Annotated in this window: 57 protein-coding genes (1 of these 57 only partly in view); 29 read left to right on the top strand and 28 right to left on the bottom strand. The window is 61.4% G+C overall.

The features are described from left to right. Positions 1–9 carry the beginning of a hypothetical protein gene (locus ACROHD_RS14160; RefSeq protein WP_432678783.1) on the bottom strand. 303 nt of this gene lie to the left of the window's left edge, so only the first 9 of its 312 coding nucleotides appear in the window; the start codon lies at positions 7–9; the stop codon falls past the left edge of the window. Positions 10–240: 231 nt separating this feature from the next. Here ACROHD_RS14160 and ACROHD_RS14155 point away from each other — a divergent pair, with 231 nt between their 5' ends. The 15 genes from ACROHD_RS14155 (at position 241) to ACROHD_RS14085 (ending at position 14,121) form a co-directional block, all read left to right on the top strand. After that, positions 241–1,098 carry an HpcH/HpaI aldolase/citrate lyase family protein gene (locus ACROHD_RS14155; RefSeq protein WP_432678782.1) on the top strand — a complete coding sequence of 286 codons (858 nt, stop codon included), beginning with the start codon at positions 241–243 and terminating at the stop codon, positions 1,096–1,098. Positions 1,099–1,130: 32 nt separating this feature from the next. Beyond that, positions 1,131–1,682 (top strand): NnrU family protein, encoded by a 552-nt coding sequence (locus tag ACROHD_RS14150; protein ID WP_432678781.1) that lies wholly within the window; start codon positions 1,131–1,133, stop codon positions 1,680–1,682. 27 nt (positions 1,683–1,709) lie between these two features. Then, positions 1,710–2,741 carry a MaoC family dehydratase gene (locus ACROHD_RS14145; RefSeq protein ID WP_432678779.1) on the top strand — a complete coding sequence of 344 codons (1,032 nt, stop codon included), beginning with the start codon at positions 1,710–1,712 and terminating at the stop codon, positions 2,739–2,741. A gap of 145 nt (positions 2,742–2,886) precedes the next feature. After that, positions 2,887–3,297 carry a hypothetical protein gene (locus ACROHD_RS14140; protein WP_432678778.1) on the top strand — a complete coding sequence of 137 codons (411 nt, stop codon included), beginning with the start codon at positions 2,887–2,889 and terminating at the stop codon, positions 3,295–3,297. 170 nt (positions 3,298–3,467) lie between these two features. Further along, a complete protein-coding gene (sdhC, locus tag ACROHD_RS14135; protein ID WP_432678777.1) occupies positions 3,468–3,851 on the top strand; it encodes a succinate dehydrogenase, cytochrome b556 subunit in 384 nt (127 codons plus the stop codon). 12 nt (positions 3,852–3,863) lie between these two features. Beyond that, the gene (gene sdhD / locus ACROHD_RS14130) at positions 3,864–4,235 is read left to right on the top strand and encodes a succinate dehydrogenase, hydrophobic membrane anchor protein (RefSeq protein ID WP_432678776.1); all 372 of its coding nucleotides are present in this window, start codon (positions 3,864–3,866) and stop codon (positions 4,233–4,235) included. Between the two features lie 24 nt (positions 4,236–4,259). Beyond that, entirely contained in the window at positions 4,260–6,068 is a 1,809-nt protein-coding gene (gene sdhA / locus ACROHD_RS14125) for a succinate dehydrogenase flavoprotein subunit (RefSeq protein WP_432678775.1), read from the top strand. 12 nt (positions 6,069–6,080) lie between these two features. Beyond that, positions 6,081–6,860 carry a succinate dehydrogenase iron-sulfur subunit gene (locus ACROHD_RS14120; RefSeq protein WP_432678774.1) on the top strand — a complete coding sequence of 260 codons (780 nt, stop codon included), beginning with the start codon at positions 6,081–6,083 and terminating at the stop codon, positions 6,858–6,860. A gap of 399 nt (positions 6,861–7,259) precedes the next feature. Next, the gene (locus tag ACROHD_RS14115; RefSeq protein ID WP_432678773.1) at positions 7,260–8,006 is read left to right on the top strand and encodes a suppressor of fused domain protein; all 747 of its coding nucleotides are present in this window, start codon (positions 7,260–7,262) and stop codon (positions 8,004–8,006) included. A gap of 94 nt (positions 8,007–8,100) precedes the next feature. Next, positions 8,101–8,436, top strand: a complete 336-nt coding sequence (locus ACROHD_RS14110; RefSeq protein WP_432678772.1) for a hypothetical protein — start codon at positions 8,101–8,103, stop codon at positions 8,434–8,436. Positions 8,437–8,550: 114 nt separating this feature from the next. Continuing rightward, entirely contained in the window at positions 8,551–8,691 is a 141-nt protein-coding gene (locus ACROHD_RS14105) for a hypothetical protein (protein WP_432678771.1), read from the top strand. A gap of 72 nt (positions 8,692–8,763) precedes the next feature. Next, positions 8,764–9,915, top strand: a complete 1,152-nt coding sequence (locus ACROHD_RS14100; protein ID WP_432678770.1) for a WD40/YVTN/BNR-like repeat-containing protein — start codon at positions 8,764–8,766, stop codon at positions 9,913–9,915. 62 nt (positions 9,916–9,977) lie between these two features. Next, entirely contained in the window at positions 9,978–11,609 is a 1,632-nt protein-coding gene (locus ACROHD_RS14095; RefSeq protein ID WP_432678769.1) for an FAD-binding dehydrogenase, read from the top strand. A gap of 258 nt (positions 11,610–11,867) precedes the next feature. Beyond that, on the top strand, positions 11,868–12,704 hold the full coding sequence (locus ACROHD_RS14090; RefSeq protein WP_432678768.1) for an urea carboxylase-associated family protein: 837 nt from the start codon (positions 11,868–11,870) through the stop codon (positions 12,702–12,704). Between the two features lie 241 nt (positions 12,705–12,945). Then, on the top strand, positions 12,946–14,121 hold the full coding sequence (locus ACROHD_RS14085; protein WP_432678767.1) for a type III PLP-dependent enzyme: 1,176 nt from the start codon (positions 12,946–12,948) through the stop codon (positions 14,119–14,121). Between the two features lie 80 nt (positions 14,122–14,201). On the opposite strand, the gene deoD is transcribed toward ACROHD_RS14085, so the two are convergent. The 4 genes from deoD to ACROHD_RS14065 all read right to left on the bottom strand — a co-directional run bounded on the left by deoD (position 14,202) and on the right by ACROHD_RS14065 (position 18,269). After that, positions 14,202–14,906, bottom strand: coding sequence for a purine-nucleoside phosphorylase (deoD, locus tag ACROHD_RS14080; RefSeq protein ID WP_432678766.1), 705 nt, complete (start codon positions 14,904–14,906; stop codon positions 14,202–14,204). Positions 14,907–15,066: 160 nt separating this feature from the next. Beyond that, positions 15,067–15,375, bottom strand: coding sequence for an H-NS histone family protein (locus tag ACROHD_RS14075; RefSeq protein WP_432678765.1), 309 nt, complete (start codon positions 15,373–15,375; stop codon positions 15,067–15,069). A 165-nt stretch (positions 15,376–15,540) separates the two neighbouring features. Further along, positions 15,541–17,508 carry a methylmalonyl-CoA mutase family protein gene (locus ACROHD_RS14070; protein WP_432678764.1) on the bottom strand — a complete coding sequence of 656 codons (1,968 nt, stop codon included), beginning with the start codon at positions 17,506–17,508 and terminating at the stop codon, positions 15,541–15,543. Between the two features lie 140 nt (positions 17,509–17,648). Beyond that, positions 17,649–18,269, bottom strand: a complete 621-nt coding sequence (locus ACROHD_RS14065; RefSeq protein ID WP_432678763.1) for a class I SAM-dependent DNA methyltransferase — start codon at positions 18,267–18,269, stop codon at positions 17,649–17,651. A gap of 111 nt (positions 18,270–18,380) precedes the next feature. Here ACROHD_RS14065 and ACROHD_RS14060 point away from each other — a divergent pair, with 111 nt between their 5' ends. The 4 genes from ACROHD_RS14060 (at position 18,381) to ACROHD_RS14045 (ending at position 23,743) form a co-directional block, all read left to right on the top strand. Further along, positions 18,381–19,775: a 1-acyl-sn-glycerol-3-phosphate acyltransferase gene (locus ACROHD_RS14060; protein ID WP_432678762.1), complete on the top strand. Its 1,395-nt coding sequence runs from the start codon at positions 18,381–18,383 to the stop codon at positions 19,773–19,775. Between the two features lie 112 nt (positions 19,776–19,887). After that, positions 19,888–21,180, top strand: coding sequence for a crotonyl-CoA carboxylase/reductase (ccrA, locus tag ACROHD_RS14055; protein WP_416936565.1), 1,293 nt, complete (start codon positions 19,888–19,890; stop codon positions 21,178–21,180). A gap of 299 nt (positions 21,181–21,479) precedes the next feature. Next, positions 21,480–23,009 carry an ATP-dependent DNA helicase gene (locus ACROHD_RS14050; protein WP_432678761.1) on the top strand — a complete coding sequence of 510 codons (1,530 nt, stop codon included), beginning with the start codon at positions 21,480–21,482 and terminating at the stop codon, positions 23,007–23,009. Next, complete coding sequence (locus ACROHD_RS14045; RefSeq protein WP_432678760.1) at positions 23,006–23,743, top strand: SDR family oxidoreductase; 738 nt, start codon at positions 23,006–23,008, stop codon at positions 23,741–23,743. Before ACROHD_RS14050 ends, ACROHD_RS14045 begins: the two co-directional genes overlap by 4 nt. Positions 23,744–23,782: 39 nt before the next feature. On the opposite strand, the gene ACROHD_RS14040 is transcribed toward ACROHD_RS14045, so the two are convergent. From ACROHD_RS14040 to ACROHD_RS13980, 13 genes are all read right to left on the bottom strand, one after another. Next, positions 23,783–24,385 carry a pyridoxamine 5'-phosphate oxidase family protein gene (locus ACROHD_RS14040; protein ID WP_432678759.1) on the bottom strand — a complete coding sequence of 201 codons (603 nt, stop codon included), beginning with the start codon at positions 24,383–24,385 and terminating at the stop codon, positions 23,783–23,785. Positions 24,386–24,410: 25 nt separating this feature from the next. After that, complete coding sequence (locus ACROHD_RS14035) at positions 24,411–25,175, bottom strand: TIGR02186 family protein (RefSeq protein ID WP_432678758.1); 765 nt, start codon at positions 25,173–25,175, stop codon at positions 24,411–24,413. Beyond that, complete coding sequence (locus tag ACROHD_RS14030; protein WP_432678757.1) at positions 25,172–26,095, bottom strand: sulfite exporter TauE/SafE family protein; 924 nt, start codon at positions 26,093–26,095, stop codon at positions 25,172–25,174. Before ACROHD_RS14030 ends, ACROHD_RS14035 begins: the two co-directional genes overlap by 4 nt. 166 nt (positions 26,096–26,261) lie before the next feature. Then, positions 26,262–27,182, bottom strand: a complete 921-nt coding sequence (locus ACROHD_RS14025) for a sulfite exporter TauE/SafE family protein (protein ID WP_432678756.1) — start codon at positions 27,180–27,182, stop codon at positions 26,262–26,264. 111 nt (positions 27,183–27,293) lie between these two features. Next, the gene (locus ACROHD_RS14020) at positions 27,294–28,094 is read right to left on the bottom strand and encodes a purine-nucleoside phosphorylase (protein WP_432678755.1); all 801 of its coding nucleotides are present in this window, start codon (positions 28,092–28,094) and stop codon (positions 27,294–27,296) included. Between the two features lie 84 nt (positions 28,095–28,178). After that, on the bottom strand, positions 28,179–29,144 hold the full coding sequence (locus tag ACROHD_RS14015; RefSeq protein WP_432678754.1) for an ABC transporter permease: 966 nt from the start codon (positions 29,142–29,144) through the stop codon (positions 28,179–28,181). A gap of 3 nt (positions 29,145–29,147) precedes the next feature. After that, positions 29,148–30,236, bottom strand: coding sequence for an ABC transporter permease (locus ACROHD_RS14010; protein ID WP_432678752.1), 1,089 nt, complete (start codon positions 30,234–30,236; stop codon positions 29,148–29,150). Beyond that, positions 30,236–31,780 (bottom strand): ABC transporter ATP-binding protein, encoded by a 1,545-nt coding sequence (locus tag ACROHD_RS14005; protein WP_432678751.1) that lies wholly within the window; start codon positions 31,778–31,780, stop codon positions 30,236–30,238. The genes ACROHD_RS14010 and ACROHD_RS14005 overlap by 1 nt, the downstream gene beginning before the upstream one ends. A 165-nt stretch (positions 31,781–31,945) precedes the next feature. Beyond that, positions 31,946–32,938 carry a BMP family lipoprotein gene (locus ACROHD_RS14000; protein WP_432678750.1) on the bottom strand — a complete coding sequence of 331 codons (993 nt, stop codon included), beginning with the start codon at positions 32,936–32,938 and terminating at the stop codon, positions 31,946–31,948. A 124-nt stretch (positions 32,939–33,062) separates the two neighbouring features. Next, entirely contained in the window at positions 33,063–33,488 is a 426-nt protein-coding gene (locus tag ACROHD_RS13995; protein ID WP_432678749.1) for a GNAT family N-acetyltransferase, read from the bottom strand. Continuing rightward, positions 33,485–34,138 (bottom strand): tRNA (adenosine(37)-N6)-threonylcarbamoyltransferase complex dimerization subunit type 1 TsaB, encoded by a 654-nt coding sequence (gene tsaB / locus ACROHD_RS13990; RefSeq protein WP_432678748.1) that lies wholly within the window; start codon positions 34,136–34,138, stop codon positions 33,485–33,487. Before tsaB ends, ACROHD_RS13995 begins: the two co-directional genes overlap by 4 nt. Beyond that, a complete protein-coding gene (locus ACROHD_RS13985) occupies positions 34,128–34,688 on the bottom strand; it encodes a NifU family protein (protein WP_432678747.1) in 561 nt (186 codons plus the stop codon). The genes tsaB and ACROHD_RS13985 overlap by 11 nt, the downstream gene beginning before the upstream one ends. 81 nt (positions 34,689–34,769) lie before the next feature. Then, positions 34,770–35,225, bottom strand: coding sequence for a universal stress protein (locus ACROHD_RS13980; RefSeq protein ID WP_432678745.1), 456 nt, complete (start codon positions 35,223–35,225; stop codon positions 34,770–34,772). Between the two features lie 149 nt (positions 35,226–35,374). On the opposite strand from ACROHD_RS13980, the gene ACROHD_RS13975 reads away from it, so the two are divergent. Next, on the top strand, positions 35,375–36,418 hold the full coding sequence (locus tag ACROHD_RS13975) for an endonuclease/exonuclease/phosphatase family protein (RefSeq protein ID WP_432678744.1): 1,044 nt from the start codon (positions 35,375–35,377) through the stop codon (positions 36,416–36,418). On the opposite strand, the gene ACROHD_RS13970 is transcribed toward ACROHD_RS13975, so the two are convergent. From ACROHD_RS13970 to trpS, 3 genes are all read right to left on the bottom strand, one after another. Next, positions 36,419–37,282: a branched-chain amino acid aminotransferase gene (locus ACROHD_RS13970; RefSeq protein ID WP_432678743.1), complete on the bottom strand. Its 864-nt coding sequence runs from the start codon at positions 37,280–37,282 to the stop codon at positions 36,419–36,421. A gap of 222 nt (positions 37,283–37,504) precedes the next feature. After that, complete coding sequence (locus ACROHD_RS13965) at positions 37,505–37,990, bottom strand: VOC family protein (RefSeq protein WP_432678742.1); 486 nt, start codon at positions 37,988–37,990, stop codon at positions 37,505–37,507. Positions 37,991–38,083: 93 nt separating this feature from the next. Then, the gene (gene trpS / locus ACROHD_RS13960) at positions 38,084–39,106 is read right to left on the bottom strand and encodes a tryptophan--tRNA ligase (RefSeq protein ID WP_432678741.1); all 1,023 of its coding nucleotides are present in this window, start codon (positions 39,104–39,106) and stop codon (positions 38,084–38,086) included. Between the two features lie 113 nt (positions 39,107–39,219). Here trpS and ACROHD_RS13955 point away from each other — a divergent pair, with 113 nt between their 5' ends. After that, positions 39,220–39,903 carry a rhomboid family intramembrane serine protease gene (locus tag ACROHD_RS13955; RefSeq protein WP_432678740.1) on the top strand — a complete coding sequence of 228 codons (684 nt, stop codon included), beginning with the start codon at positions 39,220–39,222 and terminating at the stop codon, positions 39,901–39,903. 127 nt (positions 39,904–40,030) lie between these two features. On the opposite strand, the gene murJ is transcribed toward ACROHD_RS13955, so the two are convergent. Genes murJ through ACROHD_RS13940 form a run of 3 tightly spaced genes read right to left on the bottom strand, consistent with a single transcriptional unit; the run spans position 40,031 to position 45,538 of the window. Next, positions 40,031–41,581, bottom strand: coding sequence for a murein biosynthesis integral membrane protein MurJ (gene murJ / locus ACROHD_RS13950; protein ID WP_432678739.1), 1,551 nt, complete (start codon positions 41,579–41,581; stop codon positions 40,031–40,033). After that, the gene (locus ACROHD_RS13945; RefSeq protein ID WP_432678738.1) at positions 41,578–44,388 is read right to left on the bottom strand and encodes a [protein-PII] uridylyltransferase; all 2,811 of its coding nucleotides are present in this window, start codon (positions 44,386–44,388) and stop codon (positions 41,578–41,580) included. Before ACROHD_RS13945 ends, murJ begins: the two co-directional genes overlap by 4 nt. Then, entirely contained in the window at positions 44,369–45,538 is a 1,170-nt protein-coding gene (locus ACROHD_RS13940; protein WP_432678737.1) for a penicillin-binding protein activator, read from the bottom strand. The genes ACROHD_RS13945 and ACROHD_RS13940 overlap by 20 nt, the downstream gene beginning before the upstream one ends. An 86-nt stretch (positions 45,539–45,624) precedes the next feature. Between ACROHD_RS13940 and rsmI the strand changes: the two genes are divergently transcribed. From rsmI to ACROHD_RS13920, 4 genes are all read left to right on the top strand, one after another. Further along, positions 45,625–46,509: a 16S rRNA (cytidine(1402)-2'-O)-methyltransferase gene (gene rsmI / locus ACROHD_RS13935; protein WP_432678735.1), complete on the top strand. Its 885-nt coding sequence runs from the start codon at positions 45,625–45,627 to the stop codon at positions 46,507–46,509. 15 nt (positions 46,510–46,524) lie between these two features. Then, positions 46,525–46,878: a YraN family protein gene (locus tag ACROHD_RS13930; protein ID WP_432678734.1), complete on the top strand. Its 354-nt coding sequence runs from the start codon at positions 46,525–46,527 to the stop codon at positions 46,876–46,878. A gap of 74 nt (positions 46,879–46,952) precedes the next feature. After that, a complete protein-coding gene (gshB, locus tag ACROHD_RS13925) occupies positions 46,953–47,894 on the top strand; it encodes a glutathione synthase (protein ID WP_432678733.1) in 942 nt (313 codons plus the stop codon). Beyond that, the gene (locus tag ACROHD_RS13920; RefSeq protein WP_432678732.1) at positions 47,891–48,769 is read left to right on the top strand and encodes an alpha/beta hydrolase; all 879 of its coding nucleotides are present in this window, start codon (positions 47,891–47,893) and stop codon (positions 48,767–48,769) included. The genes gshB and ACROHD_RS13920 overlap by 4 nt, the downstream gene beginning before the upstream one ends. Here the strand turns inward: ACROHD_RS13920 and ACROHD_RS13915 are convergent. The 4 genes from ACROHD_RS13915 to cobU all read right to left on the bottom strand — a co-directional run bounded on the left by ACROHD_RS13915 (position 48,766) and on the right by cobU (position 52,478). Beyond that, the gene (locus tag ACROHD_RS13915) at positions 48,766–50,304 is read right to left on the bottom strand and encodes a YifB family Mg chelatase-like AAA ATPase (RefSeq protein WP_432678731.1); all 1,539 of its coding nucleotides are present in this window, start codon (positions 50,302–50,304) and stop codon (positions 48,766–48,768) included. The genes ACROHD_RS13920 and ACROHD_RS13915 overlap by 4 nt on opposite strands. A gap of 24 nt (positions 50,305–50,328) precedes the next feature. Next, positions 50,329–51,198 (bottom strand): glutathione S-transferase C-terminal domain-containing protein, encoded by an 870-nt coding sequence (locus ACROHD_RS13910; protein ID WP_432678730.1) that lies wholly within the window; start codon positions 51,196–51,198, stop codon positions 50,329–50,331. Between the two features lie 82 nt (positions 51,199–51,280). After that, on the bottom strand, positions 51,281–51,859 hold the full coding sequence (locus ACROHD_RS13905; RefSeq protein ID WP_432678729.1) for a histidine phosphatase family protein: 579 nt from the start codon (positions 51,857–51,859) through the stop codon (positions 51,281–51,283). 91 nt (positions 51,860–51,950) lie between these two features. Beyond that, positions 51,951–52,478 carry a bifunctional adenosylcobinamide kinase/adenosylcobinamide-phosphate guanylyltransferase gene (gene cobU / locus ACROHD_RS13900; protein WP_432678727.1) on the bottom strand — a complete coding sequence of 176 codons (528 nt, stop codon included), beginning with the start codon at positions 52,476–52,478 and terminating at the stop codon, positions 51,951–51,953. A gap of 76 nt (positions 52,479–52,554) precedes the next feature. Here cobU and ACROHD_RS13895 point away from each other — a divergent pair, with 76 nt between their 5' ends. The 4 genes from ACROHD_RS13895 (at position 52,555) to dut (ending at position 56,191) form a co-directional block, all read left to right on the top strand. Further along, positions 52,555–53,433 carry an RNA polymerase factor sigma-32 gene (locus ACROHD_RS13895; RefSeq protein ID WP_432678726.1) on the top strand — a complete coding sequence of 293 codons (879 nt, stop codon included), beginning with the start codon at positions 52,555–52,557 and terminating at the stop codon, positions 53,431–53,433. Between the two features lie 53 nt (positions 53,434–53,486). Beyond that, positions 53,487–54,284 (top strand): ChaN family lipoprotein, encoded by a 798-nt coding sequence (locus ACROHD_RS13890; protein ID WP_432678793.1) that lies wholly within the window; start codon positions 53,487–53,489, stop codon positions 54,282–54,284. Between the two features lie 199 nt (positions 54,285–54,483). After that, complete coding sequence (gene coaBC / locus ACROHD_RS13885) at positions 54,484–55,680, top strand: bifunctional phosphopantothenoylcysteine decarboxylase/phosphopantothenate--cysteine ligase CoaBC (RefSeq protein ID WP_432678724.1); 1,197 nt, start codon at positions 54,484–54,486, stop codon at positions 55,678–55,680. A gap of 43 nt (positions 55,681–55,723) precedes the next feature. Continuing rightward, the gene (gene dut / locus ACROHD_RS13880) at positions 55,724–56,191 is read left to right on the top strand and encodes a dUTP diphosphatase (RefSeq protein WP_432678723.1); all 468 of its coding nucleotides are present in this window, start codon (positions 55,724–55,726) and stop codon (positions 56,189–56,191) included. Positions 56,192–56,331 lie beyond the last annotated feature (140 nt).

The raw sequence follows: 56,331 nt of genomic DNA, 5'->3' as shown, positions 1-56,331 counted from the left end.
ACGGGTCATCATGTCTGCCTTTCGTTGCGGGAAAGGGGCAGAGATGCAGGGAAAGCGACGGTTCCGCCCGAAGCTCCCATTCAAAGATCATCAAAGCCTGCCGCAGAAATCCGAAGATTCGGTTAACCGGGGCACAAGCGCCGCGAAAGAAAATTTCGCTACGCTGCGGCATAAAGCAACTTGCATTCGCAGCATTCTTTGTGTTTGGTGCCGCCGATCTTGCCCGAAAGGACGGTTTTCATGACCCAGACCGCACGCCCCTTCCGCTCTGTTCTCTATATCCCCGGCTCGAAAGAGCGGGCGCTGGAGAAGGCCAAGACCTTGCCGGTGGACGCCATTATCTTCGATCTGGAAGATGCCGTTGCGGTTGAAGAGAAAGTGAACGCGCGCGACACACTCGCCGCCGCGCTTGCTGCCGGGGGCTATGGCAACCGCATGCGGATCGTGCGGATCAACGGGCTGGATACCCAGTGGGGGGAAGCCGATGCCAAGGCGGCTGCCGCCATGGATTGCGATGCCGTCCTGCTGCCTAAGGTGGAAAGTGCGGCGCAGGTAGATGCGCTGGCGGCGCTCGTCGGGGACAAGCCGATCTGGGCGATGATGGAAACGCCGCGCGGCATGATCAATGCGCCCCAGATCGCCGCCCATCCGCAGATGCAGGGTTTCGTCATGGGCACGAATGATCTCGCGAAGGAGCTCAACACCCGCTTCCGGGCCGATCGGTTGCCGATGATGGCGGGGCTGGGGCTCTGCCTACTTGCTGCAAAGGCCGAGGGGATCGTTATCGTGGATGGCGTTTACAACGCCTTCAAGGATGACGAGGGGCTCAAGGCCGAATGCGACCAGGGCCGCGACATGGGCTTTGATGGCAAAACCCTGATTCACCCTGCGCAGGTCGAGATCGCAAATGCCGCTTTCGCCCCGTCAGAGGCCGAGATTGACCTCGCCCGGCGTCAGATCGCCGCTTTTGAAGAGGCCGAAGCCAGCGGGCAGGGCGTGGCTGTCGTCGATGGCAAGATCGTTGAGAACTTGCATGTCGCCACCGCCACGGCCACCTTGGCCAAAGCGGAGGCGATTGCTGCGATGCAGGTGGGCTGACGCAAAACCAGTCAGCCAGCGGGAGACGCGCCATGTACCTCATCCTCATGATCCTAGGGATCGCCCTTTGGGCCGGTGCCCATCTGTTCAAACGCGTGGCCCCCGATGCCCGTGCCAATATGGGCGACAAGGGCAGGGGCCTGATCGCGCTGGTGCTGCTGGTCAGTATCGTGCTGATGGTGATCGGCTTTCGCGGAGCGGATGTGGGGCAGGTCTGGTATCCGCCGGTCTGGGCCACGCATGTGAACAACCTGTTGGTGCTGGTGGCGATCTTCATGATGAGCCCGGCCCCGCGTAAAGGGAAACTCCTGAACAACATGCGCCATCCGATGCTGACGGGCTTCGGCCTCTGGGCCATTGCTCACCTGCTGGTGAATGGTGATCTGGCGTCGATCATTCTGTTTGGCGGCCTGCTTCTATGGGCGGTGGTCGAGGTCATCGCAATCAACCGGTCTGAGCCGCGCTGGCAGCCCACTGAATTCGGAACCTACGCCAAGGACGGCATGTTCCTTGTGGCCTCGGTCATCCTGATGGGCGTGATCGGGTACATCCACTACTGGCTGGGTTACTGGCCCTTCGGCTAAGCCCAAAAGACGAAAGAGACACCGCACATGGCCAAGACCAACCCCGGCAACTTCTTCGAGGATTACACGCTCGGCCAGCGGATCGAGCACGCGGTGCCGCGCACCGTGTCGGGGGGGGAGCGGGCGCTTTACCACGCGCTTTACCCTGCCCGCCACGCGCTGCATTCCTCAGATGAATTCGCGCGAGCGTGCGGTTTGCCGGGGTCTCCTCTGGATGATCTGGCCGCGTTCCATGTGGTGTTTGGCAAGACCGTGCCGGATGTATCGCTGAATGCGGTGGCGAACCTGGGCTATGCCGAGGGCCGCTTCCGAGTGCCGGTCTATTTTGGCGATACGCTGCGTTCAGTGTCCGAGGTGATCGGTCTCAAGCAAAACTCGAACGGCAAGTCTGGCGTGGTTTATGTCCGCACCGAGGGGCTGAACCAGCGGGGTGAGGTCGTGCTGGATTATGTGCGCTGGGTGATGGTGCGCAAACGCGATCTGGACGCGCCCGCGCCGGAAACCGTGATCCCCGATCTGGCCAAGGTGGTGCCTGCCGAAAGCCTGATCATCCCCGAGGGGCTGGATTTCACCGGATACGATTTCACACTTGCTGGCGAGCCGCATCGGTGGGGAGACTACGAGGTGGGCGAGATCATCGACCACGTAGACGGCGTCACCATCGAGGAAGCCGAACACATGATCGCAACGCGCCTTTGGCAGAACACCGCTAAGGTGCATTTCGACGCCACCTTCCGGCCTGACGGTCAGCGGCTGATCTATGGCGGGCACGTGATCTCGATGGCCCGTGCGCTCAGCTTCAACGGGCTGGCCAATGCGCAGCTTATTGCGGGCATCAACGCAGGTGCCCACGCCAACCCCTGCTTCGCCGGCGACACCGTGAAGGCGTGGACCGAGGTACTGGACAAGTCCGAGACCGCCGCCCCGGGCGTAGGCGCGCTGCGCCTGCGGCTGGTGGCCACCAAAGCGGGAGAGGCGGGTCAGCTGATGGGCGAAGACGGCAAATACCTGCCCAATGTCCTGCTTGATCTGGATTATTGGGTTCTTGTTCCCGTCTGACGGATAGTTCCATCCGAACGCTCGAATTATGCTGTAAGCCCCGGAAATGCACGGGGTTTGCTACGTTCGTGGCGTGAACATGCCCTATTTCTGACGCTTAATTTCGGTTAACCTATCTAAAGGGACAGGTTCGAAAGGAATTTTCATGCATTCGCTGGCAACCGCGCTTTATTACCTCGCTTCTCTTGGCACCATTTTCATGGCCGCGCGTTATTTGTTCGGCAGTCTGCCGACGCAATACCACAAGGATATGGTGGAAAAGGCCGGCGGTGAAATGACAGAGATGCTGGAAACGATCCTGCTGTCTCATGGCCGGGCACTTGGGGCGGCATTGCTGGCCTCGGGGGTTTCGATCTACCTGTTCGCGGATATGATCGAGCCAGACTCCAACTTCATCATCCGGCTGCGTCCGGTGCTTGTTGGTCTGATCATTGGCATGCCAATTACCGTGTACACACGACAGCTTGAGGAGAAGACCGGCGTCCAGACCCCTTGGCGAGTCTCTCTTGTTCTGTTGGCTGTCCTGATGGCTGGCTTCGGGCTTTCCTTTTTGTGATCACACAATTTGAGGACGTGATCACAAATTGCGGCTCTGCGGCGATTAGACACAAAAATCTTGCAAAAAACCGGGGCAAATCTGTGCGCGGATAGGTGACTCCTTGAAAAAAGGCGTTATGGATAAAGGGAACAAACAATCACCTAGCACAACCTGAAAGGGTGTTCGCCATGGCTGACGTCAATCGCGGCAACCGTCCGCTGTCCCCTCACTTGCAGATCTATCGCAAGCAGCTCAACTCCGCGACTTCGATCCTCAACAGGATTACCGGTGTCACGCTTCTCGGCGGGGCGGTTCTGGTCGTCTGGTGGCTGATGGCCGCCGCGACCAGCGAAAGCTATTTCGCACTGGTTGACGGTCTGATGACCTCGGTTCTGGGCGACATCGTCATGACGCTCTGCGTGCTGGCCCTTTGGTACCATGCGCTGGCCGGCGTCCGCCATCTGGTCTGGGACATGGGCTATGGGCTCGACCCTGATGACAGCGACAAGATGGGCTGGGGCATCATAATCGGCAGCTTCGCGCTGACCTTCCTGACCATCATCGCGTTCTGAGGGGGCTGAACAATGGCACTTATGACTGACCGCAAACGTGTGATTGGCCTGGGCTCAGCGAAGTCGGGCACCGATCATTTCTGGAAGACGACCATCACCGCTGTGGCGCTGCTGATCATCACCCCGATGTTCCTGTTCAGTTTCGGCCCGCTTCTGGGCGAACCTTATGCCGACGTGCAGGCCGCCCTGTCGCGTCCCTTTCCCGCCGTATCGACCGCTTTGATGCTGATCGTCGGCTTCTACCACTTCCGCCTGGGCATCCAGATGGTGATCGAAGACTACGTGCAGGGCCTTGCCCGCAAAGTCGCCATCATCGTCACGGCCTGCATCAGCTACGGGCTGATGGCCTTTGGCCTCGTTTCGCTCGCCCAGATCGCGCTTTGATCCAGGGACAGGAGATCAAGACACATGACCGCGTCCTACGAAATCAACCATCACTCCTATGACGTCGTTGTCGTCGGTGCCGGGGGCTCTGGCCTGCGTGCAACCCTCGGTATGGCCGAACAGGGGTTGAAGACCGCCTGCGTTTCAAAGGTGTTCCCGACCCGCTCGCACACGGTTGCGGCACAGGGTGGCATCGCCGCCTCTCTGTCCAACATGGGCCCCGACCACTGGCAGTGGCACATGTACGACACTGTGAAAGGCTCTGACTGGCTTGGTGACACCGACGCGATGGAATACCTCGCTCGCGAAGCGCCCAAGGCGGTGTACGAGCTGGAACATTACGGCGTTCCCTTCAGCCGCACGGAAGAGGGCAAGATCTACCAGCGTCCGTTCGGCGGCCACACGACCGAGTTTGGTGAAGGCCCCGCCGTGCAGCGCACCTGTGCTGCCGCTGACCGCACCGGCCACGCCATCCTGCACACGCTTTACGGCCAGAGCCTCAAGCACAATGCGGAGTTCTATATCGAGTATTTCGCCACCGACCTGATCATGTCCGAAGACGGCCAGTGTCAGGGCGTGGTGGCCTGGAAGCTCGACGATGGCACCATGCATGTCTTCCACGCCAAGATGGTGGTGCTGGCAACGGGCGGTTATGGCCGCGCCTATTTCTCCGCTACCTCCGCCCATACCTGTACCGGTGACGGCGGTGGCATGGTGGCCCGCGCGGGCCTGCCGCTTCAGGACATGGAATTCGTACAATTCCACCCGACCGGCATCTACGGCTCCGGCTGCCTGATCACGGAAGGCGCGCGCGGTGAAGGTGGCTACCTGACCAATTCGGAAGGCGAGCGGTTCATGGAACGCTACGCTCCGCAGTACAAGGATCTGGCCCCGCGCGATTACGTGTCCCGGTCAATGACCATGGAAATCCGCGAAGGCCGTGGCGTGGGCGCCGAGGGCGACCATATTCACCTGAACCTCAGCCACCTGCCCGCCGAGGCGCTGGCCGAACGCCTGCCCGGCATCTCTGAAAGCGCCAAGATCTTTGCCGGTGTCGATGTCACCAAGGAGCCGATCCCGGTCATCCCGACGGTGCATTACAACATGGGCGGCATCCCGACGAACTACTGGGGCGAGGTGCTGAACCCCACCAAGAAGGACCCGACCGCGATCGTGCCCGGCCTCATGGCCGTGGGTGAAGCGGGCTGTGCCTCGGTTCACGGGGCCAACCGCCTTGGCTCTAACTCGCTCATTGACCTTGTGGTCTTTGGCCGTGCCGCCGCAATCCGCGCCGGTCAGGTCGTCGATCCCGAGGCCCCGATGCAGGCGCTGAACCAGGCCTCTGTCGACAAGGCAATTGGCCGTTTCGACGGGCTTCGCTACGCCAATGGCGACACTCCAACCGCCGAGCTGCGGCTGGAAATGCAAAAGACCATGCAGGCCGATGCCGCCGTTTTCCGCACCTCCAAGACGCTGGCCGAAGGCGTCGAGAAGATGACCGCCATCGCTGGCAAGATGGGTGATCTTAAAGTCACCGACCGCAGCATGGTCTGGAACAGCGACCTGATGGAAACGCTGGAACTGACCAACCTGATGCCCAATGCGCTCGCGACTATCGTCGGGGCAGAGGCGCGCCAGGAAAGCCGCGGTGCCCATGCGCACGAGGACTTCCCTGAACGCGACGACAAAAAATGGCGTGTCCATACGGTCAGCCGCGTCGAGGGCAGCAGCGTCGATCTGGACTACCGTCCGGTCATCACCGATCCGCTGACCACCGAGGCCGAGGGCGGCATCGCACTCAAGAAAATCGCGCCCAAGGCGCGGACCTTCTAAGGAGACGAGGACATGGTTCAATTCACGCTTCCCCGTAACTCCAAGATCATCACTGGCAAAACCTGGCCAAAGCCGGAAGGCGCGACCAATGTGCGCAAGTTCCAGATCTATCGCTGGAACCCCGATGACGGGAAGAACCCCCAGGTCGACACCTATTTCGTCGACATGGATACCTGCGGACCGATGGTTCTGGACGCGCTGATCAAGATCAAGAACGAGATCGACCCGACCCTGACATTCCGCCGGTCCTGCCGTGAAGGCATCTGCGGATCCTGCGCGATGAATATCGACGGGATCAACACGCTGGCCTGCATCTACGGCATGGACGAGATCAAGGGTGACGTGAAGATCTACCCGCTGCCGCATATGCCGGTGGTGAAAGACCTGATCCCGGACCTGACCCATTTCTACGCGCAGCACGCCAGCATCATGCCGTGGCTGGAAACCAAGACGCAGCGCCCCGAAAAGGAATGGCGCCAGTCGATTGAGGACCGCAAAAAGCTCGACGGTCTTTATGAATGCGTGATGTGCGCAAGCTGCTCGACCTCCTGCCCCAGCTACTGGTGGAATGGCGACCGCTACCTCGGCCCCGCTGCGCTGCTCCATGCCTATCGCTGGATCATCGACAGCCGCGATGAGGCCACGGGCGAACGTCTGGATGAGCTGGAAGATCCCTTCAAGCTCTACCGTTGCCACACCATCATGAACTGTACCAAGACCTGCCCCAAGGGCCTGAACCCGGCCAAGGCCATCGCGTCGATCAAGAAAATGATGGTCGAACGGCAGCTTTGATCGCACTTACATCCCGAAACCGGGCCGATGACATCCCCGTCACCGGCCCGTTTGTTTTTTGGAAGCAGCGTGACAGGGGGGATTTACTCAGCCCCCCGAATGCAAGACCATGCAGCCGATTGGGTCCATGAGCATCTTTCATGATGACGAGTAACGAAGTCGGTGATTGCAGAATTGGCGCGGGGCGTAACCTCGCGGCTTTTCCTGTTTCTGACGACGCTGCCCGCCGGCCCGATCATCCCCGGATCAGCGGAATTTCCCGCTTCCTCCCGACCATTGCCATTTCAAACCGCAGCCCCAACGGGCCGCATCATTTCAGACCTCGTGAGAGCAATTTCGCTCGTGGACGGCACGAGAAACTCCCCTCGCACCCTCTGCACCGAGAAAGGTTCAACACAGATGAAGTTTCTAAAGAAGATATTTGGTGGCTCGGGAAAGCCAACGCCGACGAATGGCTCCAGCCCTGCTTCCGCATCGCGCGGGACTGAGCCCCTTGCCCAGACAAGCCACCAGGCGATCCGTGACCGGCTGACTCAGGCATTTGGCACGCAGCCCTTCCTGTTTCACGAGCTGATATCGGATGTCGTGCCGGTCGATATCCTCTGCTTCGCCCCCAAGGACGCGCGTGACCACTGGGTCTTCGTAACTCTTGGCATGAGCAACGAGCGCATGGCCGTCCCGCAGAACGGCGACCCCAAGATCTGGGGCCGGGCTGAGCTGATGATCGGTCTGCATTCCGAATGGGGTGACAGGGTCGTCGAGATCATGCAGCAACGCCGGAATGAAGATGCCGCGACGTGGTGGCCGATCAGATATCTCAAGCACTATGCCCGCTATCCGCACAGCGCCGGGGCGTTCCTTGCGGATGGTCATACGCTGTCCTCCCCGGACGGGGCACCCTATTCCGACGAGACGGGGATGAATGCCGCCATGATAAGCTATCCGACGATCCTGCCGGAAGATGCGGTGCGCTTTGATCTGCCGAACGGGGACAAGGTGACTATCCTCGGGCTGGTCTACCTTTATCCGGCAGAGCTGGAGCACAAGACCAATGTCGGTCTCGACACGTTCTGCCTCGACCTCGAAGAACAGGGCGTGTCAGAGGTGATCTACCCCGATCGCAGATCCATGGTCGGCTCAGGCTGATGTTCAGGGGCGGCGCGGCATCTGCCCAGATTCCCGGTGCAGATGCCGCGCCGCCCCTTGCCCCTGCGGCGCGCCGGGATATCCTGACCGGATCATGACCGATCTCGATGCCATTCTGCCGCCTTGGCTGCTTGACTATCTGCCTCAGGAGTATCCGCTTCTGGTGGTGGGGCTGACGGTGCTGGCCATCTTCCTGTGGCTCAGGATCGGGGCGTTGCTGATCGGTATGGCGCGGGACAGGCGCAGACGCGCCGCCGTAGGTCCGCCGCCCGTATCGGATGGTGCGGCGCGAGACTGCATCTGGGAACCCGACGCCCGCCCCGCCCCTTGGGGCAGATCCCGCTGGCGCTGCGCATACTGTGGAGGGGTGGAATTCACGGATGAAACCCATCCGCCCCAATACTGTATGCGCAACCCGAAGCCGCTCTAGCTGCGTTCCATTCCATAATCGCAATCTCCCTATGCTGATTTGGCAGATGTGCTGCGCAGCATGGAAGCGTACTCTGCCAGTCAGGGAGGACATCCAAAGCCGAAGAGGCCCGATATGTCCAAATTACAGACCGCCCATCCTATCGACCCTGATGAGGCCCTGCGCCTCTTGGAAGAGTCGCTTTCCTACTTCACACCGGTTCCGGTCCCCAGGGCCACTGCGCAGGACTATGAGGATCTGCCCGTCGCTGCGTGATCATGAGGTGCGTGGGCGACTCGCGCGATAGCTGATACTCTGTCCGGGCAACTCAAACTTGCGAGTTTCCCCATGCCTCAATCCATCACTGTCCTTGTCGGCACCACCAAGGGTGCTTTCCTGATTTCCGGCGGCGCAGATCGCGCATCTTGGGACGTGTCCGGCCCTCATTGCGGCGGCTGGCCGATCAACCACATGTTTGGCGATCCCGATACAGGTACGATCTGGGCCGGGGGTGGCGGTGACTGGCATGGCGCGGGTGTTTGGCGGTCAACGGATGGCGGCGAGACATGGGACCTGTCCAAGCTTTCCTCCGGGCAAATGGATGAATGGGCCACTAACGACGCTGATTTCGCAGCTATGATCGGCTGGACCGACACGCCCCCGCCCTTTGGCAAGGATCTACATTCGGTCTGGTCGCTGCATCAGGCCCATGGGGTTCTTTATGCTGGCGTCAAACCCGGCACGCTGCTGGAAAGCCGCGATGGCGGGAAGACCTGGACCCGGAACGAAGGGCTCGCCGGTCACGAAAGCCGGGAAAGCTGGGGTCCGGGGGCGGCCGGGCTGACACTTCACACCATCGTTTCGCATCCCGGTGATCCGTCGAAGCTCTGGCTCGCGATCTCCGCCGCTGGGGTCTTTGCCAGCGAGGATGGTGGTCAAAGCTGGGACCGGCGCAATCGCCTGTCCAATGCCGAAGGCTGCGCCCATCACGATCACCCCGCCGCGCCGCGCGACGGCCAGACCGGCCACTGCGTCCACAATATGCAACGCGCCAGCGACGGGACGCTCTACCAGCAAAACCACCACGGCGTGTTTCGCAGCCGCGACGAGGGTCGGTCCTGGGATGACATCACCGAAGGGCTGCCCTCGACATTCGGGTTTCCCATTGCCGTGAACCCCAATAACCCTGCAATGATCTGGACCGTTCCGCTGAACGGCGACATGGCGGGCCGCTACCCGCCCGGTGCTGCCGCGGCGGTCTGGCGGTCCACCGATGCGGGTGAAAGCTGGCACGCAATGCGAAAGGGCCTGCCGCAGACCGCCTGTTTCTTCACCGTTCTGCGCCAGTCGATGTCCACCGACCGGGCCAATCCCACAGGTGTCTATTTCGGCACCAATACCGGGTCCGTATTTGCCAGTTTCGACGATGGCGAAAGCTGGTCCGAGATCGCTCGCCACCTGCCAACGGTTCTGGGGTTGGAGGTCTTGCACCGGCCCTGACGCAACGGGGTGATTTGCGAAACCGCACTTCCGGGGTAGCGTGGCCTCTGGGAGGACGGTGAATGGACGCAGATGTGATCGTCGTGGGCGGCGGGCTGGCCGGTATGGTGGCGGCATTTCACGCGGCAGAGCGCGGGCGCAAGGTGGTCCTCCTCGACCAGGAGGGACCGCAATCCCTTGGTGGGCAAGCGTGGTGGAGCCTTGGCGGGCTGTTCATGGTGGACACCCCCGAGCAGCGGCGTCTTGGCCTGAAGGACAGTCGCGATCTGGCCCGCGCTGACTGGATGGGATCGGCGGGGTTCGACCGGGCTGTGGATGAAATCCCACGCCAATGGGCCGAGGCCTATCTGGATTTCGCGTCCGGTCCGATGCGCCCCTACCTGCACGGGCTCGGGATGCGCTGGTTTCCCGTGGTGGGATGGGCCGAACGCGGTGGTGCGCTGGCGGGCGGGCATGGCAATTCCATCCCGCGGTTTCACATTACATGGGGCACCGGGACGGGTGTGGTCACACCCTATGCGGATCGTCTGCGCAGCCATGCCAATGTCACATGCCTTTTCCGTCACCGGGTCACCGGCCTGATCATCGAAGGCGACGAGGTGCAGGGGGTGCACGGGGTCACACTGGCCGATGACGATGCCCCGCGTGGCGCATCCACGAACCGCAACGTTGAAGGCGAATTCACCCTGCGCGCCGGGGCCGTGGTGCTGACCAGTGGCGGCATCGGCGGCAACCACGAATTGGTGCGCGACTACTGGCCCCGCGACCGGTTGGGACTGCCGCCCGAGCAGATGGTGTCGGGCGTTCCGGATTACGTGGACGGGCAGATGCAACTGGTGGCCGAACGCAGCGGTGCCGCCGTTATCAATAAGGACCGCATGTGGCACTATTGCGAGGGGGTGCGGAACTGGGATCCGATCTGGCCCAACCACGGCATCCGCATCCTGCCCGGTCCCTCCTCGCTCTGGTTCGATGCCAATGGCGACCGGATGCAGGCGCCGTTCTTCCCCGGCTTCGACACGCTCGGCACGCTGAAACGCATCCTGTCCACGGGGCATTCCCATAGCTGGTTCATTCTGACCCAGAAGATCATCGAAAAGGAATTCGCCCTGTCCGGGTCGGAACAGAACCCGGACCTGACATCGGGGCGCTGGCGAATGGTGTTGAAGGAACGACTCGGCAAAGGCGCGACGCAGGCGGTTGAGGCGTTCAAGGACAAGGGCGCAGATTTTGTCGTGGCCGAAGGATTGGAGGAATTGGTGGCGGGGATGAACCGCATCAATCCCGGCCCGGAATTGTCGTTTGATCATATTCGCGGGCAGATTGAGGACTGGGATCGGCAGATTGGGAACAAGGTCTCGAAAGATGCGCAGGTGACGGCGATCCGGGGCGCGCGGGCCTATCTGGGCGATAGGCTGATCCGCACGGCGAAACCGCACCGTATCCTTGACCCAAAGGCGGGACCGCTGATCGGTGTGCGGTTGAACGTGCTAACGCGGAAATCTCTTGGCGGGATTCACACTGATCTGAAGGGGCGGGTGCTGCGCGGCGATGGCGCGGTGTTGCCGGGGCTTTGGGCGGCTGGCGAGGTGGCGGGGTTCGGTGGTGGTGGTTATCACGGCTACAACGCGCTGGAGGGGACGTCTTTGGGCGGCTGTATTTTTTCGGGAAAAGTGGTGGGCGAAGCGTTGTGAGGTGACAGGGATTTCGCCGTGCCTTCGGCACGTCGACCGGCGCGCCCCTGTGGGGCGCGAGGTGGAACGATCTTGGAAGATCGTTTGGGGGCGCTGCCCCCGCCGCCTGACGGCGCCCCCCACTGGGTATTTCTGCAAAGAAGAAGGGGTGAGGGGCTCTTTTGGAAACCATCGCTCTGTCTGTACAGGGGGTGCAGGAGGGGTGTACGCAGGATGTATGGGGGGCACCCCCCTGCTTTGGACGATCAGGAGATACTCATGAGCGCACCCGCCGATGCCGACGCCCGCAGGGCCATTGCCCCTGTGATCTGCTATCCCAACGACGCGCTGCCGCGGTTAGACCCCGCTGTGGTGGCCCGCGCGAAGCAGGGCTGGAAGAAGGTGGATGAGGTCATCGCGCCCCCGCGTGACGGCGCCTGTTTCCAGGTGAAGGCCGGGCAGGCGTTTCGGATTTCTTCGGTGGAGGGTCCACAGGTGGGGGACCTGAACCTGTGGAATGCTCACGATCTATCGGAGCGGTTTTATTCAGGAAAAACAAGAGCTTTGCACGGAACGCATGTGACCACCGGAGATCGGCTTTGGTCGTCCTTTCCGGGGTTGCGGCCGATGGCAACGATCCTGGAGGATAGCCTGAACTGGTACGGAATGGATGCGTTTGGCGGGTCCGTCCACGACGTGATCGGCACAAGATGCGATCCCTATACGCATAACCTGCTCGCAGGTGGGCACTATCACCATTGTTGCCATTCCAACCTGACGCGGGCTTTGGCGGCTGCAACCGGCATGTCGCTGGTCGAGGCAGAGCCGCTCGTTCACGATGTCTTAAATGTTTTCATGTGTACTGGCTTCACCCGCGACACCGGGCAGTATTTCATGAAGGCAAGCCCCGTGCGCCCCGGCGATCATCTCGACTTCGTGGCGGAGATTGATTTGCTCGGCGGGTTATCGGCTTGTCCGGGTGGCGATTGTAGTTCTGAGCATTCTTCTGATGCCGCAGCCTGCTATCCGCTGCTGGTGGAAATCTTCGATACGGATGCCACTGCGGATTGGGTGTCACCACCTGTAAACGGTTATGATCGAAGCCATGGGGTCTGACATCACCCGCCCATTGAAAACTTGATCAAAAATGCCGTGTAGCGGACGAGAAAAAACTTGGGGCGTGGCCAATAAATTTCTTGCAATGAGTCGGCAAAGGTCCCAAATGCGCCCTCACAAGACGCCAACGCACGCGCCTCTGTCATGGGTGGTTTCGACCGCCGCAGTTACGTAGCGACGGTAACGTCTCCGAACTTGAACTTTGCCGCCCTTTGATGGGCCAGGTCTGTTGGAGATGACCATGACCGCTATGTTGACCGATTTCTCGGAACCCCTTGTCGTCGCTTCCCGCTCTCGCGCAGAAGCCTACATCGCGAACACCCGTTTTGATCGGCCGACCCTTGTGGTCGATACCGAGGCGGTCGCAGACCGCTACGGCGCCCTGACCCGTGGTCTGGGTGATGCGCATATCCACTACGCCGTGAAGGCCAACCCTGAGCCTGCGATTATCGCTCGCCTCGTGTCGCTTGGTTCTGGCTTTGATGCAGCAAGCCGCGCCGAGGTTGAACTGTGCCTTGATCAGGGTGCATCGCCCGACAACATCTCTTTCGGCAATACCGTGAAGAAACCGGCCGATATCGCCTATGCCTATGCACAGGGCATCCGCCTGTTTGCAGCCGATGCCGAGGAAGAGCTGGAAAAGATCGCAGCCCACGCCCCCGGCGTGCAGGTCTATATTCGCCTGATCGTGGAGTTCTCTGAAGCGGACTGGCCGCTGACCCGCAAGTTCGGCTGCGCCCGCTCCAACCTGGTCCACCTGTTCCGCCACGCAGAGGCGCTCGGGCTCGACCCTGTTGGCCTGTCCTTTCATGTTGGGTCTCAGACCCGTCGTGCATCGATGTGGGCGGGTATCCTCGATGAGGTCGCAGAGAGCTGGCGCGCGTTGCAAACGGCCGGGTTCACCCCGCGCCTGCTCAATATCGGTGGCGGCTTCCCGGCCTTCTACGGTGAAGAAGTGGATGGCCCCGAGGTCTATGGCGCGCAAGTGCGCAGCCTGATCGCGGATCGCTTCGGTGACGTGGCGCATATCATGGCAGAGCCGGGCCGTGGCCTGGTGGCCGAAGCCGGCGCCATTGCCGCAGAGGTGCTGCTTGTATCGCGCAAGGCTCGGACCGACCTGCACCGTTGGGTGTTTCTGGACATTGGCAAATTCTCGGGTCTGGCAGAGACCATGGACGAAGCCATTCGGTATCAGTTCCTGACCGACCGTGACGGCGACGATGCCATGGGCCCCTGCATTCTGGCGGGTCCGTCCTGCGACAGTGCCGATGTGCTCTATGAGAAGCGCCCGGTTTTCCTGCCGTTGTCACTTCAGGCGGGCGACAAGATCGTGATCCGCAATTGCGGCGCGTACACCTCGACCTATGCGTCGATCGGCTTCAACGGCTTCCCGCCGCTGGACGTTGTCGTGATCTGAATTCCGTAGCCTCAAAATTCTTGCCACAAGGATTTTGAGGTCGCGGCCACCAAGACTTTTACCGCAAAAGTCTTGGTGCGTCAGGCAAAGGCAGCTTCCAGGGCAATCTGAACCATATCCGCAAAGCTTGACTGCCGGTCAGACGCTGGCAATGCCTCGTGCGTTTGCAGGTGGTCAGAGATCGTCAGAACAGCCAAAGCGCGGCAGCCATAGCGGGCGGCAAGGGTATAGAGCTCTGCCGCCTCCATCTCGACCGCCAGAATGCCATGGCGGGTCATCTGATCGTTCAGATCGGGGCGTTCGTCATAGAAAACGTCCGAAGAGTAGATCCCACCGACGTGAACACCGCAATCCAACTTCTGTGCTGCCGCAAAAGCCGCCTGAAGCAGCCCGTAATCGGCGCAAGGCGCAAAGTTCAATTCCTTGAAGATACCGCGAGAGGGGGTGGACAGCGATGAGGTCGTCATTGCGAGCACCACGTCGCGCAGTTTCACCTGAGGCTGCATACCTCCTGCAGATCCGATCCGAATAAGCGTCTTGGCCCCATAGTCGCGGATCAACTCATTTGCGTAGATGGACAGGCTCGGCATGCCCATGCCCGACCCCTGAATGGTGACACGGTTGCCATTCCAATGGCCCGTGAATCCCAGCATCCCGCGGGTCTCGTTAACGCAAACGGGGTCATCCAGAAACGTCTCCGCCGCCCATTTGGCGCGCAGGGGGTCGCCCGGCATCAGGACGGTTTCGGCGATATCTCCGGGGGCGGCGCTGATATGAACAGTCATCGAGCTTCCTGGTTATTTGTTCTTGGTTGACCGGCATCCTGCCCGAGACTTTTGGAATAGGAAAGATGAAAGATCCTTCCCGCGATCCCGGAAACGAAACACCCCGGGCCAATTCTATGAAAGGCCCGGGGTGTTGATTAATCGCTATTAATCCAATGGATCAGATTTCCAGATCCGCCGGATTGGTGCCGGAATTGACTGCTTCCTTGTACCAGGCTGGCTGGCGTCCACGACCGCTCCAGGTTTGGGAGGCGTCGTTCGGGTTGCGATATTTAGGAACAGAGGTTTTCCCGGCGGCTTTCTTTCCAAGGATCTCATCCAAGGAGAAGCCATGTTCCTGCGCGGCTTTCTGGGCGGCGGCAAGCGCAGCTTCGCGCTGACGTTTTTCAAAGCTAACGAGCGCTTTGTCGACATTCTTCTTGAGCGATTGCAATTCGTCTTTGGACATCGATTCGAGGTCGATTGCCATTTTTTCATTCTCCCGAGTTTGACTATTTATTTTGTTAATTACCAAAATCGGTGTATTCAATATTAAATAGACCGACCTGTCGAAAAGTATAGGTCGTGTGGAGCCAATGATAAATGGCCCGCCACTGGAATGGGCTGGTAGAACTGTCTAATTAGATAGGTTGCCTTATTCCGCAGCGGCAGAGGCGGGTGCAACGAGCTGGACGATATCCATCATGATGCGATTCAGCTCGAAGTCTTTTGGCGTGTAAACCCGGGCAACTCCGCAGGCAAGAAGGGTTTTTTCATCCTCTTCGGGAATGATCCCACCAACCATTACCGGAATGTGCCCCAATCCTTCGGCCTGCAATCTGGCCATCACGTCACCAATAAGCGGAATGTGGCTGCCCGATAGGATCGACAGACCGATCACATGTGGATCTTCGGCCTTGGCTGCATCCACGATCTGCTGTGGCGACAGGCGAATGCCCTCGTAAGAGATATCCATGCCGCAATCGCGGGCGCGGAAGGCAATCTGTTCCGCGCCATTGGAGTGCCCATCAAGACCGGGTTTTCCCACAAGGAATTTCAACCGCCGCCCGAGGCTGTCCGAAACGGCATCGACGGCATCTCGGATGTCGTCCAAGCCTTCGGTCTTGTTCGACACGGCGCGCGAAACTCCGGTGGGTCCGCGATATTCGCCATGGACGACGCGCATCACGCCCGCCCATTCACCCGTTGTGGCCCCGGCTTTTGCAGCTGCGATAGAGGCGGGCATGATGTTGTCCCCGGCGGCCGCTGCCGCGCGCAGGTCCTCCAGCGCGGCCTTGACGGCCTCATTGTCCCGATCGCCGCGCCATGCATTCAGCCGGTCGATCTGGTCGGTTTCCACGCCGGGATCGACGGTCATGATCCCGCCATCCGCGTCCATGAGCGGCGAAGGCTCGGTTTCCGTGTACTTGTTCACCCCGACAACCACGGTATCCCCCCGCTCGATCCCGTTCACCCGGTCGGCATTCGATTCAACCAGGCGGCCTTTCATATATTCGATAGCGGCAATCGCCCCGCCCATGGAATCGAGATTGGCCAGTTCCGCCCGCGCGCCGTCTTTCAGCGCTTCGACCTTGGCATCCACCACCGGGTTTCCGTCGAAGAGGTCGCCATATTCCAAGAGATCGGTCTCGAACGCCATGATCTGCTGCATCCGCATCGACCATTGCTGGTCCCAGGGCCGGGGCAGGCCAAGCGCTTCGTTCCAGGCGGGCAATTGTACGGCACGGGCGCGGGCCTTTTTCGACAGGGTCACGGCCAGCATCTCGATCAGGATACGGTAGACGTTGTTTTCCGGCTGCTGCTCGGTCAGGCCGAGGGAGTTCACCTGCACCCCATAGCGGAAACGGCGGAACTTCGGGTCCTGCACGCCATAGCGCTCCAGCAGGATTTCGTCCCAAAGATCCACGAACGCGCGCATCTTGCACATCTCGGTGACGAAGCGGATCCCTGCATTCACGAAGAAGCTGATACGGCCGCAAAGAGCCGGGAAATCCTCTGCCGGAACCCGTGGTTGCAGCGCGTCGAGCACCGCGATGCCAGTGGCCAGCGCAAAGGCCAGTTCCTGTTCCGGCGTCGCGCCTGCCTCTTGCAGGTGATAGGAACACACGTTCATCGGGTTCCATTTCGGAACGTTGGTGTAGCAGTATTCCGCAACGTCAGCGATCATTTTCAGCGACGGTTTCGGCGGGCAGACATAGGTTCCGCGGGAAAGGTATTCCTTGATCAGGTCGTTCTGGACGGTGCCCTGAAGCTTGGAGATATCGGCGCCCTGTTCCTCGGCCACCGCGATATAGAGTGACAAGAGCCACGGCGCCGTGGCGTTGATCGTCATCGAGGTGTTCATCTGTTCCAGCGGGATCTGATCGAATAGTGCCCGCATGTCCCCAAGGTGGCAGACCGGCACACCGACCTTGCCCACCTCGCCGCGTGCCAGTTCGTGGTCGCTGTCATAGCCTGTCTGCGTCGGCAGATCGAAGGCCACCGAAAGACCGGTTTGCCCCTTGGCAAGGTTGCCACGATAGAGAGCATTGGAGGCCTTGGCGGTCGAGTGCCCGGCATAGGTGCGAATGAGCCATGGGCGGTCTTTATGTGTCTCGGTCATCAGGCGGCCTCCGAATCCAGATCGGTAATCTTATTTCGTCAGGACGGGTATATCGGGAATTTTAATGCGCCGTCAACTCGCTGCATCGCGGCGAGACCGGAAAAGATGCTGCGCTGCTATTCTGCACCTGCACTGGCGGATCAGAGACGGTGGAACTCCATGATCAGCCCGTGCTGATCGCCATGGGCGTCGTCGGCCTTGTCGTAAATCCTGAAGTCATGAAACCGGATCGGCGTGATCTGCCCGTCAGCCACCAACTGAGCAAGTGCGGACCCAAAGCCGGCGCTGTCATAGACCGATGGGATCACGGTGCAGATGAACAGCGCACCCGGCCGAGCAATGCGCATCAGCTCTGGCAGGCAGACGGGGCCGACATGACCATGGGTGAACGTGCCCGAGGACACGATGCCGCCATAGCTGGCGGTTTCGATATCCAGTGGCCCGGTCAGGTCTGCAGTGATGAGGTTTCTGTAGACGCCTTTGCGCCCTGCAACGGCCAACATGTCGGGCGACAGATCCAGCGCGTCGATTGTGACGCCAGTCAGTTCAGCACCGATTAACCCGGTGCCCGCCCCAACATCCAGAACCGGTTCATTTCCCTCAGCTGCCGCAAGAAACCGGCGCGCAACCTCGCCGGGTGAACGATAGCCACGATCCTCGGCAAAGGTCTGGTCATAGCTTTCCGCCCATTCCTTGTAGAATTCGCGGGTTTCGTCCTTGCCACCAAGCGCATAGGCGCTGTCGAGATCCGGTTTGGGCATGGGGTCTCCTTTCAGGGCAGTGTAGCCGGGAATCCCCGGCGGCGGTCAAGGCCGTATCCCCGCTGCGGTCTTGGATTGAAGCGCCTCGCGTTTCCTGCCACCGTTCCCCGGATGACCAATATGATCCAAGTTCCGGCATGGTTGCTGATTCTGGTGCTGCTTTTTGCGGCGGTCACGGCGTTGGATCGGGTTCTGATGCCATCTGTTCGCTGGTATCTGCGCCGTCGCCTGGAACGGGCTGTCGAGCGATTGAACCAGCGGCTGACCTATCCGATCCAGCCGTTCAAACTGGCCCGCCGTCGCGACACCATTCTGCGGCTGCGATATGATCCTGAGGTTGCACAGGCGGTTCTGGATTTCGCGCGCGAACGCGGCATTCGAGAAGACGTGGCCGCGCAGACCGCCGAACGCTATGCGCGAGAGATAGTGCCGTCATTCTCCGCCTTTACCTATTTCGCCTTTGCCATCCGCGCCGCGCGCTTCCTGTCCCGTTCACTTTACAAAGTGCGGGTTGGGGCCGCGAACGCAGCTGCGCTGGAGGGGATAGGCAAGGATAAGACTGTGATCTTCGTGATGAACCACCGTTCGAACATGGATTACGTGTTGGTCACATGGCTTGCTGCCGAACGCTCGGCGCTGGCCTATGCCGTGGGCGAATGGGCGCGGGTCTGGCCCTTGCAGCCGCTCATCAAGTCGCTTGGCGGCTACTTCATCCGCCGCCGCCACAACAACCCGCTCTATCGCAAAGTGCTGGCGCGCTACGTGCAGATGGCGACCGAAGCGGGCGTGACGCAGGCGGTTTTCCCCGAAGGTGGGCTGACCAGAACGGGCGCGCTGCGCGAACCGAAACTGGGGCTTCTGTCGTACATCATCGACGGGTTCAAACCGGGACACAGCCGCGATGTTGTCTTCGTTCCTGTTGCCATCAACTACGACCGGGTGATGGAGGATCGCAATCTGATCCATGCCGAGGGCGGGCGCGGATTCCGGTTCTCACTGAAACCCATCTTTCGCTATCTGCGGCTTCTGGTCTGGCAGAAACTGACCCGGCAGGCCACGCGTTTCGGCATGGCCGCGGTCAGCTTTGGGGTGCCAGTCAGCTTGTCCGAGTTCATGGCCGAACATGACAGCCAGGCCGATCTGCTGGGGCAGGACCTGATGGCCCGGATCGGCAGCGTCATGCCGGTAGTGCCCTTCCCGGTCATCGCCCATGCTATGGCATCGGGCATTCGCAGCCAGGAAGCGCTTCTATCGGCAATTCAGGACCGGTTCGAGCGCGCCTTGGCTGCAGGGGCACCCGTCTTCCTGCCTAAACGCGATCTGCCCTACACGATCGAGGCCGCTCTCAAGACCCTGGATGGGCGTCGAATTCTGCAGATGCAGGGTGATTCTTTTACCCTGACCGAAGAGGGTGAGCGCCTTGTGGCCTTCTATGCACGGTCTGTGAGCCCGATTTTGGGGGATTTTCCAGGTGAAATCCTTCCACAAAAATCCTCCGCGACATAATATTTCACAAACACCCCAATTTCGGGTTGCATAGTTGCGCGGGCCTTATTAGGACTTTCTGCAGGAGCACGGAATGATTCCGCGCCGCAGAAACTTGACCCTGGAGGAGCTGATGGCATTGGACAGCAACCCCGCGATCGCAAGCTACGACGCGCCTGAGAAAGATCTTTATGAGTTGGGTGAAATCCCTCCGATGGGATATGTCCCCAAGAAAATGTATGCTTGGGCAATCCGCAAGGAACGGCAAGGCGAGCCCGCGACCGCGATGCAGGTTGAAGTGGTCGATGTGCCCCAGTTGGACAGCCACGAAGTGCTGGTTCTGGTTATGGCCGCAGGGGTCAACTACAATGGGGTCTGGGCGTCGCTTGGTGTGCCGATCAGCATGTTCGACGTGCACAAGCAGCCCTATCATATCGCGGGCTCTGACGCGTCGGGCATTGTCTGGGCTGTTGGCGACAAGGTCACGCGCTGGAAGGTTGGCGACGAAGTTGTGATCCATTGCAACCAGGACGATGGCGACGACGAGCACTGCAACGGTGGCGATCCGATGTATTCGCCCTCGCAGCGGATCTGGGGCTATGAAACCCCTGACGGCTCTTTCGCGCAGTTCACAAACGTGCAGGCGCAGCAGCTGATGCCGCGGCCCAAGCACCTGACCTGGGAAGAAAGCGCCTGCTACACGCTGACACTGGCAACCGCCTACCGGATGCTCTTTGGCCACGAGCCGCATGACCTCAAGCCCGGCCAGAATGTGCTGGTCTGGGGGGCCTCGGGCGGCCTTGGTTCCTACGCGATCCAGCTGATCAACACGGCAGGGGCCAACGCGATCGGCGTGATCTCGGACGAAAGCAAGCGCGATTTCGTGATGAATCTGGGTGCCAAGGGCGTAATCAACCGCCGCGATTTCAAGTGTTGGGGACAATTGCCCACCGTGAACACGCCGGAATATGCCGAGTGGTTCAAGGAAGCCCGCAAGTTCGGAAAGGCGATCTGGGACATCACCGGCAAGGGCGTCAACGTGGACATGGTCTTCGAACATCCCGGCGAAAGCACCTTCCCGGTCTCTACCTTCGTGGTGAAGAAAGGCGGCATGGTCGTGATCTGTGCCGGCACGACGGGCTATAACCTGACCTTCGATGTGCGCTACATGTGGATGCACCAAAAGCGCCTGCAGGGCAGCCATTTCGCCCATCTCAAGCAGGCGATGGCCGCGAACCAGCTTATGGTGGAGCGCCGCCTCGACCCCTGCATGTCAGAGGTCTTCCCCTGGGCGGAACTGCCCGACGCGCATATGAAGATGCTGCGCAACGAGCATAAGCCCGGCAACATGTCGGTGCTGGTTCAGGCCCCGCGCACCGGGTTGACCACGCTCGAAGATGTGCTGGAGGCTGGTCCCACCGTGTAAACGGACGCGACGCTCTGGCAAAGCCGCCCCGGGGAGGAGGAGCCCTGGGGCGGTTTTCTTTTGGGGACCGGGATTGCGCTCGCTGACGCGATCACCCGGGGGGCGGGCCTCGTCAAGCCCCTGCGGGGCCCTCCTCGGCCCGCGTTGCCACGGGATATCGGCGGGTGCGGCGCGCAATGGGAGGCCGACGCGACTTCGGCACGGTCGGGATGCCTCCAGCGGGAGTATTTGGGCCAAGAAGAAGGGGAGGGGCGGTTTTGCCGTGGTGCCCGGGAACGGCTTTGCCTAGGGTGCGGAGCATGTCCGCGCAGAGCATCACATATTCCGAAGACCAGGCCGCCGCCTATGACCGATTGACCGAGGTTTTGCGGTCTATGGGGGTGGATCTTGATGCCGAGACGCTGCTGCCCGTCGCCGAAGGCAAAGCACAGGTCATGGCGGTGATCGGCAAGGCCGGCAGCGGCAAGACCATGCTGCTGGCAGAGCTGGTGAAGGCGCTGGAGGCGGCGGGTGTGGACCTTGTGTCCGGGGACTGGGAAGGCAAGCGGCGCAGGGACCGGCGGACGCTGGCGGTGCTGGCCCCCACCAACAAGGCGGCTTCGGTGCTGCGGCGGCGGGGTGTGCCCGCGACCACCATTCACCGCATTCTCTATACTCCCGTTTATGACCCGGAATATGAAAAGGTTGCCGAGTGGCTGGCGGGGCAGGGCGAGCGACCGGATATCGAGGCGCTGACAGATGCGGCGCTTGACCGGGCCAAGGCTGTCTATGATGCCCATAAATCGGTGCCTGCGGCATTGGCAGCAGCTGGCTTGCGCGGGTCGGATTTCATCACCGGCTGGAAACGGCGCGAGGATCCGCTGGATATCGGGTTTGTCGACGAAAGCTCCATGCTCGATCAGAAGCAGTTCGATGATCTGAGAGAGATATTTCCGATGTTGGTCCTGTTTGGTGACCCGGCGCAGTTGGCGCCCGTGGGCCAATCGGGTGAGATGTCGTTTGACAAGTTGCCGGAACCCGCGCGGCTGACGCTTGGGCGCATTCACCGGCAGGAGGCGGACAATCCCATTCTCGACCTCGCCCATGCATTGAGCGATCCAAGCCTGGAGTTCCAGGATTTTGAACGGATGATCGAGGACGCCGCCCGCGGTGACCCGCGCGTTGTGGTGGCCCCGCGTGCTGACAGCGATCTGATGGCCCGCAGTCCGGTTCTGGTCTGGCGCAATGCCACGCGGATTAGGCTGATCCGCGCCTTTCGCTTGGCCCATGGCGCGCCGGAGGACGCCCTGTTGCCGGGCGAGCCGCTTGTTTGCGACGGGATCGAGCTGCCGGTGAAGCACCGAAAGAAGCGCATCGACCTGGAGGCGCGGGGACTGATCAAGGGGGCGCAGGTGGTCTATATGGGTCCCGGCCGAAAGCCCGGGTTCTCGCGGTTGCATGTAGTGGGGGCAGAGAGCCCTCAGTTATCGGCTGCCTCCATCGTCAAGATTGAAAAGCCAGACGAGGAAGAGCCGTTCATTCCCTATGCTGCGCGGATGGGGGCCACGTTTCTGCATGGGGCGGCGGTGACGATTCACAAGGCACAAGGCAGCCAGTGGCGCGATGTGCAGGTCTTCGCACCGGATATCTATGCCGCCAGCCGCACGGGCCGAATTGAGGCTGGTCAGGCCTTGTGGAAACGGCTGGCCTATGTTGCCATCACCCGCGCCGAAGAGCGGCTGATCTGGATCACGCGCTATATGCTGTCCAAGCCGCAGGAGGTTCTGGGGACAGACGATCTGGAGGTGCCGGTAGCACCCCTGACATTGGAAGCGGAGGACATGGGATGAGCAAGGTGATCGCGGTGACAGGAGCAAGTGCGGGCATCGGGCGTGCCGTCGCGGATCTGTTTCTGGACCGGGGGTGGACTGTGGCCTTGCTGGCGCGCCGGGCAGAGCCATTGGAGCTGTTGGCCAAGTCGCACCAGAACGCGTTGGCCTTGCCTTGCGATGTGACGGATGAGGCTGCGGTTGCCGAGGCTTTTGTCAAGATTGCCGAGCGTGCCGGGCGATTGGATGTTCTGTTCAACAATGCCGGATCCTTCGGGCCGTCGGGGCCGATTGACGAAATCAGCCTGGCCGATTGGCGCGCCGTTCTGGATGTGAACCTGACCGGTATGTTTTTGTGTGCGCGCGCGGCTTTCGGTCAGATGCGCCGGCAGGAGCCTGCAGGGGGGCGGATCATCAATAACGGGTCCATTTCCGCGCATGTGCCCCGGCCGGGATCGGTCTGTTACACCACCACCAAGCACGGGGTTAGCGGGCTGACCAAGACGCTCAATCTGGATGGGCGCGATTTGGGGATTTGTGCCGGTCAGCTTGATATTGGCAATGCCGCGACCGAGATGACCAAGGGGATTGCCCAGGGTGCGCGCCAGGCTGATGGCAGCATCAAGGCCGAAGCGGTGATGAATGCCGTCGATGTGGCAGAGGCAGTCTGGTACATGGCGAATTTGCCGCCCGAGGCCAATGTGCCGAGTTTGACGGTCATGGCCAACAAGATGCCATTCATCGGGCGGGGGTAGAGGGCAGGAGCCACCCATCGGGCAGCGACCCTTTGGCAGTCACCACATGCGTGTCTTGGCATATTCGGGATAGGTGGCGTCATCGGTTTCGCCGTCAAAATCCTGGTCCCGTTCCTTCACGAATTGCCCTGCCGTCGGCACTTTTTCGCTGTCATCGCCGCGAGTCCACAACCCCGAGCGCATGATCGCCTTGGCGCATTGGTAATACATTTCGTCCAGCGTGACCACGATCACCGATTTGGGGTGAATGCCTTTCCGGTCGAAGCTGGCGGTCACCTCGGTGTCAGCGGTCAGCACGGCGCGGCCGTTTACCCGCACCACGTTGTTTGACCCCGGCACCATGAACATCAGGCTGATCCGCCCGTCGCGCATGATATTGCGCAGCGTGTCGATGCGGTTATTGCCGCGCCAATCGGGCAGCCACAGGGTTTTGTCATCAACAATCCGCACCACCGGACCGTCATCGCCACGCGGGCTGCCATCGGCGCCTTCCGGCCCGACAGTGGACACAACCACGAAGCGCGCGGCCTCGATCCATTGCCGGTAACGTGGTGTCATCCGGTCTGTGACCTTGGTCAGCGAGGTTGGTACCGGGTCGCCATAGAGCGTCTCCAGATCTTCGACACGGTCAATGGTTTGCATTTACACTCCTGTGGGGGTGGGCCGATCAGCCCATTCGGATGTAACGGAACACGGCCGAGGCCAGCCAGCCAGCGGCGATGGCGATGGCCAGAGACAACAGCCCGTAGACCAGCGGCCGTTCATGGGCCAGCGTGTAGATCATCCGTTCCAGCCCAACTTTGCGCACTGTAATCGCGGTCTCGTAGGAGGAAACAACCTCACGACCGCGGGTCAGGAATATGCGCGCGGTGTAATCGCCCTCGACAAGATTGGCAGGCATCCGAAACGAGGTGTTGAAAAGAGTCTCATTGCGCAGGATCACGGCGCCCTCAAGCACCTGGTACAGATCTTCGCCCGTGCGAATACGGATCACCGCCTCGGTGAAGTCGCGCTGATGATACGTTTCGGTGCCGACGGCGCGGATCGCACGGGGAATGGAGATGCGGTGACGCAGATCCTCGGTATCGCTGATCACTTCGCGGAAGGGATTGGTGGTGGCGACCGCGTAAAAGGTGGGCGCGGCATCGACTTCTACCGCTTCGGTGTTCATCCAGATGCCATAGCGCCGATCCATCCGCCGCACCGTAACCGGGCGATCGGGGCCTTCGATGGTGATGATCACCTCCAGCGGATTGCCTTCGGGCACGGGCGTGTAGCGCTGGACCGCGCCGAAAATCAGGATCTCAGAGCCGTTGAAATTCGCGGTGATTGACACCTCGTTCTGGGACAGGCCAGCAACAACGGTTTCCTCCTGCGCGGTAGCAGCAAGCGGGGCCAGCAAAAGGGCCAATATCAGCAGGATCTGTTTCAATGCCCCGACGCAGCCCCCAATGTGAAGAGTTCCGACGGCTGCACCAGCAGGTCGAAGGCCAGTTTTCCACACACGCCAAGCACCATGATCGCCAGCAGGATGCGCAGTTGCTCTGCCTTCAGCTTAACGCCGATCCGCGCGCCGATCTGAGCACCGATCACACCACCGATCAGCAGTAGGACAGCGAGGATCATATCAACGGTAAAGTTCGTGGTGGCGTGTAGAAGGGTGGAAAATGCGGTTACGAAGATGATCTGAAAAAGCGATGTACCGACGACAACCTTGGTGGGCATGCCAAGGATATAGATCATCGCGGGTACCATGATGAACCCACCACCGACGCCCATGATCGCTGCCAGCACACCCACGCACAGACCAACCAGAAGCGGAGGAATTACAGACAGATACAGCCCCGAGGTGCGAAAGCGCATCTTGAATGGCAGCGCGTGGATCCAGCCGCGATGGTGGCGGCGCGGCGGCGGAGCACCCGCAGCAGCCTTGGAGCGGTAGATGGCGCGCAGGCTTTCGACAAACATCAGCGCGCCGATGATGCCAAGGAAGACCACGTAACAAAGGCGAACAAGCAGATCGACCTGCCCAATGGCGCGGAGCGCGTTGAACACCTGCACCCCGAGAGCAGCCCCGATAAGGCCGCCGATCAATAAGACGACCCCCATTCGGAGATCCACCGTCTTTCGCTTGAAATGCGCCAGAACACCGGAAAAAGACGATGCAACGATCTGGTTTGCCTCGGTCGCAACGGCGACGGCGGGTGGTATCCCGATGAAGAACAGCAGCGGCGTCAGAAGAAAGCCACCGCCAACCCCGAACATGCCTGACAGGATCCCGACCATGCCGCCAAGCCCAAGCAGAAGGAAAGCGTTTACGCTGACTTCCGCAATGGGCAGGTAGATCTGCATGGTCTGACGTATGCCTCCTGAGGTTGTAGCTTCTCTTACTGCCCGGTTTGTTCATTGGCCAGACTGCAATCCGCCCCGCGGGGGTGCGACAGATCGGAACAGCAGGACACGGAATGTATAGTGAAACACCGGCCTCGTTCCGTCCAGTACCACCTTTGCGAATGGATCAGTCCAGGTCGCCGGAAATACCGTAAAGCTCACCGGGATGAATAACCAGTTCCAGCCCGATCTTGACGCTGACCGCCAACACCAGGACTGCCAGCAGAATGCGCAACTGTTCGGCCTTCAGCATGACGCCGATGCGTGCGCCCACTTGCGCACCAAGCACCCCGCCAAAGATCAGCAGAAGCGCCAGCACCATGTCCACGGAATGGCTGGTCAACGCATGCATCAGCGTGGTGAACGCCGTGACAAAGATGATCTGGAACAGAGAGGTGCCAATCACCACCTTGGTGGGCATCCCGAGTATGTAGATCATCGCAGGGACCATGATAAAACCGCCGCCCACGCCCATGATCGCCGACAGGATGCCAACTGCACCGCCAACCAACAGTGGCGGCAGTGCCGAGATATACAGCCCCGAAGTGCGAAAGCGCATCTTGAGGGGCATTGTGTGAACCCAGTTTCGCTGGCGTCGCTTTATGGGGGCGCGATCACCCGCGCGTTTTGAGGCGCGGATGGCGTTCAGGCTTTCGACGAACATCATCGCGCCGATGGCCCCAAGGAAGACGACATAGCAAAGCCGGACCAACAGATCGACCTGTCCGACCGCGCGCAACGCAGCAAAGACCTGCACACCGAAAGCAGACCCCAAAAGCCCGCCTGCCAGCAGAACCGAGCCCATCTTGATATCGACCGTGCGACGCTGAAAATGGCTGATCACGCCGGAAATTGAAGAGGCAACGATCTGGTTGGCAGATGTCGCGACGGCAACCACCGGAGGGATGCCAGCAAGGAACAGCAGCGGAGTGATCAGAAAGCCTCCGCCAACGCCGAACATGCCCGACAGCACGCCGACCAGGCCGCCGATGCCAAGCAGCATAAAGGCGTTGACGCTGACCTCGGCAATGGGAAGGTAAATCTGCATGGAACTCGGGCAGGGTGGACAGGGCGCGATTTTTTTCCCTTACGCCTGTGACAGGACGGTGGCCACCTCTTGCAGGGGGGATCAACCTGCGACAGATCGGAACAGTTGCGCTTAGCCCTGTCTCAGATAATGGCGCAGGATCTTTTCCAACTTGGCTGCGCCAAGCGGTGCCATGGCCTTGGTGTGTTCATGGCTGATCGCTTCATCGCTCAGACCGGCTGCCATATTGGTGACGGTCGAAATCGCGGCGGCGCGAAGGCCAAGGAACCGCGCGAGAATCACCTCGGGCACGGTGGACATTCCCACGGCATCGGCCCCTAGGATGCGAATTGCGCGGATTTCGGCAGGGGTTTCGAATGATGGGCCGGAATACCAGGCATAGACCCCTTCTGCGAGGTCGATACCTTCCGCCTCTGCCGATGTCTTCAACGCTGCGCGGATGGCAGGGTCATAGGCGTCCTTCATCGGCACAAAGCGGCGGTCGGAAGGTTCTCCGATCAGAGGGTTGAGGCCGGAAAAGTTGATATGGTCATTCAGCAGCATCAGGTCGCCGGGCTGGATGTCCGAGCGCATGGAACCCGCTGCATTGGTGACAATCAGCGTTTCTGCCCCGAGGGCTTTCAGCACCTCCAGCGGCAGGCGCATCGCATCGCCTCGCCCGCTTTCGTAATAATGAGCGCGGCCGCCGAATACGGCGACGCGGGTGCCTTCGAGATCACCGATCACCAGCTTGGGATTGTGGCCCGAGACACCTGCATGGGGAAATCCGGGAAGGTCGGAATAGTCTATCGCGACACCGTCAACGGCTTCGGCCAGATGCCCCAGGCCGGAACCGAGTATGAGTCCGAGAGACACGGGTTCAGACCCGGCGCGGGACCGGATCAGATCAACAAGCGCTGTATGGTCAGACATGGGCGTTGGCCTTTCAACAAGCGCGGGGAAAGGATTTTGCAAAATCCTTCCGGGTCGCACCGCTGGCGGTGCGACCCGATATCCTCAGCGTTCCTTCACATAGGGTTCCCCGCCTGCACGCGGCGGGATGGCCTTCCCGACGAAGCCGGCCAGGATCACGACGGTCAGAATATAGGGCAAGGCCTGCATGAACTGCACTGGCACACTGATCCCCAGAACCTCGATGTTCTGGAACAGGCTTCCCGTCGCATCCAGCAGACCAAAGAGCAGGCACGCCATCAGCGCATACCAGGGCCGCCATTTTGAAAAGATCAGCGCCGCCAGTGCGATGAAGCCACGCCCCGCGCTCATATCCCGCACGAAGCCAGCCGACAGGCTGGTCGATAGATACGCTCCGGCGATGCCACAGAGCACGCCGCAGATCAGCACTGCCGAGAACCGCAGCCGCACGACCGAGATGCCGGCTGTGTCCACCGCCGCCGGGTTTTCCCCAACAGCACGCAGGCGCAGGCCGAACCGGGTGCGATACAGCAGCCACCATGTCAGCGGCACGATCAGGAAGGCCGCGTAGACCAGGATTGAATGACCTGAGATCAGATCGTGATAGATCGGTCCGATGAACGGCACGCCTTGCAGCTGTTCCGCAAAAGGCAGGGTGATGTTTTGGAACCGGCCTGAGTTTTCCAGCTGTGGCGTACGCCCGCCAAGCGAGAACCAGCTGTCACTGACCACCACGGTCATGCCTGCGGCAAGGAAGTTGATCGCCACGCCTGAAATCAGCTGGTTGCCCCGGAAAGTGATCGACGCCACCCCGTGCAACAAAGCAAACACCATCGACGACGCGACACCCGCCAAGAGGCCAAGCCAGACATTTCCGGTGGAAAACGCAACCGAGGCCGAGAAGAAGGCCGAGATCAGGATCTTGCCCTCAAGGCCGATGTCAAAAATCCCCGCCCGTTCGGAATAGAGCCCGGCCAGACAGGCCAGCAGCAGCGGCGTGGCCAGGCGGATAGAGCTGTCGAGAAGCTGGATGAGAGTTGCGAAATCCATGGCTCAGCTCCCTTTCCGCATGGCAAGGAACATGCGTTCCACAGGCATGCGCACCATATTGTCCAGGGCGCCCGTGAACAGGATCACAAGCGCCTGAATGACCAGCAGCATTTCTCGGCTGACCGATGGCATCTCGAACTCCAGCTCCGCCCCGCCCTGGTAGAGCATCCCGAAAAGCAGCGCAGCCAGGAACACGCCTACGGGGTGCGACCGGCCCATTAGGGCCACCGCGATGCCTACGAAACCCGCACCCTGAACCGGGTCGATGACCAGGCGCTCGGCTTCCCCCATCACGGCATTGATTGCCATCAGGCCCGACAACCCGCCAGAAATCAGCATCGAGATCATGATGATCCGCACCGGGTTGATCCCGGCATAAACCGCGGCAGTTTGTGAATGGCCGTAGGCGCGGATTTCATATCCGAGCCGGGTTTTCCAGATCAAAGCCCAGACTGCAACGCAGGCCACCAGGGCCACAAGGAAAGACACATTCAGGGGCGTGGACCGGCTGAAACCCAACCAAGGTGCAATGTCATAGGCATTGGGCAGATGCGTTGCCTCTGCAAAACGTGCGGTTTCGGGCGCCATGGACCCCGGCACCCGGAAGACGTTGACCAAGAGATAGACCAAAAGCGCAGATGCGATGAAGTTGAACATGATCGTGGTGATCACGATATGGCTGCCGCGCTTGGCCTGCAGATAGGCAGGGATCGCAGCCCATGCCGCGCCGAAAGCCGCCGCGCCCGCGATGGCACCAAGAAGTGCCAGGGACCAGTGCGGCCAGGGAATGGTCAGGCAAACAACGGCCACGCCAAGCCCGCCAAGTGCGGCCTGACCCTCGCCACCGATATTGAACATGCGCGCATGGAACGCCACGGCCACGGCCAACCCGGTAAAGATGAAGTTGGTGGCATAATACAGCGTGTAGCCCCAGCCATAGGCCGTCCCGACCGAGCCCCGCACCATGATGGCCATCGCCTCGAGCGGACTTTCCCCGATGTACAAAACCACCAGCCCCGAAACGAAAAGCGCCAGCATCAGGTTGATGAAAGGGATTAGGGCGAGATCCGCCCATTTCGGCATCTTATCCATTATGCGGCCCCCTTGGTCACACCGGCCATCAAGAGGCCCAATTCACCTTCGTTGGTTTCCGAGGGCAGGCGTTCGCCCATGATCTTGCCATCGAACATGACGGCAATGCGATCCGACAGTGACATGATTTCATCAAGCTCGACCGACACCAGCAGGATTGCCTTGCCCTGATCGCGCAATGCGATGATCTGCTTGTGGATGAACTCGATCGCGCCGATGTCGACGCCCCGCGTCGGCTGCCCGATCAGCAGAAGGTCTGGATTGCGCTCGATCTCGCGCGCGACGACGATTTTTTGCTGGTTGCCGCCAGAGAAATTCTTGGCCTCGAGAAACGGATTGGGTGGGCGCACGTCGAAGCGTTCCATCTTTTCGGCGGTGTCCTGCTTCAACGCTGCATTGTCCATGAACAACCGGTTCTTCTGGTATTTCGGATCGTGGTGATATCCGAAGCCGACGTTTTCCCAGGCCATGAAGGGCATGATCAGGCCCTCTTTCTGACGGTCCTCTGGCACATGGGCGATGCCACGGTCCCGGCGGCTTTGCCCATCCGAGGCCGTTCCGGTCAGGTCGATCTGCTGTCCTTTGACCGTGATCGTGCCGCCCGCAGCCGGGATCATTCCGCCCAGAACTTCCAGCAATTCCGACTGCCCATTTCCAGCAACGCCCGCGATGCCAAGGATTTCGCCCGCCCGAATTTGCAGCGATACGCCCTTCAAGCGTTCGACTTTCTGGTCGTCATTCACCCGAAGATCGGCCACGTCCAGTACCACTTCACCCGGATTGGCAGCTGCCTTGTCGACTCGTAGCAGAACCTTACGGCCCACCATCAGTTCGGCCAGTTGTTCGGGGCTTGTCTCGGCGGTTTGTACGGTTGCCGTCATCTCACCCCGGCGCATCACCGACACGGTGTCGGTCACTTCCATGATCTCCCGCAGCTTGTGGGTGATCAGGATGATCGTCTTTCCCTGTTCCTTCAGCCCATTGAGGATGCGGAACAGATGGTCGGCCTCGGCAGGGGTCAGAACACCGGTTGGCTCATCGAGGATCAGGATATCGGCGTGCCGATAAAGCTGCTTCAGAATCTCTACCCGTTGCTGATGGCCGACCGAGATTTCCTCGATCACCGAATCCGGGTCCACATGCAGTTCGTATTCGTCAGACAGTTCCTTCAGAATGCGCCGCGCCTTGGTGATCGAGGGCTGCAGCAATGCGCCATCTTCGGCTCCGAGAATCACATTCTCGACCACCGTGAAATTCTCAACCAGCTTGAAATGCTGGTGGACCATGCCGATGCCCGCACGAATCGCGGCCTGGCTGTCGGGGATCAGGGTGGGTTGTCCGTTGATTATGATTTCCCCGGCATCGGCCTTGTAGAACCCATAGAGGATCGACATCAGGGTCGATTTCCCCGCACCGTTTTCACCGACAATCCCGTGGATCGTGCCTTTGCGGACATGCAGGGAGATGTCCTTGTTTGCCTGAACCGGGCCAAAGGCCTTGGAGATTCCACGCAGTTCAATGGCATAGGGTTCTGTGTCTGACATCGCGGCAGCCCGTCCCTGTTGTTGTCTTTTTTGAATCGCTGCGAAATGGCAGCGGAATTGGAGAACTGTGACCAAAGCGGGGACGTCTGTCCAGTCGGCTCCTCTGAAAAGAAGACGGGCCACCGGTTGGGGCGGCCCGTCTGGCTATGTCAGCCCGCTACCGTCTTATTCGACGGGGCACATGCCGTCTTCGGTGTAGTTATGAACCGTGATTTCTCCGGCGATGATGGCGGCACGAGCGGCGTCTACCTGTGCGATCATGTCTTCGGTGATCAGGTCAGCGTTGTGTTCGTCCAGCGCGTAGCCAACACCTTCTTCGGCCAGACCAAAGACGTGGATACCGGTTTCGATTTCATCGACCGGGGTCGAGAAGGCATCATAAACGGCAACGTCCACGCGCTTGAGCATCGAGGTCAGGACCGAACCGGGGTGCAGGTAGTTCTGGTTGCTGTCCACGCCGATCGAGAAGATGCCTTCGTCCTCGGCGGTTTGCAGAACACCAAGGCCGGTGCCGCCAGCGGCCGCGAAGACCACGTCGGCGCCCTGCGCCACCTGGGCGCGGGTCAGTTCACCGCCGCGCACCGGGTCGTTCCAGGCGGCGGGGGTGGTTCCGGTCATGTTCTGGATGATGGTCGCATCGGGGTTAACGGCGCGCACGCCCTGCGCATAGCCACAGCCGAAGCGGCTGATCAGCGGAATGTCCATACCGCCCACGAAGCCGACAGTGCCGGATTCGGATGCCAGACCTGCCAGCATACCAACGAGGTACGAGCCTTCGTGTTCAGAGAAGATCACAGACCGCACATTCGGCGCATCGACCACACCGTCGATGATCACGAAGGTGGTGTCGGGATAGTCAGGGGCCACAACTTCCAGCGAAGACGCTTGGCTGAAGCCCGCCATCACGATGGGGTTGGCGCCCGCCTCGGCCAGACGACGCATCGCCTGTTCACGCTGCGCGTCGGACTGAAGCTCGATCTCGCGATAGGAGCCGCCGGTTTCCTCGGCCCACTGTTCAGCACCGTTGAAGGCCGCTTCGTTGAACGAGCGGTCGAACTTGCCGCCGAGATCGAAGATGATGGCCGGATCGGCCAGTGCGCCGGTGGCGGTGATCGCAAGCGCTGCTGCGGCACCATAGAATGATTTGAAAAGAGTCATGTGTCTCTCCCGGTTGGATTATGGCGGGGCATTCTTTGGGTGATGCGCCCGTCCTGGAAAAAGGTCGAAAGTCCCTCGGTGAATAAGGGCAAAGCCCGCGCACGGGGTCAACCGTATTCTCGCGTCAACTGCCCGATGCCTGCAAGTTGCGCCCCATAAGAACGGCATCGCGTCGGGTTCCGTTAGGTAAGCGATAATAGTTCCGTCGCAGGCCCGTTTGGGTGAAACCGGTAGTTTCATAAAGCAAGATTGCGGGCAGATTGTCGGAGGCGACCTCTAGAAATAATTGTTCTGCACCCTTGGCCCTCGCCCGATCAAGTGCCCGTAGAAGAATCGCTTTGCCCCGGCCCTGACGGCGGAGAACGGGATCAACGGCGATGGTTAAAAGCTCTGCCTCCCCCGCGATGGTGCGGATCAGGCCAAAGCCACCGTCGTGTTCGATCAGGTCGCATAGCGGGTCGGATAGGAAGCTCGCCAGTTCTGCTTCGCTCCATGGTCGGGGGGTGGTGAAGCAGGCGGCGTGGATGCGGGCAAGCTCGGCCGGGGTCATGGCAGGATGACAAGCCCGGTGTCGCGGGCAGGGGCCGCGTCAGGGGTGCGGATGTAAAGCGGCGCGGGGCGGGGTTCAGGGCTTTGCCAGCGGGTGGCGGCGATGCGCGCGATGGCAGAGGCTGGGGCGTGGCTGGCGGGGGCATGGGCGGCACCAATCCGGTTGGCCACGTCTTCCGAGCGCTGCCCAATGCAGGTCAGGCCAGGCATTGCCCAGTCTGACAGGGTGTCGAAAGGCACCAAGGCAGGCCCCATGTGGTGATCCTCTGCAAATCGTTGCAGGTAAAGATGATCCCGCCGGGCGTCGAGACAGGCCAGAACTGGGCGTTCCGCTCCAAGCGCCAGCGCCTCCAGCCGCGACACGCCCACGGCGGGGATGCCGAGTGACAGGGCCAATCCCCGCGCGGCAGCGACCGAGATGCGGATGCCGGTGAAGTTGCCGGGACCGATACCGACGCCAATGGCAGACAGATCGGGCAAGGCGACACCGGCCTCTGTCAGCACTTCTTGCAGCAGCGGCATCAGTCGTTCCGCCTGACCCTTGGCCATCTCTTCCTGCCGTGCGGCAATCATCCGGTCGCCCGACAGCAAAGCGGCCGCGCAATGCGCGGCCGATGTGTCAAAGCCAAGGATCAGCGCGTCAGACGGCAACCGGACGCACCTCGATCACTTCGGGGATGTAATGGCGCAGCAGGTTCTCAATACCCATTTTCAGCGTCACGGTTGACGAGGGGCAGCCGGCACAAGCGCCCTGCATATGCAGATAGACGATGCCGCGATCAAAGCCATGGAAGGTGATGTCGCCACCATCCTGCGCCACGGCGGGCCGAACGCGGGTGTCCAGCAGTTCCTTGATCTGGCCGACGATCTCTGCATCTTCGCCGCTGTGTTCGGCATGGCCACCAGCCGCGCCGTCGCCGTCCATTACCGGCGCACCCGACTGGAAATGTTCCATGATCGCGCCCAGAATGGCGGGCTTCACATGGTCCCATTCCACATCGGCGGCCTTGGTCACGGTCACGAAATCGGTGCCCAGGAATACGCCTGCGACACCGGCCACACCAAAGATGCGCGAGGCCAAGGGCGAGCTGCCCGCGCTGTCAGCGGCGGGGAAATCGGCTGTGCCGCTTTCAAGCACCTGCAAACCGGGCAGGAATTTCAGCGTGGCGGGGTTCGGGGTGGATTCGGTCTGAATGAACATCATGCGCTCCTTCGCGGCTTACCCCCGATATGCGTTTCCTGACCGGGGAAGTCAAGAATTGGAATGGTTCTAATCTGCCGTTCAGGTGATCGCTTCCAGCTGCTCCTTGGACAGTTCTCCGGGCACGATGGTCATCGGGATCGGCAAGGTGCCTGCGTTTTTCGACAGCGCCGTGACAAGCGGTCCCGGCCCTTTGCGACCGGTGCCCGCCCCAAGCACGATCACACCGATCTCCCGGTCTTCATTGACCTGGCTCAGGATCTCGTCAATCGGTTCGCCTTCGCGGATCACCAGCTCCGGGTCGACGCCTTGTTTGTCGCGCATCCATTTGGCAAAAACATTGAAATGCGCCTCGATCCGTTCGCGTGCTTCGGCCCGCATGACCTCACCCACGCCGATCCAGTGATTGAACTCATCGGGTGGAATCACCGACAGAATCTGCACACCGCCGCCGGTATTGGCCGCCCGCATCGCCGCGAAACGCATGGCGTTCAGGCATTCGCGGGAATCATCGAGGATAACCAGAAACTTGCGCATGGACCTCTCCCATAGTCACCGCAGGCCATCATGACCGAGGTGAGACAGACAGGCAACAGAAGGTTTCACAAGCTGCTGTTAACCATTGTCGCGACGAGCTGTGGTACAGTCCTGCCCATTGATTGCACGCATTCACGCAGGAGACCGGGATGGCCTTTTATCATAACCTCAAGGATTATCAGCGTACCGAGGCCATGGCCCAAGCCGCAGGACATGCGGTTGAGTATCCCGGCAAAGCCGACTGGATAGCCTCGCGTCTGCTGGAACTGCGGACCCATCTGCGTGACCGGATTACCGGAAGGCGGCGGGCCAATTCGCTGATCATCGGATCATGGAACATCCGCGCCTTCGACGATGGTCGCCCGCGCTTGGATGAAAGCTATCACTATATCGCCGAGATCATCGACAGCTTCGATATCTGCGCGGTTCAAGAAGTGAAGGAAGACTTGAAACCGTTGGAACGGCTGGTCCGGCTGCTTGGTCCCAACTGGGACTATTTCGTCAATGACGTGACCGAAGGTGGCCCCGGCAACAATGAACGCATGGCATTTCTCTATGACCGCAACCGGGTGCGGTTCAAGAACCTGATCGGGGAACTGGTGCTGCCGCAAGAGGCGCTGATCGAGGGCCGCCAGATCGCCCGCTCGCCCTTTTTCGCGTCGTTTCAAGCCGGATGGTTCCGGTTCACGCTGTGCAGCGCGCATATTATCTATGGCGGTGGAAGCGCGGCGGATCATGCGCTTAGGGCAGCTGAGATTCGGGCGATTTCCAAGGTGCTGGCGCGCCGGTCCGAACAGACCGACGAGGTGCATGTGCTGCTCGGTGACATGAATATCGAAGCAGCGGGCGACCCGATCATGCAGGCGATGACAGAGGAAGGGCTGCATGTGCCTCTGTTCGGGGCGACCAACCTGGGCGGGACCAAGCATTACGACCAGATCGCTTTCACCAAGGAAGACGTGAAAACGCGGCTGCTGGCCAAGGGCAGCTTCGACTGGCGCGGGGCAGTGTTCCGGGCCGAGGATGCCGCCCACTACCAGCCCCATGCCGAGGCGATGCGGGGCGAGCCCTATGCCAATTGGGACCGGTCCTACAAAGGCTGGACCACCTACGAGATGTCAGACCACCTGCCGATCTGGATCGAGCTGGAGGTGGATTATTCCGATGATTATCTCAAACGGTTCACCGGGTGATCAGCCCTCGGACTTCGCCCAGTCCCAATAAAGCTTCAGCGCCTCTTTGGTGATCGGGCCCACCTGGTAGTTTGTGCCATCGAATTCGACAACCGGCGTCACCTTGGACATATTGCCCGAAAGGAAAACCTCGTCCGCGTCGCGAACATCGTCAAAGCTCAGCACCTCTTCCCGCACCTCGTAACCTGCGGCGCGCAGGTTCTTGATGTGACGCGCGCGGGTGATGCCGGACAGGAAGGTGCCGTTGGGGATGGGGGTTTTCACCACGCCATCCTTGGCGATGAAAACGTTCGCCGTGGCACTTTCGGCCACGTTCCCCATGGCGTCTGCCACCAATGCATTGTCGAAGCCCTTTGCACGTACCTCGGCCAGCATCCGCGCATTGTTGGGGTAGAGGCATCCGGCCTTGGCGTTGGTCACGTTGTCGGCCAGAACCGGGCGGCGGAATTGGGTTGTTCCAAGCCGAACCGTTGCATCTGGCGGCGACAGCGGAATTTCTTCCAGGCAAACGGCAAAGCCAGTGGACTCCGCTTTCGGCACGATGGCCGAATAGCCGCCGTCGATGGTCCAGTACATTGGCCGGATATAGAGCGGCGTATCCTCGGGATAGAGCCGGATTCCTTCCCAGACGATATCGACGATCTCCTGCCCGGTATGGGTCGGGTTCATCATCAGGGCGCGGGCTGAGCGGTTCACCCGTTCGCAATGGGCCAGCAAATCGGGCGCCAGTCCATAGGCATAGCGCGCGCCGTCAAACACCGTGCCCCCCAGCCACGATCCGTGATCGGCTGCGTTCATAATCGGCACATTGCCGTCATGCCAGTTGCCTTCAAACCAGGTGCGGATGTTCTTGCCGGTCGCCATTGGGGGTCCTCCTACTTGGCGACAGCATGGGGTAGATTAGGTCATAGGTCCAGACGTAAATCCGAGCTGGTAAGACATGGTCGCGGGTCGCGCGCCTACGCCGGTTGCAGGCAGTTTTTTTCCGGCGCACTTGGCGGTTGTTTGGATGTCTTCATGGCTCCTCCCGTGCATGGCTTGCGACATCATCGCCGCGAAAGCCTGCCAAAAGGTTAAACCGACGGATCATCCCGCCAGGGCCACAAGTCCCGCCATGTCGAGCGGCGCATTGGTCATCTCAAGGTTGCCGTCACTATCCCGGGGCCAGTCCGCCTGTGGGCGGTCGCGGTAAAGCTCAATTCCATTGCCATCGGGATCTTCCAGATAGACGGCTTCGCTGACGCCGTGATCAGCGGCACCGACCAACGGCACACCGGCCTTCGCCACCTGCGCCACGGCCTTCGCCAGCGCCTCTCGCGTGGGGTAGAGAAACGCCACGTGGTAAAGCCCGGTGGTGCCGCGAGGAGGGCGCGTTCCCCCCCGGCTTTCCCAGGTGTTGAGGCCCAGGTGGTGGTGATAGCCGCCCGCCGACATAAACGCAGCGCCGTAGCCGAAGCGCTGTTGCAGCTCCAGCCCGATCACATCGCGGTAGAAGGCGATGGACCTATCAAGATCCGATACTTTCAGATGGACATGGCCGATCCCCATGCCGGGGTCTGCGGTGTAGGTCATGGTCATTCTCCTTTGCGCGGAAACATAGGAACTGCCGCGCAAAGGAGAATTCTTCGTTTTTGCAGGGGATCGGTGCGATCCCGCGCAGGTGCCTTAGCTGCGGACCATGCCGACGATTTCATAGGTCCGGGCCAGAACCGGTGCCGCAATCTCGCGCGCCCGTTCCGCGCCGCGGCCCAGGATGCGGTCAATCTCGGCGGGGTCCTGCATCAGCCGGGCCATTTCACCAGAAATCGGGGCCAGCTTTTCGACCGCAAGGTCGGCGAGGTCCTGCTTGAAATAGCCAAACATCTTGCCCGCGTTCTGTGCCACCACATCCTCGACCGTGGTATCGGCCAGAGCGGCCCAGATATTGACGAGGTTGCGCGCCTCGGGGCGGCTCTCCAGCCCTTCGACGGTTTCGGGCAGCGGGTCGGGGTCAGTCTTGGCTTTCCTGATCTTTTTGGCGATGGCATCGGCATCGTCGGTCAGGTTGATGCGCGTCTTGTCCGACGGGTCGGACTTGGACATCTTCTTTGTCCCATCCTGCAGGTTCATCACGCGCGTCGCGGCGCCTTCGATCACCGGTTCGGTGATCGGGAAAAACTCGACGCCATAATCGTGGTTGAACTTTGCGGCGATGTCGCGGGTCAATTCAAGGTGCTGCTTCTGATCGTCGCCTACCGGAACATGGGTGGCGTGGTAGAGCAGAATGTCGGCGGCCATCAACGCGGGATAGGCGAACAGGCCAAGCGAGGCAGCCTCGGCATTCTTGCCAGCCTTGTCCTTCCACTGGGTCATCCGGCCCATCCAGCCCATGCGTGCCACGCAATTGAAGACCCAGGCCAGTTGCGCATGTTCCGGCACCTGGCTTTGATTGATCAGGATGGATTTTTCCGGGTCGATCCCGGCGGCAATAAACCCGGCGCACAGCTCTCGCGTGGCGCGGGACAGAGCGGCTGGATCCTGCCAGACGGTGATGGCGTGCAGATCGACCATGCAGTAGACCGTTTCATGCTGGCCCGCATCCTGCATATCAACCCAACGTTTCATCGCGCCCAGGTAATTGCCCAGGTGCAGATCGCCCGAGGGCTGCATTCCCGAAAAAACGCGGGGGGTAAACTTGGTGCTGCTCATTGCTCTGGCCTCTCGGTCCTCTTGCCCTTCGCGCGCAAAGGGCGCCTTTTCATCCGCGCGCGCCTCGCTTACCCATGGGGGCGAGGCCCGTCAACATAAGGGACAGAAGGAAAATGGACGCAAGCGGTAACTCCCCCTTCAATGCGCTGCCGCCGGTGGTGGTCGGTCTGGCCGTTGTGATGGGCGGGCTGGAGGTCATGTTCCAGCTGGCGACGGCGGGGCTTCTGGGCGGAGCGGGCGGCGTTGGCTGGCGCATCGCGGCGATGCAGGATTACGCGGTGCTGGACTCCGTCTGGGAATGGATGCGCGCCAACCGTTCTTATCCCATGCAGCATCTGGCCCGGTTCATAGCCTATCCGCTGTTGCATGGTGGCTTCGTCCACGTGGCGTTCGTCGTGGTCTTCATCCTTGCCATCGGCAAGATGGTGGCAGAGGTGTTTTCATCGCTGGCGTTCTTGCTGGTTTTCTGGGTCTCTGCCGTTGTGGGCGGGCTTGCTTTCGTGCTGTTTCTGGACAGCCCCTATCCGCTGATCGGCGGCTATCCCGGAGTTTACGGGCTGATCGGTGCGTTTTCCTTTATCCGATGGGTCAATCTGGGGGTGGCAGGCGAAAACCAGATGCGGGCCTTTGGGCTCATCGGAATGCTTCTTGCGATCCAGCTGATCTTTGCAACGCTGCAAGGGAATTACGGGGATGTGGTGGCGGATCTGTCCGGTTTCGTGGCGGGCTTCCTGCTGTCGTTCTTCGTCAGCCCCGGCGGCTGGCATCGGTTGCTGAACAGGATGCGGCAGCGCTGAACGGTGAGGGTGCCGAGCGCGGTCCGGCGTGCCCGCCCACCCACCCGGGCTGGCGCAGGTGATGTTGCGTCTGGTGGAAATCTTGCGTCGCGCCAGCCCGCACCCCGGACCGCGCCCGCGCTTTTGATCAGCGGTTGCGCCTGAGGCTGGCCCGGAGTTCCGCCAGACGGAAAGCACCGGTCATCTGCCCGAATGCCGCATATGACGCCATCCCGGCAAGGATCACGGCAGCCAGAGCCGCATAGCGGAGACCGTCTGTTTGCAGGGCTCCTGATAGAAGCCAGACCAGACCCCAGCTTAGCGCCCCCATCAGCAGGGACGCCGCCATGATCCGTGGGGCGGCCCGGCGGGCCTTGATGTCGAGCCTGGCCGCCTCACCGAAGCCGCGTGCCCCAAGCCATAGCAGCAGCGTCATTGTCCAAGCCGCCGCAGTGGCGGCCACTGCCGGGGCCAGCCAGCCGATGACCGGCATCAGGCCAAAGGCCAGCGCCGCATTGATTGCCATTGCCACGAGCGCATAACGGAAAGGCGTCGCCGTATCCTCGCGCGCGAAGAAGACCGGCTGTTGCAGCTTTTGCAGCACGAAGGCTGGCAGGCCGAGCCCGTAGATCGCCAGCGCCCCGGCGATTGCGGCACTGTCGGCAGCATCGGTTTGGCCGCGTTCATAGAGGACCGAGACAATTGGCAGCGGGATAAGCAGGAAGACCACGGCACAGGGAAGGGTCAGGATCAAAGCGAACTCAAAGGCGCGGGACAGGGAATGACGCGCGCCCTCGGTGTCATCCGCCTTCAGCCGACGCGACAATTCCGGCAGCAGTACGATGCCGATGGCGATGCCGACCACGCCAAGTGGCAGCTGGTAGAGCCGATCGGCGGCGAACAGCCAGCTGATTGCACCCTCTGTAGAGGACGCCACAAGCTGCCCTACCACCAGATTGATCTGTGCCACCCCGTTGGCGAGCGCCGCGGGGACGCCCACGGCGACGAGATGCTTCATCTCCGGCGTCCAGCGAGGGCGCGAGGGGCGGAGGCGAATCCCGGCGCGATCTGCTGCGCCCCAGACCAGCGCAAGTTGCGCCACACCCGCAATCGGAATGGCCCAGATCAGCCAAGTGATGACCGCACCGCCGATCATCGCGCCGATGGCCATTGCCGCGATGACGAAGATGTTCAGCAAGACCGGGGCCGCCGCTGCCGCCGCAAAGCGCCCGTGGGAGTTCAGCACCCCCGAGAAGAGTGCCGAGAGCGACATGAAGAAGATATAGGGAAAGACGACATGACCGAAGCCCACGGCCATGTCGAACCGCTCATCCCCGACGAACCCGCCCGCCGTGGCCCAGACCAGCGCGGGCATGAACACCATGCCCAGACCGACCAGCACCAGAACCACAAGGCCAAGACCCGACAGCGCATCACGAGCAAAACCCGCAGCGTCCTCACCCACCTCGGCCTTTTTCGAATACATCGGGACGAAGGCGGCGTTGAACGCGCCCTCGGCAAAGAAGCGGCGGAAAAGGTTGGGCAAGCGAAAGGCGGCGACGAAGGCATCCATCACCGAGCCGGGGCCGATCAGCGCCGTCAGCATGATTTCCCGCACGAAGCCAAGCACGCGGCTGACCATGGTCCAGCCGCCCACGGTCAGAATACCGCTGAGCAGCCGGATGGGCTTGGCGCTCATGCGCCCGCCCGTTCCGCGACGCGGGCGATGGCCTCGCGCAGCTTTTTCTCCAGCGCGTCCTGCCTGTGCTTCGCATGCAGCTTCAGGCCGAACATGTCCTTGACATAAAACGTGTCGATTACCTGTTCCCCATAGGTCGCGATGACCGCCGACGAAATGTAGATATTCGACGCCGCAAGTGTCTTGGTCAGGTCATAGAGCAGACCCGGCCGGTCACGGGTATCGACCTCGATGATCGTATAGATCTCGGACCCTTCATTGTCGAAGGTGATGTTGGTGGGAACGTTGAAGGGGCGCTCACGCTTCTTGATCTTGTCGCGCTTGTCCAGCGCCTGGCTGGCGACGACCTCGCCGCGCAGGGTCTTCTGGATCATGGTGGTCAGGCGCGGCAGGCGGCTGGCCTCATAGGGGTGGCCCTCGGCATCCTGCACCCAAAAGACCGCCGTCGCGTAGCCATCCTTGGTGGTGTAGGTCCGCGCATCGACCACGTTGGCACCCACGAGGCTGAGCGCGCCGGCAAGGCGCGAGAAGATGCCGGGATGATCGGCCAGCGCAAAGCAGACGCGGGTCGCGTCGCGGTCAATGTCCTGCGCTGAGTCGATTCGAATCTCGTTGTTGGGCAGGTCTCGCAGCAGGCTGGCAATCACCGCCTGAGTTTCAGTGTCCAAACCCTGCCAATAGGGGCCGTAGTGGCGGTCGGTTTCAGTCTTGAGCGCCTTGCGATCCCAATCTTCCAGCCGCTCACGAAGGGCGCGCTTAGCTTCGCCTTCGCGTTTTTCGCGGTTGAGATCCTCCAATCCGGTTTCCAGGGCCGTTGCCGTAGCGCGATAGAGACCGCGCAGCAGTGTCGCCTTCCAGTTGTTCCAGACATTTGGGCCGACGCCGCGAATGTCGCAAACGGTCAGCACTGTCAGCAGATCCAGCCGGGTCTTGGTTTTGACCGCTTTGGCGAAGTCGCGCACCGTGCGGACATCGCCGATGTCGCGTTTCTGGGCCATGTCGGACATCAGCAGGTGATGGCGAACCAGCCATTCCACGGTCTCGGCCTCGTCCGGTTTCAGACCAAGGCGGGGACAGATGCGGCGGGCGATCTGGGCACCCACGGCCGAGTGATCCTCATCCCGGCCCTTGCCGAGGTCGTGGATCAGACAGGCGAGGTAGAGCACCTTTCGGTTCACACCGGCCTTGAGGATGCCCGAAGCGACAGGCAGTTCCTCGATCAGCTCCTCCCGCTCGATCTGCGCGAGGGTTGAGATCACCTGGATCGTGTGCTCGTCCACCGTGTAGCTATGGTACATGTTGAACTGCATCATCGCCACGACCGGCGCGAACTCGGGGATGAAGGCGGCCAGCACCCCAAGCTCGTTCATGCGGCGCAGGCCCCGTTCGGGATTGCCATGTTTCAGCAGCAGGTCAAGGAAGATCCGCACCGCTTCCTTGTCGCTGCGCATCTCGTCGTCGATGAGGTGCAGGTTCGCCGTGACCAGCCGCATTGCGTCGGGATGGATCAGATAGCCGGTGCGCAAGCCCTCTTCAAAGAGGCGCAACAGGTTCAGCTTGTCAGACAGGAAATCCGCGTCGTCAATGACCGCAAGGCGCCCCTGCTTGACCTCATATCCCGGCTTCAGCTTCTTGCGTCGCATCCGGCGGCCCTTGAGAAAGCCGATGATCAGGGGTTCGGGCTTCAGATGTGCCGCTTCCATGGCCGTCAGGAAGATGCGGGTCAGTTCGCCCACGCGGGTGGCGTGGCGGAAGTAATCCTGCATGAAATATTCCACCGCGCGGCGGCCGCTGTGATCGGTGTACCCAATGCGTGCGGCCACCTCGACCTGCAAATCAAAGGTAAGCTGATCCTGCGCGCGCCCTGCGATCAGGTGGATATGGCAACGCACGGCCCACAGAAAACGTTCCGCCGCGTCGAAGGCGTTAAACTCCTCCCGCCGGAAGACGCCATGTTCCACCAGCTCGGCCACGGTTTCGACGCCCTGTTCATATTTGGCGATCCAGTAGAGCGTTTGCAGGTCGCGCAGGCCGCCTTTACCCTCTTTCACATTGGGTTCGACCATGTAACGCTGGCCGCCCTGCCGCTTGTGCCGATCGGCACGTTCTTCCAGCTTGGCGTCAATGAACTCGCTTGCTGTGCCTGCGAACAACTGGCTGTGAAGGGTGTCGTGCAGTTCGGCCCCAAGCGCGGCGTCCCCGGTCAGAAACCGCATTTCCAACAGCGAGGTTCGGATTGTGAAATCCCCTTTCGCCAGTCGCAGACAATCCGGGATGGACCGGCTGGCATGGCCCACTTTCAGGCGCAGATCCCACAGAATGTAGAGGGTGGATTCTATGACGCTCTCGGCCCATCCGGTCATCTTGTAGGGCAGAACGAACAACAGATCGACATCAGAGAACGGGGCCATCTCGCCACGCCCATAGCCGCCTACGGCCATCACCGCCAAACGCTCAGCATCGGTCGGGTTGGAATTGCGGTGCAGATAGGTCGTGGCGACGCGAATGGCCTCGCCCACCATACCATCTGTCAAAAATGCATAAGCGCGCGTGATGCGGCGTGCGAAAAGCGGGCTTGCTTCGAACGCCTTCTCAATGGCCGCCCGCCCGGTCTTTTGTGCGGCCAGCAGCTCTGCCACCGTCAACGCTCGGATCTTCCCTGGATCGGTTTGATCGGCAAGGGCCGTGTCGAGCCGGGACCGAACGGCCGCGGTGTCAAAGATTTCTGCCTCGGGGAGGATCAACTCCCCGGGGGCGGTTCCGGTGGCGGGAAGGCGCGGGTTCCGGTCAGAAACCGGAAGCGCCAAGGCGTCCTGGTGCGGGGTCAATAATGGAAACCTGGTTGTCTAGTACCGTTGCGATTGCCATGGCCCGTTCGACGGTGCCATCGGCTCTCAGGCGGAATACCCCGTTCGCGCCGGCAAAGCCAGAGGACGCCGTCAGCTCTGCAACCCCGATTGCTCCCGCTTCGGCTGCGGTTTCGGCAATCGCGCGCATGGCGTCGTAGGCAATGGGGGCAAGGACATGCGGGGCGTCGCCATAGGCGGCGGTGTAGCGGGCGTTGAAGGCAGCGTTTGCATCAGGGTCTGGCAGCGCGAACCATCCGCCTTGAAGGCCAGACAGTTCCAGCGTCTGAGACGGCACGTCCCACCGGGTCAGGCCCATCACCCGGACCTCCTCCAGATCCAGCCCGTTTTCTGGCAGCAGCTGCGCAAAGAGCGGCAGCGCGGCAGAGGCCTCGGCGGTAATGACCAGCCCGTTCGCATCCGATGACCGGATTGTCGACATGACCTCGGGCAGAGCTTGCACCACGCCTTGCTGTGAGAACTCGTAGCTGACGACGCCAGCAACGGTGCCACCGGCGCGCGAAATAGCCTGCTGAACCGCGTCGCGGGCGACTTCCCCGGCCAGGTTCTGTGCGTGCAGAACAGCGACCCGGTTGCGCCCCTGCCGGACCGCATAGTTTGCGATCCGGTCGGCTGTGTTGTCGTAAGTGTGGCCAAGCACGAAGACATTGCCACCAGCAATTTCGGTGTTGTTGGAGAAGCTGAGGACAGCGACGTTACTGTTGGAAACAGCGACACCGACGGCTGCAGCCGCATCGGACCGAAGGGGTCCAACGATGACACGCGCACCCTGTTGAAGGGCCTGCCGTGCGACGGTTGCTGCCTGCGCGGGGTCGGCGGCGGTGTTATAGACGGTAATCTCTAGCTGTACGCCTTCAAACTCCGATGCCGCCAGCCGTGCCGCGTTTTCCAGGCTGCGGGCCACAATCTCATCCCCCGCGCTGGCCGAGCCATAGGGCAGCAGCAATGCCACCTGGATTGGCGCTCCGACACGCACGCGCGGACCGCTGCCACCGGGAACACCAACCTGACAGGCGGCGAGGACACCGGCACAAAGCGCCAGTAAAACGAACCGGCGTGACTTGCGGATATTGCGGAAAGAAGGGAACATGCGGGGCCGTCTCCAGAAGGCTCGAAAATGGGTCGGACGGACCCTACGCGGTCGCGCGAAACAAGTAAACGCCAAGAGGCCAGCCCATGACCGATCAGCTTGCAACCGCCGGTGCGCCGCGCGCAACCCGGCTTGACCCTGGGTTATATCTTGTTGCGACACCCATTGGGGCCGCGCGGGATATCACCCTGAGGGCGCTGGATATTTTGGCCTCTGCCGACGTGATTGCCGCCGAAGATACCCGTACGGCCCGCAAGTTGATGGAGATCCACGGGCTTGCGGTAGCAGGGCGTCCGTTGATCGCCTATCACGATCACAGCAGCCATGGCGCCCGCGACAAGCTGGCTGAAATGGTCGCCGGTGGGAAATCCGTGGCTTACGTGTCCGAGGCGGGGACGCCGCTGGTGGCGGACCCAGGCTATCAGCTTGCTCGCGGAATGATCGAAAACGGCCTTCCGGTGATCGCCGCCCCCGGGGCCTCTGCCGTGCTGGCAGCGCTTGCGGTGTCTGGCCTGCCGAGCGACCGGTTCCTGTTCGCGGGTTTTCCACCGCAGGCCAAGGGCGCGATGTCCACATGGCTGAAGGATCTCGCACCGATCGGGGCGACGATCATCCTCTATGAATCTCCCCGCCGCGTTCACCGATTGTTAGATGTTTTGTCGGATACCTTCGGGGGCGATCGCCCTATGGCACTGTGCCGGGAATTAACCAAACGCTTTGAAGAGGTCTTGCGCGGAACCGTCGATGAGGTTCGAATTGCCATCGAAGATCGGACCCTTAAGGGCGAAATCGTCGTCGTCATAGGCAAGGGTGCCCCGGTGCAGGCGACGGCAGAATCGATGGAAGACGCCCTGCGCGCGGCGCTTGAGACTTTGTCGGTCAAGGATGCGGCCGCGCAGGTCGCCGCTGACTTGGGGTTGAAAAAGCGCGACGTTTATCAGGCGGCGCTGAAACTGGAAATGGATGGCTGAACTGGAGATCGATGAATGAGTGGTGCTGTCAGCTATCATGCGGGCCTATCGGCAGAGGACCAGGTGACACGCCGCTATGTGCGCGATGGCCACGTGATCCTGTCCCGACGCTGGCGCAGCAAGGCCGGTGAGATCGACCTTGTGGCTGAAAAGGACGGCACGGTTGTCTTTGTCGAGGTCAAGAAAAGCCGTAGCCACTCTCGTGCTGTCGAACACCTGTCTCAACGCCAGCTTTCCCGAATCTTCAGAAGTGCAGAGGATTTCATCGGGTACCTTCCGGCAGGCGCTCATACCGATTGCCGTGTTGACGTAGCACTGCTGGATCATCAGGGGCAAATTGACATCCTGCCGAATGTCTTGTGTGCATAGGGGCACATTGACGGCATTGCACCTTTCGGCCTCACGGGTCATGAATGCGCAACACGTGGGAATGGAGACGCCGCATGCCCCTCAAGGTTGCCATCCAGATGGACCCGATCGGTCCGATCAACATCGACGCTGACAGCAGTTTCCGCATCGCCGAAGAGGCGCAGGCGCGGGGGCATGAGCTGTTTTACTATACCCCCGATATGCTTGCCTATCAGGAAGGCCGGGTCACTGCGCGGGGTTGGCCCTTAACGGTGCGACGCGTGAAAGGCGACCATTTCACCCTTGGTGAGATGCAGGAAATCGATCTTGCCGACTGGGACGTGGTTTGGCTGCGCCAGGACCCGCCCTTCGACATGGGCTATATCACCACGACCCATATCCTGGAACGCGTTCATCCCGAGACGCTGGTGGTGAATGACCCGTTCTGGGTGCGCAACTACCCTGAAAAATTGCTGGTCCTCGACTTCCCTGACCTGACGCCGCCCACCACCATCGCCCGCGATCTTCAGACACTGAAAGACTTCAAGCACAAGCATGGCGATATCATCTTGAAACCGCTCTACGGCAACGGTGGCGCTGGGGTCTTCCGGCTCGACCCGAATGACCGCAATCTCAATTCGCTGCACGAGCTTTTCACAGGTATCAATCGAGAGCCGCTGATCGCGCAGAAATTCCTGCCTGACGTGTCGGCGGGCGACAAGCGCGTGATCCTGGTCGATGGCGAGCCCGTCGGCGCGATCAACCGCGTGCCGGCCAAGGGCGAAACCCGGTCCAACATGCATGTGGGCGGGCGCCCTGAAAAGGTTGAACTGACCGAACGCGACCGCGAAATCTGCGCCCGCATCGGACCCCTCTTGCGAGAGAAGGGGCAGATCTTCGTTGGCATCGACGTGATTGGCAACTGGCTGACAGAGATCAACGTGACCTCCCCCACTGGCATCCAGGAGCTTGAGCGTTTTGACGGCGTCAATATCGCGGAGAAGATCTGGCAGGCCATCGAAGCCCGAGTCGCATGACCCTACGCGCGCGTCTGCTCAACACCTGGCTGCGTTGGATCGAAAGGCCCGCGCTGAACCGGCTGACCAGCTTCGACATCGCGCGCGTGCGCAGGCGTTTCGAATGGCAGGGGTGGCTGCTCTTTCCGCTTCCGCGCGGGGTGGCGAAACGCTGGACCGAGCGCGCCGGGATGGAAGTGCTTGAGCTTGGGCCGCACACCGGAACGACGCTTCTCTACCTGCATGGCGGCGGCTATGTGTTCGGCAGTCCCCGCACCCATAAGGGCCTAGCCGCGCGGCTGGCTCTTCGGATGGGCGTGGGTGCGGTGGTTCCGGATTATCCGCTGGCCCCCGAGGCCCCGTTTCCCGCCGCGCCGGAGGCGGTGCTGCGGCTTTATCGGGAGATGGCCAGCCAAGGCCCGGTGATCCTTGCCGGTGACAGCGCCGGGGGCGGGCTCTCCCTGTCGCTATTGGCAATGATCTGCGCCGACCCCGACTTGCCGCAACCTCTTGCCACTTTGGTGCTGTCGCCTCTCACGGATCTTGCGATGACCGGCGACAGTCTGCGGACCAATGACGCGACCGAGGTTGTGCTGCCCCCCGACGGGGTTCGCCAATCCGCGCTTCGCTACCTGGACGGCGGCGCCCCCGAAGATCCGCGCGCAAGCCCGCTATATGCGCAGTTTCCGGGTGCCGGGCCGGTGCATGTTTGGGTGGGTGACGGAGAGATCCTGCTCGATGACAGCCGCCGCATGGTCGCCGCGCTGCGCGCGCAGGGTGTTGAGACCCATTTGACCATCGAAACCGGTCTGCCGCATGTCTGGCCGCTCTTTCCCGGCCTGTTGCTTCCCGAAGCAGAGACAACGCTTGACCAGATGGCGGCCGCGATCCGCTAATTCTTGCCTGCGATCATCCGGAACCCAAGGGCCTCGGCGATATGGGGCATTCGCACGGCGTCCAACCCCTCCAGATCGGCAATCGTGCGCGCCACCCGTAGAACCCGGTGATACCCACGTGCTGACAGGCGAAACCTTTCGGCGGCCTTGATCAGCATCTCGCGCCCCTCCGCATCCGGTTCGGCGATTTGATCCAGCAGCGCTCCCTCGGCATCGGCATTGACGCGGGCCGCAGAACCGAGCGCCTCGAACCGCGCCGTCTGCTTGTCGCGGGCCGCAGCGATCCGGGCGGCGACAGTGGCGCTGTCATCGCCTGAGGGCGGCAGGTCGAGATCGGTGAATCCTACCGGCGGCACCTCCAGCCGCAAATCAAAGCGGTCCATCAATGGCCCCGAAATTCGGCCCAGGTAATCCTCGCCACAAAGCGGCGCGCGGCCACAGGCCTGATCGGCATCATAGAGATGTCCGCAGCGGCAGGGGTTGGCAGCGGCCAGCAGCAGGAAACGGCATGGATAGGTGACATGCGCATTGGCGCGGGCGACCACTACGTCGCCGGTTTCAATGGGCTGACGCAGGGTTTCCAGCACCTGACGGGGGTATTCGGGGAATTCGTCCAGAAACAGAACGCCGTTATGGGCAAGGCTGATTTCCCCCGGTTTGGCGTGTCGCCCCCCACCCACGATGGCGGGCATGGAGGCTGTGTGATGCGGCGCGCGATAGGGCCTTGTGCGGGAAATGCCGCCTTCATTCAGCAGCCCCGCCAGCGAATGGATCATCGAGGTTTCCAGCGCCTCGGTGGCGGTCAACGGTGGCAGCAGGTCGGGCAGACGTGCCGCCAGCATGGATTTGCCGGATCCCGGTGCCCCCACCATCAGAAAATGGTGGCGACCGGCGGCGGCAATCTCCAGCGCGCGTTTGGCCCGTTCTTGCCCGCGCACCTCACGCAAGTCCTTGCTAGAGCGTTCGCTATGGACTTCGCCAGGTTCGGCAGGCGGCAGGGGCGCGCGGTCGGTCAGGTGGCCGATGATTTCAGCCAGCGTGCGGCCCGCGAAGACCGGGGTCGCGCCGACCCAGGCGGCCTCGGCCCCGCAGGCGGCTGGACAGAACAGCGCCCGCCCGTCCTCTCCCGCTGCCAGCGCCGTGGGCAATGCACCGATGACCGGCACAAGCGAACCGTCGAGCGACATTTCCCCAAGGCTCATCGCGGCCTCGACCCGTTCGCGGGGAACGATCCCCAAGGCGCCAAGCAGCGCCATCGCAATGGGCAAGTCGAAATGCGATCCTTCCTTGGGCAGATCGGCGGGCGACAGGTTGATGGTGACGCGCTTGGACGGCAGTGCGATGGCCATGGTGGACAGCGCTGTTCGCACCCGGTCGCGTGCTTCGCCTACGGCGCGGTCGGGCAGGCCCACGATGGAAAATGCGGGCAGGCCCGGGGTCACGGCGCATTGCACTTCGACCCGTCGTGCCTCCAACCCTTCGAAGGCAACGGTGTAGGTGCGCGCAAGGCTTTCGGGTCGGGTCGCGTCCAGCATGGTTAACGCTTGCCCGAAAACCCTTTACGAATGGTAAATGGCCATGAATTCTGGCCACGCCTCCGGGTCGGCCACGGTCTTGTCACGACAAAACGGGTTGCAGAAACCGAAGATGCGCCCATCGATCTCCATGAAATCGGTCACGGGATCGCCTGAATAGGGGCAGGTGGCGTTCTCGGAGGGGCCATGATCGACGGCGCGGGCGATCAGCGGTTCCGGTGCGGGGAAGGGACGACGCGGCAGGTCCATGTCATAGACCGGCTGTTCTGCCCCTTCGATCAAGCCCATGGCCCGCCAGCGGCGGAAAGCGGGGTGGGCCACATGCGCCTGCGCATAGGCCAACGCCCGGTCAGATATCGGCAGATCGTAGGTCAGAAGCCGCGTCGCAACCGGGGCAAAAAACACGTCAGCCAACGAGTATTCCCCGCAAAGCCAGGGTCCACCATGCGCGTCGAGCGCTTCGCCCCAGACCCGTTCCAACCGCGTAAGATCCGTCTTGACCGCGTCGGTTGCCTCGAACCTTTCCCATCCGGTGCGCAAATTCATCGCGCAGGCCCCGCGCAGCCCGGTGAACCCGGAATGCATCTCGGCAATCAGGCTCATCGCGCGGGCGCGGGCATTTGGATCTGCAGGCAGCAGGCCCTTGTCGGGGAAGGCCCGATCCAGATGCCAGGCTATAGCGATGGAATCGGTCAGCAGCCCGCCCGTGGGTGTTTTGACAATCGGCACGGTGCGGTTGCCCGGTGCGAAGTCTTCCAGATCCAGGCGAAATTGATCGCAATACATGCGGGTGGTCTTGACGGTGACTGGAATGTCAAACGCCCGGAAGCTCAGCCAGCCGCGCAGGGACCAGCTGGAATAGGATTTATCTGCAATCAGAAGCGTATAGGTCATGTTGGGATCCATTGGAAAATCGGTCGCGGCAGCTTTACCGACGACTTGCGACCTGTCCAATTCCATTTTCTGACGCGGCACATCAGGGACAGTGATTGATCGCCTCAACCCGCCATATGCCCGCCTCATGAACCAGCCGCGTGACGGACAGGTTGTCAATCTTGTGCCCAAGTACTTCGTAGGCGGTCAGACCAGAGGCCCGCTGGATCTGCGTCATGATGATCCCGAAATGGGCGACAGCCACGATATGGGCATCAGGGTGGTCCCGATTCATCCGATCAACAACAGGCGCGACCCGCGCGGCGACGGCATTCCAGCTTTCACCGTTTGGCGGAGCGATATCGCCGGGCTCTTCCCAATAGCGACGGCTCAGGTCCGGGTCGCGCTCGGATACGGCTGTGAAATGCATCCCGTCCCAATCGCCGAAGTTGAATTCGCGGATCTCGGGCTCATTCGGCAAACGCGTTCGCCCCGACATCAGCACATCTGCTGTGGCCGAGGCGCGTATCAGATCTGAGGACAGAACAAGGGCGGGACGCGGAAGCGCGGCATCCAGCCGAGCCACCTGCTCGACGTCGGACAGGTCCGCTGGAACATCCCGCCACCCCACAAAGGACTTTTCATGTGTCGGTCCGTGCCGGACCCAATGCCAGACTGTCAAACAGCAGATCCTTCCCTTTTACCCCGGCAAGAACACCTCGGGGTGTGGCTCTCTCTGCGGGTCGACGTCGAAGGCAGCGAAATTGCCTGCGTCACGGGGCCTCTCCCTTGAGAACCAGGGGCAGCCCTGCCATCACCGCCATGACCAGCCCGGCCTTCTCTGCCAGCCTTTGGTTCAGGCGGCCTTGCGCCTCGCGAAACGCGCGGGCCAGGGCGTTTTCCGGAACGATCCCCTGGCCGGTCTCATTGCTGACAACCACCACTTTTGCAGGGCAGGTCAGCATTGCAGCGATCAACTGGTCAGCCTCTTCCTGCCAGTCCCTTTCGGCCAGCATCATATTTGTAAGCCAGAAAGTCGCGCAATCGAGCAGAACCACGTCACCCGAGCCAAGCCCCGAAAGCGCACCGACTACATCGAAAGGCGCTTCAATCGTGCGCCATCCATCACCGGCCCGCATCTTTTGATGAGCGGCAATCTTGGCCCGCATTTCATCGTCAAAGGCCTGCGCTGTCGCGATGTAAACCCGTTGTCCAGCCTGTTGGCGAACCAGGGCTTCGGCCTGCGCGGATTTTCCCGATGCCGCCCCGCCGATCACCAATGTCAGTCCGGGCAATGACATTTTTTCCTCCCAAAAAGTGATCCGTCCGCAATTCCCGACCGTATCTCTCGTGAATGCAAACGAACAGGAGCGCGTTATGGCACTCGACTTTGATCATGGCCAGTCTCTTTCCCGCCAGGCTCGTGCGGCGGAACTGTTGGATGCCGACACAGAGCGCGATCTTGCCATCGCTTGGCGCGATCATCGGGATGAGGCCGCGCTTCACCGCCTGATCACAGCCTATATGCGCTTGGCGATTTCGATTGCTTGGAAGTTCAAAGGCTACGGCGCCTCAGTGAATGATCTGATTCAAGAAGCGGGGCTTGGCCTGATGAAAGCCGCCGACCGGTTCGACCCCGACCGGGGCGTGCGCTTCTCGACATATGCCGTTTGGTGGATTCGCGCCGGAATGCAGGATTTCGTAATGCGCAACTGGTCGATGGTGCGCACCGGGTCCACCTCTTCCCAGAAAAGCCTGTTCTTCAATATGCGCCGGGTGCGGGCGCGTCTGGAAGCAGAGGCCGCAACGGAAGGGGTGGAACTCGACTCGCATCAGTTGCGCGAAAGGATCGCCAGCGAGATTGGCGTGGCACTAAAGGATGTCGAGCTGATGGAAGGCCGGCTGGCGGGAAGTGATTTCTCGCTAAATGCCGTACAGTCCGATGGCGAAGATGGTCGCGAGTGGATCGAACTGTTGGAAGACGATGGCGAACAGGCCAGCGAGCGGTTCGAGCGGGAACGTGACGCGGGCCGTCTGCGCGAGTGGCTTGGCGCTGCAATTGGATCTTTGACCGAGCGGGAGCAGACAATCATCGCGGCGCGCAAGCTGTCCAACCCGGCCCGGACCCTGGAAAGCCTGGGCGAGGAGCTTGGCCTGTCCAAAGAGCGGGTGCGCCAGATCGAAGCTGCTGCTTTGCTGAAGATGCGGCGCAAACTGGAGCCGAAGGAAAACGAGCTTCGGGCGCTGATGAGCTGAGACAGCCTGTGCGCTTGATCGGGCGTGCGGTTGGGCGTCTTATCCGTGCCATGATGGAACGTTTCGCCACCCTTCTTCTGTGCCTGTCTGTGACCAGCGCCGCAGCTGAGCCCCTGACTGATTTGAACGCGTTGGCGGGGGCGGATGTGGTGATCCTGGGCGAGGTTCACGACAATCCGTCCCATCACCTGTGGCAGGCAGAGGCAATGCTGTCGCTGGCCCCCTCTGCCGTGGTGTTCGAGATGCTGTCCCCGGATCAAGCCGCGCGGATAACACCCGAGGGGCTGGCAGATCCAGAAATGTTGGCTGACGTGATCGGATGGAGTGACTCGGGCTGGCCGGATTTTGAACTGTATCAACCGGTGTTCGAAGCCTTGGGCGAGGCCGCGATTTTCGGCGCTGCGCTTCCCTATGGCGACGTGCGCGCAGCGGTGAACGATGGGGCAGCAGCGCTGTTTTCGGGCGATGCCAGCGTGTTTGGTTTGGATCAGCCCTTGCCAGATGACCAGCAGACACTGCGGGAGGCAATGCAGGCAGAAGCGCATTGCAATGCGCTTCCCGCCGCGCTTCTGCCAGTTATGGTCGAAGCCCAAAGGCTGCGCGACGCGGGCTTTGCCGCGCGGGTGTTGGAGGCGCTGGAACAAACCGGTGGCCCTGTTGTGCTGATCACCGGCAATGGCCATGCGCGGACCGATTGGGCTGTGCCCGCGATGATCGCATTGGCTGCGCCGGATGTTGCGGTCCTATCGATTGGGCAGTTTGAATCGGAGCCCACGGAGGATGTGCCCTTTGATCTGTGGCGAGTGACGGACCCTGCCTTGCGGGAGGATCCCTGCGCGGCATTTCGATAGCTGACACGGTCAGGCCGCCATTGAATGCGGTGCTGCGCGCAGTTTAGCGGATAGGGCGGCCCACAATTTGATTTCGCTGCCTTCGGCATCGACCCGGGCGGCCCGTTCCGGGCCGCGAACGGCCACCGCCCACGGTGGCTTGTGGTGGCGGAACCGGGGGTCTAGGTTGAGCGGCAGGACAACCAAGGGCGGAGGCCCCATGCTGGCGAACAAGCGTATCCTTCTGATCATCGGCGGCGGTATCGCGGCCTTCAAATCGCTCGATCTGATCCGCCGCCTGCGGGATCAGGGCGCTGAGGTGGTGCCGGTTCTGACCAAGGCGAGCGAGGAATTCGTGACGCCTCTTTCTGCGTCTGCGCTGGCGGCACAGAAGGTTTATCGCGATCTCTTTGACCTCACGGACGAGGCCGAGATGGGGCATATCGAATTGTCCCGCGCCGCCGATCTGGTGGTGGTTGCCCCTGCTACCGCCGATCTCATGGCAAAGATGGCGAACGGGCTGGCAAATGACCTTGCCTCGACCCTGTTGATGGCAACTGACAAGCGGGTGCTGATCGCGCCCGCGATGAACGTGCGCATGTGGGAGCACCCGGCGACACAGAGAAACCTTGCGACCTTGCAGGGCGATGGCGTGCTGGTGGTTGGCCCCGATGAAGGCGCGATGGCCTGTGGCGAGTTCGGCCCGGGGCGCATGGCGGAAGTGCCGGATATCGTGACCGCCGTCAGCGCGGCCCTGTCGGATGGGCCCCTGAAAGGGCGGCACGTGCTGGTGACCTCTGGCCCGACCCATGAGCCCATTGATCCGGTGCGCTACATTGCCAACCGCTCCTCGGGCGCGCAAGGAACGGCGCTGGCCGCGGCGCTGCGCGATCTGGGGGCGGCCGTGACCTTCGTCACCGGTCCCGCTCGGGTGGCCCCGCCCTCGGGTGTGCGTGTCGTAAAGGTGGAAACCGCGCGCGAGATGCTGGAGGCTGTGCGCGCTGCATTGCCCGCCGACGCCGCTGTCTTCGCGGCTGCCGTTGCGGATTGGCGGGTGGCCAATGCCACCGACCGCAAGATGAAGAAAACTGAAGGGACGGGCCTGCCTGCGCTCGATTTCGCGGAAAACCCTGACATCCTGAAGACGGTGTCTCAGATGGACGAAGGCCGGCCCGGCCTTGTGGTGGGCTTTGCCGCCGAAACCCATGACGTGGAGGCCAACGCAACCGCCAAGCGCGCCCGCAAGGGCTGTGACTGGATCGTTGCCAATGACGTCTCGCCCGCCACGGGCATCATGGGCGGGTCGGAAAACAAGGTGGCGATCGTCACGGCAGAGGGCGTGGAGGATTGGCCGCGCCTGTCGAAGGAGGAAACCGCGAAACGGCTGGCCGCGCGGATTGCGGAGGCGTTGAAATAGCACCTCCGGCGGGAGTATTTTGGCCAAGAAGAAGGGGCAGGGGATGACGCTGACCATCAGGGTGTTGCGAGAGGATTGGGCCGATCCCGATGTGGCCTTGCCGTCCTATGAAACGGCGGGGGCGGCGGGGGCCGATTTGCGCGCAAACCTTGCGCCAGCGGATCGGGCTGCCGGCATTTTGCTGGCTCCGATGGAACGGCGGATCGTGCCGACCGGGCTGCGGGTGGAGATCCCTGATGGCTATGAGATGCAGATCCGGCCCCGGTCGGGTCTGGCATTGAAGCACGGGATTTCGCTGCCCAACACGCCCGGTACGATCGACAGTGATTATCGCGGGCCTTTGGGGGTTCTGTTGATCAATTACGGGACCGAGCCTTTTCCGATTGCCCATGGCGACCGGATTGCACAGGCCGTTGTGGCCCCCGTGGTGCAGGCGGCCTTCGAGGTGGTCGAGGGCCTGTCTGACAGCCATCGAGGTGAGGGCGGGTTTGGCTCCACGGGGCGCGGCTGATGGGGGTGGTGCTGGCCATGGCGGCGGCGCTTTGGGGCGTTGGCTGGTTGATGAATGCGCCGGTGCGGGCGCGGCTGGCGATGCTGCTTGTGCTCTATGTGGCGGTTCTGCTGGTGCAGGTGGCCTTGCCCGAAGCGCAT

This window comes from Nioella aestuarii, from assembly GCF_050896395.1.
GTDB classification, from domain to species: domain Bacteria; phylum Pseudomonadota; class Alphaproteobacteria; order Rhodobacterales; family Rhodobacteraceae; genus Nioella; species Nioella aestuarii.
The sequence above is the reverse complement of the archived record's forward strand: the minus strand, read 5'-3'. Positions and strand labels throughout refer to the sequence as shown.

Coding starts and splice junctions, on each gene's coding strand:
- ACROHD_RS14155 (WP_432678782.1), top strand. CDS start 241: ATGACCCAGACCGCACGCCCCTTCCGCTCTGTTCTCTATATCCCCGGC.
- ACROHD_RS14150 (WP_432678781.1), top strand. CDS start 1,131: ATGTACCTCATCCTCATGATCCTAGGGATCGCCCTTTGGGCCGGTGCC.
- ACROHD_RS14145 (WP_432678779.1), top strand. CDS start 1,710: ATGGCCAAGACCAACCCCGGCAACTTCTTCGAGGATTACACGCTCGGC.
- ACROHD_RS14140 (WP_432678778.1), top strand. CDS start 2,887: ATGCATTCGCTGGCAACCGCGCTTTATTACCTCGCTTCTCTTGGCACC.
- sdhC (WP_432678777.1), top strand. CDS start 3,468: ATGGCTGACGTCAATCGCGGCAACCGTCCGCTGTCCCCTCACTTGCAG.
- sdhD (WP_432678776.1), top strand. CDS start 3,864: ATGGCACTTATGACTGACCGCAAACGTGTGATTGGCCTGGGCTCAGCG.
- sdhA (WP_432678775.1), top strand. CDS start 4,260: ATGACCGCGTCCTACGAAATCAACCATCACTCCTATGACGTCGTTGTC.
- ACROHD_RS14120 (WP_432678774.1), top strand. CDS start 6,081: ATGGTTCAATTCACGCTTCCCCGTAACTCCAAGATCATCACTGGCAAA.
- ACROHD_RS14115 (WP_432678773.1), top strand. CDS start 7,260: ATGAAGTTTCTAAAGAAGATATTTGGTGGCTCGGGAAAGCCAACGCCG.
- ACROHD_RS14110 (WP_432678772.1), top strand. CDS start 8,101: ATGACCGATCTCGATGCCATTCTGCCGCCTTGGCTGCTTGACTATCTG.
- ACROHD_RS14105 (WP_432678771.1), top strand. CDS start 8,551: ATGTCCAAATTACAGACCGCCCATCCTATCGACCCTGATGAGGCCCTG.
- ACROHD_RS14100 (WP_432678770.1), top strand. CDS start 8,764: ATGCCTCAATCCATCACTGTCCTTGTCGGCACCACCAAGGGTGCTTTC.
- ACROHD_RS14095 (WP_432678769.1), top strand. CDS start 9,978: ATGGACGCAGATGTGATCGTCGTGGGCGGCGGGCTGGCCGGTATGGTG.
- ACROHD_RS14090 (WP_432678768.1), top strand. CDS start 11,868: ATGAGCGCACCCGCCGATGCCGACGCCCGCAGGGCCATTGCCCCTGTG.
- ACROHD_RS14085 (WP_432678767.1), top strand. CDS start 12,946: ATGACCGCTATGTTGACCGATTTCTCGGAACCCCTTGTCGTCGCTTCC.
- deoD (WP_432678766.1), bottom strand. CDS start 14,906: ATGACTGTTCATATCAGCGCCGCCCCCGGAGATATCGCCGAAACCGTC.
- ACROHD_RS14075 (WP_432678765.1), bottom strand. CDS start 15,375: ATGGCAATCGACCTCGAATCGATGTCCAAAGACGAATTGCAATCGCTC.
- ACROHD_RS14070 (WP_432678764.1), bottom strand. CDS start 17,508: ATGACCGAGACACATAAAGACCGCCCATGGCTCATTCGCACCTATGCC.
- ACROHD_RS14065 (WP_432678763.1), bottom strand. CDS start 18,269: ATGCCCAAACCGGATCTCGACAGCGCCTATGCGCTTGGTGGCAAGGAC.
- ACROHD_RS14060 (WP_432678762.1), top strand. CDS start 18,381: ATGACCAATATGATCCAAGTTCCGGCATGGTTGCTGATTCTGGTGCTG.
- ccrA (WP_416936565.1), top strand. CDS start 19,888: ATGGCATTGGACAGCAACCCCGCGATCGCAAGCTACGACGCGCCTGAG.
- ACROHD_RS14050 (WP_432678761.1), top strand. CDS start 21,480: ATGTCCGCGCAGAGCATCACATATTCCGAAGACCAGGCCGCCGCCTAT.
- ACROHD_RS14045 (WP_432678760.1), top strand. CDS start 23,006: ATGAGCAAGGTGATCGCGGTGACAGGAGCAAGTGCGGGCATCGGGCGT.
- ACROHD_RS14040 (WP_432678759.1), bottom strand. CDS start 24,385: ATGCAAACCATTGACCGTGTCGAAGATCTGGAGACGCTCTATGGCGAC.
- ACROHD_RS14030 (WP_432678757.1), bottom strand. CDS start 26,095: ATGCAGATCTACCTGCCCATTGCGGAAGTCAGCGTAAACGCTTTCCTT.
- ACROHD_RS14025 (WP_432678756.1), bottom strand. CDS start 27,182: ATGCAGATTTACCTTCCCATTGCCGAGGTCAGCGTCAACGCCTTTATG.
- ACROHD_RS14020 (WP_432678755.1), bottom strand. CDS start 28,094: ATGTCTGACCATACAGCGCTTGTTGATCTGATCCGGTCCCGCGCCGGG.
- ACROHD_RS14015 (WP_432678754.1), bottom strand. CDS start 29,144: ATGGATTTCGCAACTCTCATCCAGCTTCTCGACAGCTCTATCCGCCTG.
- ACROHD_RS14010 (WP_432678752.1), bottom strand. CDS start 30,236: ATGGATAAGATGCCGAAATGGGCGGATCTCGCCCTAATCCCTTTCATC.
- ACROHD_RS14005 (WP_432678751.1), bottom strand. CDS start 31,780: ATGTCAGACACAGAACCCTATGCCATTGAACTGCGTGGAATCTCCAAG.
- ACROHD_RS14000 (WP_432678750.1), bottom strand. CDS start 32,938: ATGACTCTTTTCAAATCATTCTATGGTGCCGCAGCAGCGCTTGCGATC.
- ACROHD_RS13995 (WP_432678749.1), bottom strand. CDS start 33,488: ATGACCCCGGCCGAGCTTGCCCGCATCCACGCCGCCTGCTTCACCACC.
- ACROHD_RS13985 (WP_432678747.1), bottom strand. CDS start 34,688: ATGTTCATTCAGACCGAATCCACCCCGAACCCCGCCACGCTGAAATTC.
- ACROHD_RS13980 (WP_432678745.1), bottom strand. CDS start 35,225: ATGCGCAAGTTTCTGGTTATCCTCGATGATTCCCGCGAATGCCTGAAC.
- ACROHD_RS13975 (WP_432678744.1), top strand. CDS start 35,375: ATGGCCTTTTATCATAACCTCAAGGATTATCAGCGTACCGAGGCCATG.
- ACROHD_RS13970 (WP_432678743.1), bottom strand. CDS start 37,282: ATGGCGACCGGCAAGAACATCCGCACCTGGTTTGAAGGCAACTGGCAT.
- ACROHD_RS13965 (WP_432678742.1), bottom strand. CDS start 37,990: ATGACCTACACCGCAGACCCCGGCATGGGGATCGGCCATGTCCATCTG.
- trpS (WP_432678741.1), bottom strand. CDS start 39,106: ATGAGCAGCACCAAGTTTACCCCCCGCGTTTTTTCGGGAATGCAGCCC.
- ACROHD_RS13955 (WP_432678740.1), top strand. CDS start 39,220: ATGGACGCAAGCGGTAACTCCCCCTTCAATGCGCTGCCGCCGGTGGTG.
- murJ (WP_432678739.1), bottom strand. CDS start 41,581: ATGAGCGCCAAGCCCATCCGGCTGCTCAGCGGTATTCTGACCGTGGGC.
- ACROHD_RS13940 (WP_432678737.1), bottom strand. CDS start 45,538: ATGTTCCCTTCTTTCCGCAATATCCGCAAGTCACGCCGGTTCGTTTTA.
- rsmI (WP_432678735.1), top strand. CDS start 45,625: ATGACCGATCAGCTTGCAACCGCCGGTGCGCCGCGCGCAACCCGGCTT.
- ACROHD_RS13930 (WP_432678734.1), top strand. CDS start 46,525: ATGAGTGGTGCTGTCAGCTATCATGCGGGCCTATCGGCAGAGGACCAG.
- gshB (WP_432678733.1), top strand. CDS start 46,953: ATGCCCCTCAAGGTTGCCATCCAGATGGACCCGATCGGTCCGATCAAC.
- ACROHD_RS13920 (WP_432678732.1), top strand. CDS start 47,891: ATGACCCTACGCGCGCGTCTGCTCAACACCTGGCTGCGTTGGATCGAA.
- ACROHD_RS13915 (WP_432678731.1), bottom strand. CDS start 50,304: ATGCTGGACGCGACCCGACCCGAAAGCCTTGCGCGCACCTACACCGTT.
- ACROHD_RS13910 (WP_432678730.1), bottom strand. CDS start 51,198: ATGACCTATACGCTTCTGATTGCAGATAAATCCTATTCCAGCTGGTCC.
- cobU (WP_432678727.1), bottom strand. CDS start 52,478: ATGTCATTGCCCGGACTGACATTGGTGATCGGCGGGGCGGCATCGGGA.
- ACROHD_RS13895 (WP_432678726.1), top strand. CDS start 52,555: ATGGCACTCGACTTTGATCATGGCCAGTCTCTTTCCCGCCAGGCTCGT.
- ACROHD_RS13890 (WP_432678793.1), top strand. CDS start 53,487: ATGGAACGTTTCGCCACCCTTCTTCTGTGCCTGTCTGTGACCAGCGCC.
- coaBC (WP_432678724.1), top strand. CDS start 54,484: ATGCTGGCGAACAAGCGTATCCTTCTGATCATCGGCGGCGGTATCGCG.
- dut (WP_432678723.1), top strand. CDS start 55,724: ATGACGCTGACCATCAGGGTGTTGCGAGAGGATTGGGCCGATCCCGAT.